At 36.2% G+C, this 41,939-nt stretch carries 40 protein-coding genes and 1 pseudogene; 38 read left to right on the forward strand and 3 right to left on the reverse strand.

Features of this window, described 5'->3' with window-relative positions; genetic code table 11:
• Positions 1-123: pseudogene (locus H4J66_RS20090) on the reverse strand (transposase); the annotation flags it as partial.
• 280 nt (positions 124-403) lie between these two features.
• On the opposite strand from H4J66_RS20090, the gene H4J66_RS01605 reads away from it, so the two are divergent.
• From H4J66_RS01605 to H4J66_RS01645, 9 genes are all read left to right on the forward strand, one after another.
• The gene (locus tag H4J66_RS01605) at positions 404-934 is read left to right on the forward strand and encodes a hypothetical protein (protein ID WP_182169687.1); all 531 of its coding nucleotides are present in this window, start codon (positions 404-406) and stop codon (positions 932-934) included.
• 219 nt (positions 935-1,153) lie between these two features.
• Positions 1,154-2,113 carry a DUF1186 domain-containing protein gene (locus H4J66_RS01610; RefSeq protein WP_182169690.1) on the forward strand — a complete coding sequence of 320 codons (960 nt, stop codon included), beginning with the start codon at positions 1,154-1,156 and terminating at the stop codon, positions 2,111-2,113.
• 323 nt (positions 2,114-2,436) lie between these two features.
• Positions 2,437-3,771: a pitrilysin family protein gene (locus H4J66_RS01615; protein WP_182169693.1), complete on the forward strand. Its 1,335-nt coding sequence runs from the start codon at positions 2,437-2,439 to the stop codon at positions 3,769-3,771.
• On the forward strand, positions 3,772-5,148 hold the full coding sequence (locus tag H4J66_RS01620; protein ID WP_182169696.1) for a pitrilysin family protein: 1,377 nt from the start codon (positions 3,772-3,774) through the stop codon (positions 5,146-5,148). It abuts the gene before it with no gap.
• A 183-nt stretch (positions 5,149-5,331) separates the two neighbouring features.
• Positions 5,332-6,123, forward strand: a complete 792-nt coding sequence (locus H4J66_RS01625) for a PhzF family phenazine biosynthesis protein (RefSeq protein ID WP_182169699.1) — start codon at positions 5,332-5,334, stop codon at positions 6,121-6,123.
• A 282-nt stretch (positions 6,124-6,405) separates the two neighbouring features.
• Positions 6,406-6,771 carry a cupin domain-containing protein gene (locus tag H4J66_RS01630; RefSeq protein WP_182169702.1) on the forward strand — a complete coding sequence of 122 codons (366 nt, stop codon included), beginning with the start codon at positions 6,406-6,408 and terminating at the stop codon, positions 6,769-6,771.
• Positions 6,772-7,092: 321 nt separating this feature from the next.
• A complete protein-coding gene (locus H4J66_RS01635; RefSeq protein ID WP_182169705.1) occupies positions 7,093-7,587 on the forward strand; it encodes a DUF2878 domain-containing protein in 495 nt (164 codons plus the stop codon).
• Entirely contained in the window at positions 7,580-8,140 is a 561-nt protein-coding gene (locus H4J66_RS01640; protein WP_182169708.1) for a chalcone isomerase family protein, read from the forward strand. The genes H4J66_RS01635 and H4J66_RS01640 overlap by 8 nt, the downstream gene beginning before the upstream one ends.
• Positions 8,133-8,690 carry a DUF3833 domain-containing protein gene (locus tag H4J66_RS01645; RefSeq protein WP_182169711.1) on the forward strand — a complete coding sequence of 186 codons (558 nt, stop codon included), beginning with the start codon at positions 8,133-8,135 and terminating at the stop codon, positions 8,688-8,690. Before H4J66_RS01640 ends, H4J66_RS01645 begins: the two co-directional genes overlap by 8 nt.
• A gap of 1 nt (position 8,691) precedes the next feature.
• Here H4J66_RS01645 and H4J66_RS01650 read toward each other — a convergent pair whose 3' ends face one another.
• Positions 8,692-9,588 (reverse strand): TIGR01777 family oxidoreductase, encoded by an 897-nt coding sequence (locus tag H4J66_RS01650; RefSeq protein ID WP_182169714.1) that lies wholly within the window; start codon positions 9,586-9,588, stop codon positions 8,692-8,694.
• A gap of 162 nt (positions 9,589-9,750) precedes the next feature.
• Between H4J66_RS01650 and H4J66_RS01655 the strand changes: the two genes are divergently transcribed.
• The 22 genes from H4J66_RS01655 to H4J66_RS01760 all read left to right on the forward strand — a co-directional run bounded on the left by H4J66_RS01655 (position 9,751) and on the right by H4J66_RS01760 (position 34,874).
• Positions 9,751-11,568, forward strand: a complete 1,818-nt coding sequence (locus H4J66_RS01655; RefSeq protein WP_182169717.1) for a fasciclin domain-containing protein — start codon at positions 9,751-9,753, stop codon at positions 11,566-11,568.
• Positions 11,569-12,574: 1,006 nt separating this feature from the next.
• A complete protein-coding gene (locus H4J66_RS01660; RefSeq protein WP_182169720.1) occupies positions 12,575-13,144 on the forward strand; it encodes an LON peptidase substrate-binding domain-containing protein in 570 nt (189 codons plus the stop codon).
• A gap of 126 nt (positions 13,145-13,270) precedes the next feature.
• Positions 13,271-13,840 carry a sigma-70 family RNA polymerase sigma factor gene (locus tag H4J66_RS01665; protein ID WP_404842807.1) on the forward strand — a complete coding sequence of 190 codons (570 nt, stop codon included), beginning with the start codon at positions 13,271-13,273 and terminating at the stop codon, positions 13,838-13,840.
• Positions 13,833-14,519, forward strand: a complete 687-nt coding sequence (locus tag H4J66_RS01670) for a ChrR family anti-sigma-E factor (protein WP_182169723.1) — start codon at positions 13,833-13,835, stop codon at positions 14,517-14,519. The genes H4J66_RS01665 and H4J66_RS01670 overlap by 8 nt, the downstream gene beginning before the upstream one ends.
• A gap of 33 nt (positions 14,520-14,552) precedes the next feature.
• The gene (locus tag H4J66_RS01675) at positions 14,553-15,512 is read left to right on the forward strand and encodes a DUF523 and DUF1722 domain-containing protein (RefSeq protein ID WP_182169726.1); all 960 of its coding nucleotides are present in this window, start codon (positions 14,553-14,555) and stop codon (positions 15,510-15,512) included.
• Positions 15,513-15,705: 193 nt separating this feature from the next.
• Positions 15,706-17,085, forward strand: coding sequence for a deoxyribodipyrimidine photo-lyase (phrB, locus tag H4J66_RS01680; protein ID WP_182169729.1), 1,380 nt, complete (start codon positions 15,706-15,708; stop codon positions 17,083-17,085).
• Between the two features lie 67 nt (positions 17,086-17,152).
• Positions 17,153-17,614 carry a nuclear transport factor 2 family protein gene (locus tag H4J66_RS01685; protein WP_182169732.1) on the forward strand — a complete coding sequence of 154 codons (462 nt, stop codon included), beginning with the start codon at positions 17,153-17,155 and terminating at the stop codon, positions 17,612-17,614.
• Positions 17,614-18,330: an SDR family NAD(P)-dependent oxidoreductase gene (locus H4J66_RS01690; protein WP_182169735.1), complete on the forward strand. Its 717-nt coding sequence runs from the start codon at positions 17,614-17,616 to the stop codon at positions 18,328-18,330. The genes H4J66_RS01685 and H4J66_RS01690 overlap by 1 nt, the downstream gene beginning before the upstream one ends.
• 5 nt (positions 18,331-18,335) lie before the next feature.
• The gene (locus H4J66_RS01695; protein WP_182169738.1) at positions 18,336-19,607 is read left to right on the forward strand and encodes an NAD(P)/FAD-dependent oxidoreductase; all 1,272 of its coding nucleotides are present in this window, start codon (positions 18,336-18,338) and stop codon (positions 19,605-19,607) included.
• Between the two features lie 2 nt (positions 19,608-19,609).
• Positions 19,610-20,386: a DUF1365 domain-containing protein gene (locus tag H4J66_RS01700; RefSeq protein ID WP_182169741.1), complete on the forward strand. Its 777-nt coding sequence runs from the start codon at positions 19,610-19,612 to the stop codon at positions 20,384-20,386.
• A 35-nt stretch (positions 20,387-20,421) separates the two neighbouring features.
• Entirely contained in the window at positions 20,422-21,648 is a 1,227-nt protein-coding gene (locus H4J66_RS01705; RefSeq protein WP_182169744.1) for a cyclopropane-fatty-acyl-phospholipid synthase family protein, read from the forward strand.
• Positions 21,649-21,904: 256 nt separating this feature from the next.
• Positions 21,905-22,936, forward strand: coding sequence for a selenide, water dikinase SelD (selD, locus tag H4J66_RS01710; RefSeq protein WP_182169747.1), 1,032 nt, complete (start codon positions 21,905-21,907; stop codon positions 22,934-22,936).
• Positions 22,936-24,042 (forward strand): tRNA 2-selenouridine(34) synthase MnmH, encoded by a 1,107-nt coding sequence (gene mnmH, locus H4J66_RS01715; protein WP_182169750.1) that lies wholly within the window; start codon positions 22,936-22,938, stop codon positions 24,040-24,042. Before selD ends, mnmH begins: the two co-directional genes overlap by 1 nt.
• Before the next feature lie 512 nt (positions 24,043-24,554).
• Complete coding sequence (gene betI / locus H4J66_RS01720) at positions 24,555-25,160, forward strand: transcriptional regulator BetI (protein WP_182169753.1); 606 nt, start codon at positions 24,555-24,557, stop codon at positions 25,158-25,160.
• Positions 25,151-26,614 (forward strand): betaine-aldehyde dehydrogenase, encoded by a 1,464-nt coding sequence (gene betB, locus H4J66_RS01725; RefSeq protein WP_182169756.1) that lies wholly within the window; start codon positions 25,151-25,153, stop codon positions 26,612-26,614. Before betI ends, betB begins: the two co-directional genes overlap by 10 nt.
• An 88-nt stretch (positions 26,615-26,702) precedes the next feature.
• Entirely contained in the window at positions 26,703-28,343 is a 1,641-nt protein-coding gene (gene betA / locus H4J66_RS01730; protein ID WP_182169759.1) for a choline dehydrogenase, read from the forward strand.
• Between the two features lie 203 nt (positions 28,344-28,546).
• Positions 28,547-29,764 carry a BCCT family transporter gene (locus H4J66_RS01735; RefSeq protein ID WP_182169762.1) on the forward strand — a complete coding sequence of 406 codons (1,218 nt, stop codon included), beginning with the start codon at positions 28,547-28,549 and terminating at the stop codon, positions 29,762-29,764.
• Between the two features lie 44 nt (positions 29,765-29,808).
• Entirely contained in the window at positions 29,809-30,513 is a 705-nt protein-coding gene (locus H4J66_RS01740; RefSeq protein WP_182169765.1) for a TorF family putative porin, read from the forward strand.
• Between the two features lie 299 nt (positions 30,514-30,812).
• Entirely contained in the window at positions 30,813-32,138 is a 1,326-nt protein-coding gene (locus H4J66_RS01745) for an aspartate aminotransferase family protein (RefSeq protein WP_182169768.1), read from the forward strand.
• Between the two features lie 380 nt (positions 32,139-32,518).
• Positions 32,519-33,073, forward strand: coding sequence for a GNAT family N-acetyltransferase (locus H4J66_RS01750; protein ID WP_182169771.1), 555 nt, complete (start codon positions 32,519-32,521; stop codon positions 33,071-33,073).
• A 312-nt stretch (positions 33,074-33,385) separates the two neighbouring features.
• Entirely contained in the window at positions 33,386-33,985 is a 600-nt protein-coding gene (locus H4J66_RS01755; RefSeq protein WP_182169774.1) for a hypothetical protein, read from the forward strand.
• 370 nt (positions 33,986-34,355) lie between these two features.
• The gene (locus H4J66_RS01760) at positions 34,356-34,874 is read left to right on the forward strand and encodes a gamma-glutamylcyclotransferase family protein (protein WP_182169777.1); all 519 of its coding nucleotides are present in this window, start codon (positions 34,356-34,358) and stop codon (positions 34,872-34,874) included.
• A gap of 195 nt (positions 34,875-35,069) precedes the next feature.
• Here H4J66_RS01760 and H4J66_RS01765 read toward each other — a convergent pair whose 3' ends face one another.
• Positions 35,070-36,818, reverse strand: coding sequence for a tetratricopeptide repeat-containing diguanylate cyclase (locus H4J66_RS01765; protein WP_182169780.1), 1,749 nt, complete (start codon positions 36,816-36,818; stop codon positions 35,070-35,072).
• Positions 36,819-37,900: 1,082 nt separating this feature from the next.
• Here H4J66_RS01765 and H4J66_RS01770 point away from each other — a divergent pair.
• The 7 genes from H4J66_RS01770 to H4J66_RS01800 all read left to right on the forward strand — a co-directional run bounded on the left by H4J66_RS01770 (position 37,901) and on the right by H4J66_RS01800 (position 41,307).
• Complete coding sequence (locus tag H4J66_RS01770) at positions 37,901-38,251, forward strand: hypothetical protein (RefSeq protein WP_182169783.1); 351 nt, start codon at positions 37,901-37,903, stop codon at positions 38,249-38,251.
• A 119-nt stretch (positions 38,252-38,370) separates the two neighbouring features.
• The gene (locus H4J66_RS01775; RefSeq protein WP_182169787.1) at positions 38,371-38,910 is read left to right on the forward strand and encodes a DUF7010 family protein; all 540 of its coding nucleotides are present in this window, start codon (positions 38,371-38,373) and stop codon (positions 38,908-38,910) included.
• A 74-nt stretch (positions 38,911-38,984) separates the two neighbouring features.
• Positions 38,985-39,317: a hypothetical protein gene (locus tag H4J66_RS01780; RefSeq protein ID WP_182169790.1), complete on the forward strand. Its 333-nt coding sequence runs from the start codon at positions 38,985-38,987 to the stop codon at positions 39,315-39,317.
• A 124-nt stretch (positions 39,318-39,441) separates the two neighbouring features.
• Positions 39,442-39,723: a hypothetical protein gene (locus H4J66_RS01785; protein WP_182169793.1), complete on the forward strand. Its 282-nt coding sequence runs from the start codon at positions 39,442-39,444 to the stop codon at positions 39,721-39,723.
• A gap of 121 nt (positions 39,724-39,844) precedes the next feature.
• Complete coding sequence (locus H4J66_RS01790; RefSeq protein ID WP_182169796.1) at positions 39,845-40,267, forward strand: hypothetical protein; 423 nt, start codon at positions 39,845-39,847, stop codon at positions 40,265-40,267.
• A 113-nt stretch (positions 40,268-40,380) separates the two neighbouring features.
• Positions 40,381-40,785 carry a hypothetical protein gene (locus tag H4J66_RS01795; RefSeq protein ID WP_182169799.1) on the forward strand — a complete coding sequence of 135 codons (405 nt, stop codon included), beginning with the start codon at positions 40,381-40,383 and terminating at the stop codon, positions 40,783-40,785.
• A 204-nt stretch (positions 40,786-40,989) separates the two neighbouring features.
• The gene (locus tag H4J66_RS01800; RefSeq protein WP_182169802.1) at positions 40,990-41,307 is read left to right on the forward strand and encodes a hypothetical protein; all 318 of its coding nucleotides are present in this window, start codon (positions 40,990-40,992) and stop codon (positions 41,305-41,307) included.
• The last annotated feature ends 632 nt before the right edge of the window (positions 41,308-41,939 follow it).

A 41,939-nucleotide genomic window follows, 5' to 3' on the forward strand; every position in this document is an offset into this window, starting at 1 on the left:
CGCATAGCTGACACCGGTTTCTTTATTAATACCACATAAAAAGGCTTTTCGAACGGTTTGACTGCAAACATGATAATAGGGTGTATCAGATAAACTGATTTGTTGTGAACGAGGCTTGGGCATAACAATCACCACACTTATAAGAAGGTAAATTAAGTGTAGTTTATTGTTGAAAAAACAAACAAGTTATTATGGGTGGCTTAATTAGTGATCCTAGCGTAAGTCCTTCGTTGAGTTTGATAAATGATTAAACGCTTTTTTTTATCAACATTGTTTTTGTGGTTTAAATAATAAACAAAAACAAAAGTAAGGGTGAACCAACATACGTTAATGTTGGCTCACCTTTTTTGTCACTACTTTTGGGTAACATGCACCAGTAAGTAATATTACTAGTATTATTAATTTGAGTAGTCAGCGCTGGATACTTTCTGCTAAAGGTCCTCTACTAGAGTCAGCCGTACTTTATTGGGGCGAGTTGTTAGCTTTTATTTTATTAGCTTTACTCGTCTCAAGAGTGAATTTTTCACCCTTAAATACCGTGAGTTGGATAATATTAGGCTTTGGCTTAAGTTTAAGTAATTGGGGAGTGTTGATGCTAATGTCACTGTGGTTTGCTGCTATCACTGCTAGTACTTATCGACCAAAAAACATTAATCGACTTTCATATAATGCATCGCAGGTTTTATTGTATCTGTTATCGATTGTCGCCATCGTGTCGCTTTTACTTGTGGTTCCGGCCAGCCTGTTGAGTTCGCCTAGTATGGGTATTGAAGGTAATTATTCATATGGTAACCACCTGCAATGGTTTTCAGATAAATCGAGTGGTTTGTTACCCCAAGTATCTGTGGTGAGTATCTCAACCATTTTTTATAAGGGTATTATGTTGGTTTGGGTTATTTGGCTGAGTTTTGCTTTTTTAAGTTGGATAAAATAGGCTTGGAAAGCGCTTGGTCAACAAGGTTATTGGCGAAGTGAACTCAGTAAGCAACTAGACGAAAAATAATAGCTTGTTGCAGTAAACTAGATCTATTTGAAATATTAAATGAAAATTTGATTAGATCTAGTGCTTTCATTGGTAACGGCAATAGGAAGTGTTTATTATGTAACACTTGGCATTTGCCACCCATTATTGATTATTTAACGCGGAACTTACATGAATTTAGAACAAGCTTTATTGGTAATCGCTACGGCACATGGCAACGAACTACCTGTAGAAGCGCTAGAAGCAGTTAAAATGAATTGGTCAGTGTTTTATCCTGATTTAGAGCGACTCATCGATCAATTTATTACCGATGATATTTCGCTTACCGATGAACAACAGGCGATTTTATTTTTCGGCACCTTATTACTAGCAGAATTAAAATATGTTCCCGCGTTGTCAAAATGTCTGCAGCTATTCTCACGCAGTGATTCCTTTTTAACCCCCCTTGAAGGGGTTTTTGGAGATGCTCTTACTGAATTAACGCCAACCTTATTTTATAATGTGGCAGACGGTAATACACAAGTATTGTCTGATTACATTGTTGATGGTCATCAAGCGATGTACTGCAAAGCTTCGGCTATTGAAGCGGTGTTTGCTCAATACGAAGTGGGTGTCATTGATAAGACGGAATTAGGTGAACATGTAACTCGCTGGCTAGCAGCCTTTTTGGCTTTACCTAATTCAATCAGTAGTTTTTTAATGAGTGCATTAGCCGATTCTTGTATTGAATATCAACTTGATAATTTCAAACATCAGTTTGTAGAATTATGTGATAAAGACTTATTTGATGAAGACCGCTTTAAAAAATCTGAGGTAAAAGCCTGGCACAGGGGAGATGCACCTAAGCTGATAGAGTCTGGTATTATTCAGGCAGAGTTTAGTGTCGTTGATACGTTAAAGGCATGGATTGATGATGACTCTGAAGAAGAGCTGCTAGATACACTTCCAAGTGAAGACCATGATATATTTGAGTCGTTAATGGCTGAAGGTGGTCTATTAGCTAATATCCTTTATGACGAAAAAACAATTTTAGAGAACAGCGTACCGGTGAGTTCATTAGCTATAGCTGGACGTAACGATCGATGTCCTTGTGGTAGTGGCAAAAAATATAAAAAATGTTGCTTACAGTAAAACACAGCGCTGGCATTTATTGTAAATAAAAATAATATAGCGCAAGTAACTCCGTGCCTGTATTCATCTCGTCAAACTAGAAAAACCGCTCATTGAAAGATTAGCAGTTTTTTATTTTCTCAAGGGAATATTTCATTAAAATTAATCGCTATATCAGTCATTTTTTGGATGATTAATTTTACCAGTAAATGACATCAATCGGTCATCATCAATGTAAAAGTCAACATTTTATTAACAAGTTTCGTTTGACGCGTCTTTGTTGCTTGCACATTTATTTTTTCTCAATACAATCAATGACAATTAAAGTTAATAGTGAAAACAACATGAAAAAAATAATCCTAGCACTTTGTTGTGCCTTGGTAAGCTTGTCTGCAAATGCCTTAACTACGCTTGAAGATGTTAAGTCTTTTACCTTAGACAACGGTATGACCATCATCGTATTAGAAGATCATTCTATCCCTAATGCCAACATGTATTTATTCTGGAAAGTAGGATCTAGAAACGAATATCCGGGCATAACAGGGCTTTCACATTTTTTTGAACACATGATGTTTAATGGTGCAAAAAAATATGGCCCTAAACAGTTTGACCGTGTAATGGAAGCTGCTGGTGGAGCTAATAACGCTTACACTTCCGAAAACATTACCGCTTATACTAATTGGTTCCCGGTTAGTGCAATAGAAACAATTTTCAGTTTAGAAGCCGATCGTATTGAAAACCTCGCTATTGATGAAGCTATGGTAGAGAGTGAACGTGGCGTAGTGACCTCTGAAAGGTCAACTCGGTTAGAAAATTCAAGTTTCAGTAAACTGCATGAAGAAGTAAAAGGCGTCGCTTTTCGAGCACATCCCTACAGTTGGGGAGTTATCGGTCATCAGTCAGATATAGATAATTGGTCGATTGAAGATCTCAAAGCCTACCACAAAACATATTATGCACCGAACAATGCTGTTGTGGTTATCAGTGGTGATGTCACCTTAGCGCAAGTAAAAAAACTCGCAAATAAACATTTTGCACCGATCAGTGCACAATCAAGCCCAAGAAAAGTACATACTGTTGAGCCTAAGCAACTCGGTGAACGCCGAACTTATGTGCAAAAGGAGTCTTCAACCTCTGCCAATGTATTATTTGCTTTTCACGTACCAGAAACCCGCCATGCAGATTATTATCCATTGAAAATGCTTGCCTCTATTTTGGGCGATGGCCAAAGTTCTCGTTTGTCTAGAAGTCTGGTCGACGATAAACAAATAGCAACAAGCGTTTTTACTTATATGCCGGATTCATTTGATCCCAATCTATTCTATGTTTTCGCTACCGCGACCAGTTCGGTAAAAGCGAGTGTGCTTGAGCAAGCGATGGTAGCAGAAATTAATAATATTATTGTTAATAGTGTTACTGAGCATGAGCTCACCAAAACCAAAAATATTGCTCAGGTAGATTTTTATCGCACGCTTTCCACAATCAATGGTAAAGCAAATACGTTAGGGACATATGCGTTGTTTTTTGATGATTATTCGAAAATGTTTACGGCAATTTCAGACATGAACAAAGTGTCAGTTGAAGACATTAAGCGGGTCGCGAGTACCTATTTAATAAAGTCTAACCGCACGGTTGGCATTTTAGCTGCTGAACAAGACAGCAGCGAAGGAGATTTATAGATGAAACATTCCCTTTTATTTATTTGCAGCTTTATCATGATATTAAGTCATCCAGTATTCGCTGAATTTACTTTACCCGATTATCAAAAGCTGACATTGAAAAACGGCTTAACCGTTTATTTGATGGAACAACATGAAGTCCCTTTAGTCGATATTAAAGTGGTTACTAAAGCTGGCGCAGTTAATGACGGTGACAATTATGGCTTAGCGAACTTTACGGGTACAGCGCTTGGTTTTGGCAGCGACAAATTATCAAAAAAAGAAATTGAAGATTTATTTGATTTTCACGGGGCTAACTTTAGTAACGGCGTTGGTATGGAGTCCTCTACGTTAAGCTTATCTATTGCCAGTAAAGATATTGATGGATTGTTGCCAGTATTTAGAGATATTTTATTAGCGCCAAGCTTTGACAATGAAGAATTTGTTAAAGAGAAAAAACGTCACCTCGAAAATCTAAAACAAAGTAGGGAACAACCTGGGCAAATTATCGGCGGAGCATTTAACCAGCTATATTTTCAACAACACTCATTAGGAAACCCGGCTGATGGCAATATTTCAACCATCGAAAAGCTTTCTATTAAACAAATAGAAACTTTTTACCAGGCGTTCTACTCAGCAAATAATAGTGCACTTATTGTTGTTGGCGACTTTAATAGCAAAAGTATGGAAAAAAAGATTAATGACTTATTTTCAGACTGGGCATCTAAAAATATAAGTGCTCCTAATTTAAAGAGCTTTAAAGAACCTGCAGAATCAAACGTATTGGTTGTTAATAAAAGTGATGCTAACGAAAGTACTTTTATCATAGGTGGTAAAGGCATAGCGTCTAATCATCCTGATATGGTTGCCATAAAAGTGATCAATACTATATTGGGTGGTAGATTTACCTCGTGGTTAAATGACGCATTACGTGTTAATTCGGGTTTAACGTATGGCGCGAGAAGTCAATTTAATAGCTACTCAACCGCGGGTACGTTTGTTATATCTACTTTCACTAAAAATGAAACAACCTTTGAAGCCATCGATTTAGCGCTAAAAACCTATGACAGGTTGTGGGAGCAGGGTATTGATCAAGACACCTTAGAATCTGCTAAAGCTTATGTTAAAGGGCAATTCCCTCCAAAATATGAAACAAGTCGTCAACTGGCTGGTTTACTGGCTACTATGTGGGTTCAACAGCTTGATAATACTTTTATTAACGATTTTCAAAAAAATGTTGATGCGCTAAATGTCATCAAAGCAAATGAGATTGTTAAAACTGTTTTTCCAAGAGAAAACTTACAGTTAGTCATTATAGGTAAGGCTGACATCATTGGTGAAAAAGCAAAAAAATACGGTAAGGTAAAAGAAGTTGATATCAATACGGTTAGTTTTTAGATGTGTGATAAAAACGCATATCGTTATAATTGTTGACATGTAAAATCAAGTGCGCAGTACTATACTGCGCACGTTGTAAACTGAGATAAGCCAACGAGCACAGCAACAATCGCTTTAGTCAATAAGCCTCAATTATTGATAAAAAAACACTGAAAAATTGATCATACTGGAGTATTATTTTTAATGGAACTACAGATAAATGTTATAGATGCATTCACTGATGAGACGTTTAAAGGCAACCCCGCGGCTGTCATTATAACCACTGACTGGTTGACTACAGAGCTTATGCAGTCTATTGCTATAGAAAATAACCTTTCAGAAACGGCCTTTGTTAAACAAATTAATAATCAAGCGTATGAAATACGATGGTTTTCACCGATAACAGAAATTGATTTTTGTGGGCATGCCACGCTAGCGGCTTCATTCGTTATTTTTGCGAAAGATAACACGGTTAAAGAAATTAACTTCTTCGCAAAGGCCGTGGGCGATCTGTCAGTTACAAAAACACCCGATGGCCTTATACAAATGTGTTTTCCTAATAAAGAGCCTACAGTCGTAAATGAAATTCCTGCGGCGTTATTAAATGGTTTGTCGATTAATCCCATCGACGTCTTATTAAATGACCAAGCGTATTTTGTTATTTACGAAAATGAAAGTGATGTGCTCGCTGTTATCGCCAATAGTGACGAATTAAAGCAGCTTGCTCCTTATGATGTAGTGGTGACATCAACATCAACAGAGTTTGATTTTGTCTCTCGTTACTTCTGGCCTGCAAATGGTGGTGATGAAGACCCAGTAACGGGCTCAATTCATACTGGATTAACGCCTTACTGGTCTAAAAAGTTAAATAATCCCGACCTCATTGCTTATCAAGCCTCTAAGCGAGGAGGAAAACTAATGTGCCGTATAGAAGAAGATAAAGTTTATATTTCAGGCCAAGCGTTACAATACTTAACGGGTACAATTACAGTGTAGCGCTATTGTTCAGTGGGAAACCTAAACTTAGACCAACACTCTGATACCAGGGTCTAAAAAATTAAACAAACCCAAACTCCTCGCTTACCAAACCTCTAAGCGAGGAGGAAAAATAATGTGCCGTATAAAGGGAGATAAAGTTTATATCTCGGGTAAAGCGGTGCAGTACTTAACGGGTACAATTACAGTGTAGTTTTTAGAATCTAGTGTTTTAAAAGAGCAAGGGCGCTTTACGCTATTGTTCAGTGGAAATTAAAAATTACTCTCCCTTTAAGGAATTACATGTTAAAAACACCGATAAATTTATTGAATAAGTTTACTCATTTTTCAGATCAATGGTCACCAAGAGTGGTTGCCCAAATGAATGACTACCAATTTAAATTAGCTAAAATTCAAAATGAATTTACTTGGCACTCGCATCCAGACACAGACGAAGTTTTCCTTGTTGTAGAAGGTGCTATGAGTATTGATTTTAGGGATGGTAGAGTCGACCTTCTTGCGGGGGAGATGTATGTTGTGCCAAAAGGCGTTGAACATAAACCTCATGCAAAAGATGAATGTAAAATAATGCTTATAGAACCTTTTGGTGTCGTTAACACCGGAGATTCACCGGGAGAGCTTACCGCTCAGAATGATCTTTGGGTATAAGGTATAAAGTGAGTCTTTTAGTTTGCTATCGGGCATTTTTACCCTATTGAATTTAGTTGGTACCGTTCTCTAAACTGTTGGCACAGAACATTGCAACTGTAATAACCGCTAGTGTAATCATCATAAGTTTCAGAATGTTACTTATGCGAAATAAAACTTATACGATCAAAGCAAAAATGTATTTCCGTTTAATTTTAGCAATGGTGGTAATGCTGGCTTTTATAAGACAAGATATCCCATATAAGCGCCGCTAAACCTAGGTGGATAGATCTTATTCTCTTATTGATACGTATATAAAAAAAAGGTTGATTTGATAAATATATGTTGATTAATATAATTGGTTTTAATGTTTCATGGTTTGGCTTGGTTTATTGGGGTAATAATTTCATTCCATTTGCCTTTACACTTCTGCTTGCCCACTTGTTTTTTCAATCTAAGAATTATAAAGAATTGTTGTTAATCTTGTTGGTCAGCGCTATTGGTATTGGTGTTGACTCATTATTACAGCAGCTCAATATTTTCATTTTTATTGAAGGAGCTCATATTCCTTTTTGGCTGATGATGTTATGGGCTAGTTTTGCCGCCACCATTTGTCATAGCTTACAATTTTTATCTTCTTCTAAGCTCCTGCAATTAGTTGTAGGAGGACTAATATCACCATTAAGTTACATTGCTGGTAACAAATTATCAGCGGTCGATTTTGGTTATTCTATGCTTATAACTTATACTATTTTAGCGTTGGTATGGGGGACATTGTTTATTTTGTTTTTTTATTTGAAATCAAAAATTATTACCCAAGAGGTAAATTATGCTTAAATTTTATGCTCGATTGATCGTTATCACCATGTTACAACAATTTATTACCGTTCAAGTGTTAGCGACTGATGATATCAAGCCTGACACATTAAATAATATTCTTACAGAGCGGGTTTATATACCTGTCGGTCAAACAACTTTTTCTGTGCTTTTTTGGGACCTGTACAAAAGTAAATTACTGACAACTTCTGGAAAATATCCTATTGAGTTAACAGATGAAAAATTGTTATACCAGATTAACTATTTGACTGACATTTCAAGTAAAGATTTAATTGAACGAACAGTCGAGCAATGGCAGCATTTAGGTGTACCAAGAAAAAACTTTGAACGCTATTTACCTACCCTTAAAAAAATATGGCCTGATATTAAAGAGGGCGATAGTTTGTCTTTATATGTCAGTAATAATAAAAGTACTTTTTATTTTAATAATGATCTTATCGGTGAAATTGAACAGCAAGAATTTAGTCAACTTTTTCTCGATATATGGTTATCAAAAAATACCAGTGAACCAAAGCTTAGGCTTGAATTATTAGGAATTAACAAAGATGAATAAATATATAAGAAGTTTAGCTTTTATTACCACAAGCTTATTTATTTCTAGCTGTTCGGTAGATCTAGAGGAATACAAACCAGTAGCTAAACCATTTGATATAAAATCTTACTTTGATGGAAAAGTTATTGCCTGGGGAATAGTTCAAGATTATACCAACGAAGTTAAGAGACGCTTTTGTGTTGAAATTGAAGGAAGTTGGCAAGAAGAACAGGGAGTACTTGCAGAAAAATTTTACTTTGATGACGGCGAAGTAAGCTATCGTAATTGGCAATTGACTAAACTATCTGATGGAAGTTATGTTGGCGGTGCAGAAGATGTTGTCGGTGAGGCTATTGGCAAGCATCAAGGTTTTGCTTTTCAGTTTCAATATACATTATCGTTAAACCTTGATGGTGAGATAATGGAGGTTACTATGGATGATTGGATGTATCAGTTAGATGAAAACAAGGTCTTTAATAAAACTGCAATGTCTAAGTTTGGCCTTCAAGTTGCTGAAATAACGTTGTTTTTTGATAAGGAAACAACAAACCAAAGCTGTCAATCTAATTAAGTTATTGTAGTAGGTCAGTTAAAGCGGCTTCAATTTTATCATGTTTAAAAACGAAACCGCTATTTAATAGTTTTTGTGGTACTACATTTTGTCCATACAGCAACAACTCTGCCATTTCACCAAAAATAAGTTTAAGTAGTGGGGCTGGCGTAGTGAAAAGGCTAGGACGATGAAGTGATTTTGATAAAGCTTTTGAAAATACTTCATTGGTTACCGCATTAGGAGATGTCATGTTTATTGGACCTGATAAGTTATCATTATCAATTACATGTAATATTGCAGAGACCATATCGTCAATGTGTACCCAAGACATAACTTGATCGCCTTGACTTATTTTCCCGCCAACACCTAATTTGAACGGTAATAACATTTTAGCTAAGGCACCAGAACTTTTATCTAATACTATCCCAGTACGTAATAGAGCAACTCTAGTATTTTCTGAACAAGCAATTAACGCTTTTTCCTCCCACTTTGCACAGACTTCATGAGTAAATTCCTGATGAAAATCTTTAAAGGTTTCATCAATGGCTTGACTATTTTGTCGACCATATACACCAATTGCACTGCCAGAAATAAGTAAACTTGGTGGTTTTTCTGCAATGGAAATTAACTGTGCTATTTCGTCAGTAATATCCCATCTGCTTTGACAAATTCTATTTTTTTGCTCTGGTGACCAACGCTTATCAGCAATAGGCTCGCCGGCTAGATTAATTACAATATCAGTACTTTCTATACTGGTAAGTAAGAGTTTATCAATAAACTGGACTTTTTTGTTTATGGCTAAACTCGCAGATTTTATATTTCGAGTTAACACCGTAACAGTGTTTTTGTCCGTATTTATAGATTTAATCAATGCTTGGCCAATGAGGCCAGTTCCACCGGTAATAAGATAATTCATAGGTATATCCAATGATTAGAATAACTTAGTTAATACGAAGTATTAATCTTATAAGATCATTCAAAAAATTATTTAATATTTTATCAAATATAGTGATCTTTGTCTTTTTTTTGTGCGTAATTTAACATGACATTAACTCAATGAACGTATAAGGGAAGCCAAGTGAAATATTTAAAACTATTAACAGTAACCATCATAAGTGTGTTTTTTTTGCAAGCTTGTAATGATGATAAAGCAACAGAGCCAGAAAAAGAAAAAATAACCATTGTTGATGCTGCCATTAGTAACGGCAGTTTTACTACGTTAGTTGCAGCACTCCAAGCGACAGGTTTAGATGCGACACTCTCTGACACCAACAGTTCTTTTACAGTCTTTGCTCCCACAGATGATGCATTTGCTTTATTGGGAGACGACACTATAAATGCCTTACTCGCCGATACCGATACATTATCTAACATACTTACCTACCACGTAATTAGTGGAGAAGTCGATGCCACTACGGCAATTAGTTTAGCCGGTACTACGGTCAGTATGGTCAATGGTGACTCGGTTGGTTTATCTCTATCGCCAGATAACGAATTGCTAGTGAACGCTGCAACCGTTATTATCGCTGATATTCAAACAGACAATGGTATTATTCATGTTATTGATGCTGTTTTATTACCACCCTCAGACATCGTAACACCTACAAGTAACATTGTCGAAACAGCGGTAGCAAACGGTAACTTCACGACTTTAGTCGCCGCTTTACAAGCAACTGAATTGGATGTAGTACTCGCAGATGATTCGGCTAATTTCACTGTTTTTGCACCGACAGACGCGGCGTTTGCCCTTATCGGTGATGCAACCATAAATACACTGCTTGATAATACTGAAGTATTAAGCCGTATATTGCTGCAACATGTTATACCTGAAATGGCGGTCGACTCAGTTACGGCATTCTCACTTAATGGTGTTATGGTTGAAACAGCTTCAACAGCATTGATTCCATTGAACATAAATACTAGTACGGACATGCTGACTTTTGGTGGTGCGAATATCATCATTAAAGATATATATACTACTAACGGAATTATACATGTCATTGATGCGGTTATCATTGGTGATGTCGAAGTACCTGCACCAGCGATGAGCATAGTCGATGTAGCAATTGCAAACGGTAGTTTCACTACTTTAGTTGGTGCTTTACAAGCTACAGGTTTAGATACTGTATTGGCGGATCTAGAAAGCGACTTTACTGTATTTGCTCCTTCTGATGCCGCATTTGCAAAATTACCCGCTGATACACTGATAAACCTTTCAACTGAACAGTTGTCTAACATATTGTTGTACCATGTGATCCCAGGAAAAGTATTAGCTGATGGCGCAATAACGTTAGCCCAATCTTCGTCTAACACCGCTGAAGCGGCTAATGGCGATAATGTTGCTTTGTCATTTTCTAATTCAACACTTTTTGTTAACGGCGCTAAGGTTAGTACTGCAGATGTGATGGCTGATAATGGCGTTATTCATGTTATTGATAACATAATTATGCCACTAGCAGAAAGTGATACACCAACAAATTCAATTGTTGAAGTAGCTCTTGCTGACCCTGATAATTTTTCTACGTTAGTTATTGCGCTCACCGCAGCTGATTTAGTAGATACTCTTGCAGATGAAACTAAAATATTTACAGTTTTTGCTCCTACAAATTCAGCATTTGAAAAAATTGATAGTGATGTATTAAATGCGCTCTTAGCTGATAAAACAGCATTAACTGAAGTTTTACTCACTCATGTGGTTGGTGAAGTATCTTTGAGTTCTGTTGATGCCTATGCTGCTAATGGTAAAACACTATCAACATTATCTAACACCAAAATATCTGTTGGTATCGATGCTGTAAGCGGCTCGCTGGTCATTGGTGGTGCGAATGTAGTCATAACAGATATTAATACGACTAATGGCGTTATCCATGTTATTGATACAGTAATTCTTGATTAATCGTTCGTATTACATTTTCTAATTAGTTGATTTTACGCCCCAGTCTATGGGGCTTTTTTTTGCTTATTATTTACTTTGAAGTGATCGATTATCTGGTCATAAACGTACAATTAAAGGTAACGATAACGGTGAACCTTTATCGACACGACATAGTGACTCTGACTAAGACATAGTTTTACCCTTTGATGCATAACCTATTTATATGCATAGTTTACGCCCCAGCCTATGGGGTTTTTTTTTGCTTATTATTTACTTTCAAGTGATCGGTTATCTGGCAATTAACGTTTAACCAACCATGACGATAAAAGCTAACCTCTATCGGCACTCTGACTCTGACATAGCTTTACCCTTTGATGCATAACCTATTTATATGCATAGTTTTACGGCCCGGCCTATGGGGCTTTTTTTTGCTTATTATTTACCTTTAAGTGATCGGCTATCTGGCCATTAACGTATAACTGACCATGACGATAAAAGTTAACCTCTATCGGCACAGTGACTCTGAGTAATACATAGTTTAACCCTTTAATGCATAACCTATTTATATGCATAGTTTTACGCCCCAGCCTATGGGGCTTTTTTTTGCTTATTATTTACCTTTAAGTGATCGGTTATCTGGCTATTAACGTATAACTGACCGTTACGATAATAGTTAACCTCTATCGGCACAGTGACTCTGGCTAAGACATAGTTTTACCTTTTGATGCATAACCTATTTATATGCATCTTTTTGTGCCCCAGCCTATGGGGCTTTTTTTTGCCTGTTACTTACCTTTATGTGATCGATTGCTTGTTTTTTAACGTATAACAAACCATGACGGTAGTAATGAACAAGTAATCTCTATCGGCTCAGATTAATAGTGGCTTAACTGGGTGTAGTTTACCTTAGATACATAGACTACATAGATATATGTTTTACGCCTCTGCTTATGTGATCTTTATGTAATCGTGATCATTTTGTGTGCATAAACGTATATATTAATAAGATAATAGAAGTAATAAATATATGAAAATAACTACAATGAATCTACCTGTTTTTCCTTTGCCTATATTCCTTTTACCTGAGGGAGTCACCAAGTTAAGAATATTTGAACCGCGTTATTTAAAAATGGTGGGTATTGCTTCTAAAAATGGTGGCTTCGTTATATGGTCAAAAAATAACAATAATGATCTTTCAAATTCACTGTGGGGAAGTTGGGTAGAGATTATTAATTTTGATAAAGGCGATGACGGAATATTAGAAATTGATGTTAAGTGTAAATCGCTAGTAGAAATTGATACGCTAACCTTAGATAGCGATAAATTATATTTTGGTGATGTAAAGCAAATTCAACATTGGTCACAATCTTCAGTCGATATTTCACTCTCTGAATTGTCAGAGTCTTTAGCAAACGTTTTCACGAACAATCCGGACTTAGATGATTTATATCAGCAAAAAGAAATCACTCGTCCAAGCTGGGTTATTGCAAGATGGCTAGAGTTGCTACCAATAGATTTAGACATTAAAGCTACATTTGTTATTGACCATGATTTTGTAGCGGCAAAAGAATTGGTTCAATCTGTTATAGACAAATAAATATATTTAGTACTTAGTGATCTTTATTCATCTTTACCCGTATAGGCATCTAAATATAATAAAACGGTGATAGAAGTGATGCAAACTAACTTGCTAAGCACAGTGACAAGTGTTAAATCTAGTAACATGACAGAAAAAATTAATCATCCTCAGCTTTGTCAGTGGCTTAACGACGTAGCAAGCACAAGAGATAAAAAAGCATTCACCGATTTGTTTCAATTTTTTGCACCTAAAATTCAACGAATTGCCCGGGGTAAATTCCCTAATGAAGCTCAAGCAAGCGAAGTGGTTCAAGAGACCATGAGTAATGTTTGGCGCAAAGCCCATCTATTTGATAAAGACAAAGGGGCTGCTACGACTTGGGTTTATACAGTCATGCGAAATGTAACTTTTGATATGTTACGTAAGATTAAGGGCAATAAAGAAGACAATCTCAGTGATGACATTTGGCCATTAGCCGAAAGCCAAGTAAGTGAAGAAGAATCATTTGATGATCATCTTGAAAATAAAGAGCTTTTATCAGTAATTGAAAAATTACCAGAAGCGCAACAGCAAGTTGTTAAAGGTTTCTATTTTATGGAAATGTCTCAAGAACAACTAGCAAACCATCTAAATCTACCTCTAGGTACTATAAAATCTCGTTTGCGTTTAGCTTTAGCAAAACTCAAAGTGCAGTTAGGAGAAAATCATGATTAAACATCACCCAAAATTTGAGTTAATACAGTCGTTTGTTAATGGTGATTTACCGGCTTCTTTGTCTGCTGGTATATCCATTCACGCTAGTATGTGTCCAACTTGTCAACAGAAAATATCATTGTTGACAGACCAAGTAGCAGAATTGAATTTTGACGAGTCGGCTACAAATATTACTCATAGTGGTAGCGATTCAGTTGCTGAAAGTATCTTAACGATAAATTTTGATGACATGATTAATGGCATCACAGATTCTGATGCAATTGATGTTATGCAACCAGTTGAAACAAAAAAAATTAATTTTAAAGATAAGTCTTATCAATTACCTAGCGTATTGAATAATATGATGTTGGGAAAAATAGCACATATAGGTAAACTAGCAAGAAAACGTGTACAGTTTGATGAAAATGAAATTCATACTAGTTTGTTGCACATGGAACCAAGCGGCTCTGTTCCTCAACATACCCACAAAGGTTTTGAGTTAACATTATTATTAGAAGGTTCTTTTCATGATGAAAAGGGTGAATATGTAAAGGGTGATTTTATTATGCTTGATGGCGAACATCTTCATAATCCAATTTCAAGCAATGGTTGTCTTTGTTATACTGTAGCTAATGACGCTATGCACTTTACGCAGGGTATTAATAAATTGCTGAATCCAATAGGTTCCTTTATCTATTAAGTAAGCAGATGTTATAGTATTTTAGGGAAAAATATGATTCACTCGGTTGACAAAGAAGATTTACTTATTGGCATTAGCGCTTGTTTGCTTGGAGAGAAAGTTCGCTTTGATGCCAGTAACAAACCTTCGACCTTTTGTATAAAAGAATTTAGTAATCATGTAACGTACAAATCATTTTGTCCTGAAATCGCAATAGGTTTACCTATTCCAAGGCCGACAATTCGTTTAATAAAAAAGGACGATGTTATTCATGTATCTCGTCCTGATGGCAGTGGTGATGTTACACAAGCACTTCAGCTTTACGGTGAAAAAGTGGCCAAAGCGACCAAAGATTTAAGTGGTTATATCTTTTGTGCTAAAAGTCCCAGTTGTGGCATGGAAAGGGTAAAAGTTTACAATCCAGGTGGTCACGCGTTACCATCTGACGGCATAGGTGCGTTTGCTAAAGTTATTATGGAAGTTAATCCACTGTTGCCTTGTGAAGAAAATGGCCGCTTAAACGATATGGTGCTCCGTGAAAACTTTGTCGCTCGTGTATTTGCCTTCAAACATTGGCAAAATCTGCTTGCTACAGGGCTAACTAAACACAAATTAACAACGTTTCATAGCCAGTATAAGTACACAGTTATGAGCCATGATTTAATTGCTTACAAAGATCTAGGTCGATTGTTAGCGAGAGCAGATATGCCACTTGCTGATATGGCTGACGAATATATTTTAGGGCTAATGACAGCACTAAAAATAAAAGCGACACGCAAAAAACACGCAAATACTCTTGCCCACATTCAAGGATATTTTTCACAGCATCTCAAAGCTAATGAACGACAAGAGTTTTGTGATCAGATTGATGCTTATCGTGAAGGACTTGTGCCATTAGTTGTTCCTTTAACGTTAATCAAGCATTACCTATTACAGCACCCTAAAGATTATTTAACAAATCAATCTTATTTAGCACCTTACCCCGACGCACTAAGGTTAAGATATTCATATTAATGTTCATCAAATTAATTAAGTCATCGGCTTTACACAATAGAGAATAAGTCAAACGGCAGATGTTTATTTTATAAAATCTTGTATTCATTATATAATAAAGCATCAGTCATTGGCTGTTTAACCATTAGCAATGATTATATAATTTGTTAAACGGGCAAAAAATTACTTTCAGTTAATGATAAAGGAATAAAATTTGTTACTTTGGTTTCGCAATGATCTTAGAAGTCATGATAATCCCGCATTACAGTATTTTTTAAAAAACAATCAAGATAATGCTCCCCTTAAAGCGATTTTTTTCATCTCTGAACAACAATGGCAGCAGCATGATTGGTCTGCTATTAAAATTGATTTTATAAAACGCCATGCCATAGCACTTCGCGAAGAGCTCTTGTTAGTTGGTATTGAGTTAGAATTAGTTGATGCCGCTACCTTTGAAGATCAGGTTTCATATTTACAAGCTCGTTGTGAAAAAGAAAAAATCAATGAGGTTGTAGCCAACAGTGAAGTTGAATTTAATGAACAAAAACGTGATGAAGCCATTGTTGCACTGGGTATAAAGCTCAGTCTATTTGAAGCAGATGTTATTGTGCCTAAGGGAAAAGTTCTTAATTTATCTAACCAGATGTATAAGGTTTTTACTCCTTTTAAACGTGCCTGGTTGACTTATGTTAAACAACATAGCTTTGATTATTTAGGTAAAGTAGCAACTAGTACCGTTAAAGAATCGTCAGCAGATACTATTTCTGATGCAAGTATATCTTCTGGTTGGCCACTCGTTGATGACATTGAAAAACATGTTCTTCCAACTTTCTTTAATGAAAAAATATCTGATTATCACGATCAAAGGGACATCCCTTCCATTAAGGGCACCTCGGGTTTGTCACCTTATTTAGCCGCAGGTGTCATTAGTCCCAGGTATGTATTAAGAACTTTAATTAACGCCTACCCAGACATATTAATCGCTTCAGATAGCCAAGAGTTTTCATGGTTAAATGAAATCATTTGGCGTGAATTTTATAGAAATTTAATGTTTCATGAACAGAGGCTATCTAAACACCAATGCTTTAATGAGAAGTACCAAGGCGTACATTGGCATTATGATAAAGGTTTGTTTGATGCCTGGTGTCAGGGTAAAACAGGATATCCGCTAGTAGACGCCGCCATGAGACAACTCAATCAAACAGGTTGGATGCACAATCGGCTTCGTATGGTTGTCGCAAGCTTCTTGACTAAACATCTATTAATCGACTGGCGTCTCGGTGAAAAGTATTTTATGAGTCAGCTAATCGATGGTGATTTAGCCTCTAATAATGGTGGTTGGCAATGGGCAGCAAGTACCGGTTGTGATGCACAGCCATACTTTAGAATTTTCAACCCGATAAGACAAAGTGAACGTTTTGATCCAAAAGGCATTTTCATCCGTAAGTATCTGCCAGAGTTGCGAAGTGTTCCAGATAAAAGTATTCACTTTCCGCATTTGTTTATAGAAAAAAACAAAAAAAATATTTACTGGCCACCAGTTGTTGACCATAAAGAAGCTAGGTTAAAAGCTCTCGCTTTCTATAAGGTATAACTGGCTTAATTATAATTTTAGCTAATCAAACTGTCTATGATTAGCTAATGCCATTACGGTAACAGCAATGCAAAATAATGCCCCACACGATACAGCAACCACTTCGCCGTTTTGGTTAAATAATTTTGTTAATGTTTATCAAACTCTTTCTACCGATAACTTAGATCTTCTGTCGACAATTTATCATCGTGATGTCATTTTTATTGATCCTATCCATGAACTTAAAGGCTTTGATAATTTATTTGAATATTTTCAAAATTTATATCAAAATCTAACGACTTGTGATTTTGTTATTACTAATATTATTGCTGAAAAAGATCAAGCTGCTATTTATTGGACGATGTCATATCAACACCCCAAGTTGAATAAAGGTAATCTTATCAATGTAATAGGGCATTCCCATATTAAAGGTTATGAAGATAAAGTTATTTACCACCGAGATTACTTAGACCTTGGCGCAATGCTTTATGAACAATTACCTGTTTTAGGCAAACTAGTAAAATTAATTAAGCAAAAGGCGGCAAAGTAATGGCAATTCGTACTGTTTTAATCACAGGCGCCACTTCAGGTATTGGTCACGCTTTATATGAAAAATATTTAGCGCAGGGTGACAATGTTATTGCTTGTGGACGTGATAAAAGTAAATTAGATAAGCTGTGCAGTAAGGCTTTTAAAACATTGGTATTTGATATGACCAAACCAGCCCAAATAGAGTCTGCTGCTGTTGATATTAAAGAAATTGATATCATGATTTTAAATGCAGGCGACTGCCGTTACATTGATGATGCTAAGCATTTCGATGGCAAACTATTTAGTGATATTATTTCAACAAATTTATCCTCACTAGGAGCTCTTTTAGAATTTTTCTTACCGATCACGAACAAAGGTGGGCAGGTGGTATTTGTTAGTTCAAGTGCAACAATCGTCCCTTTCCCAAGAAGTGAAGCATATGGTGCCTCAAAAGCAGGTATGGATTATTTAGCGAATAGTTTACGACTTGATCTGGTGGCTGCAAATATTGGTGTAACATTGGTACATCCTGGATTTATCAAGACGCCTTTAACAGAAAAAAATACCTTTGATATGCCGTTTCTATTATCGAGTGAAGAAGCCGCTACACGAATTATTAAAGGTGTTAACCGCCGAGCTAATTATTTACACTTTCCAAAAAGGCTTACGTTGACCTTAAAGTTATTCTCTTTTTTACCTGCATCTCTTTGGCAATCAATTATTTTAAGGAAATAAAAAGCATGAAGCACATTGCTATTATTGGCTCTGGTATCTCTGGTTTAACCGCGGCTTATTTACTCTCAAAAAAGCACAAGGTAACTGTCTTTGAAAAAAATGACAAAATTGGTGGCCATACCGCTACAGTAGACGTTGAAATTGCGAATGAAACTTTTGCTATAGATACCGGTTTTATTGTTTTTAATAATAAAACTTATCCTAATTACTTGGCTTTATTGTCAGAGATTGGTATCGGTAAGCAAGCAACTGAGATGAGTTTTTCTGTTCATAACTGTCAAACAGGTCTGGAATACAACGGTCACAACTTAGATACTTTATTTGCACAAAGAAGAAATATATTTAATCCAAAATTTTGGTTTCTGGTTAAAGAAATATTACGCTTCAATAAACTTTGTAAAAGTATTTATCAGTACAATAATTATCAGGTAGGGTTAACATTAGGTAAATTTTTAACAGATAATAATTTCAGTGCCTTTTTTGCTGAGCATTATATTTTACCTATGGCTGCTGCGATTTGGTCAAGTTCATTAGCGCAAATGGAAGATGTTGAGTTTAAGTTTTTTGTACAATTCTTCCATAATCATGGTTTACTTAATATCGCTGACAGGCCACAGTGGTACGTTATTCCTAAAGGGTCTAGAAGTTACTTAACGCCATTATGTATGCCATTTAAAGATAATATAATACTTAATGCTGATATTTCAGGGATTACACGTAGCAACGACAAAGTTCACTTGCACTTTAATGATCGCGCTAGTGAGACCTTCGATGAAGTTGTTATTGCCTGCCATTCAGATGAAGCTCTTGCCTTGTTAAACGATGCAACTGATAATGAAAGTAGCATCCTATCTGCTATGCCTTACAGTGCCAATTCCGTGATTTTACATACCGACAAAACACTTTTACCTGATCGCGAGAAAGCGTGGGCAAGTTGGAATTACCAGCTTAGTCAAGATCGTTCTAAGGCAGCAAGCGTTACTTACAATATGAATATTTTGCAAGGCATAGAAAGTCAGCATACCTTTTGTGTGACATTAAACCAGAAAGAAGATATTGACCCGAAAAAAATATTAAGAGAATTTACCTACCACCATCCTATTTTTTCTGCTGATTCAATCAGCGCTCAAAAAAGTAGATCACTCATTTGTGGTGTCAATCATACGCACTTTGCCGGAGCTTACTGGCATAATGGCTTTCATGAAGATGGTGTTAGAAGTGCTGTAGAAGTGGCTAATAAATTTGAATGTTATATAGCAGCTACTGTTAAAGGCTAAAAATGTCTGAACTATTCAACAAAAGCAATATTTATCAAGGTAATATAATTCACCGTCGCTTTAGTCCTAAGGCGCATAGTTTTGATTACTCCTTGTATATGCTTGCAATAGACGTTGATGATGTAAAAAATAATAATAACAGTATGGGGATTTTTGGTTTTTCGTGGTTTCATCCTTTACGCTTTGTTGAAAAAGATTATGTCAAGGGTGAACTATCCTCTCTTAAAGAGCGTATAAAACAAAAAGTCGTTGTATCAGATGGTCATAATGAGATAGCTAGAATTGTCATGTTGGTACAAGTTCGATGTTTTGGCATATATTTTAGCCCGGCTAATTTTTACTTTTGTTACAACAAAAAAAATGAATGTACTCAAATGTTAGCAGAGGTTAGCAATACTCCTTGGAATGAAAGACATTTTTATTTAGTGAATTTACTCAATACAAAAACAGCTAACACCAGTAAAAAAGTATTTCAGGTTTCACCCTTTATGGATATGGCAATGACATATTTTTGGCATGTAAAGCCGCCGTCATATGAACACGATAAGTTACTGGTTAAAATTGAAAACAAAACAATTAATGAAGAGACGGGTGAAGTAAGTAAATTATTCGACGCCAGTCTTGTTATGAAAAAAAAGCCATTCACTAAGAAAAGTTTATTGGCAATCTGGTGCCAGCTTCCTGTGATGACAGTAAAAGTTGTTTGGGGCATCTACTGGCAAGCCGTAAGATTGTTCGTTAAGCGGATACCCTTTATTGGCTATCAAAAATCAAATTAATATATAAATTGTAAAATAAGATTAAGGAGTACCAAATGGAACAAATTGAAGGTGTTAGAACTTTGCAGACCGCCAATTGGATAGATAAGCGTTGTCGTGACATGGTTCATTCTGTCTTTTCGAAGTTATCATATGGCGAATTAGAAGTCGTAGAAGGAACAGAGCATAACATTTTCCCTGAAACACCAGGAAGTTCACCGCTCAAAGGAAAGATTAATATACATGATATAAGTGTTTACCGTGATTTTGTTAAAGGAGGCAGTATCGGTGTATCAGAAGCCTATATCGATGGAAAATGGAGCAGTCCTAACCTTACTAATGTCATAAGAATTTTTGCTAAAGCACAACAAGAAACTGATAGCCTTGAGTCGAAAAAGTCATGGTTAAATAAGTTTAAGAACAGTATAACGCATTGGCAAAATAGAAATACTCAATCGGGTTCAAAGAAAAATATTCTTGCTCACTATGACCTAGGTAATGAATTATATACGCGTTTTCTTGACCCAGAAATGATGTATTCCTCTGCAATTTATCCAACAAAAAATGCCACATTAGACGAAGCACAACTTCATAAACTTGAAACGATTTGTCAGCGTTTATCTTTGTGCGAGAGTGATCATTTACTAGAAATAGGAACAGGTTGGGGCGGTTTAGCTATCTATGCAGCACAAAATTATGGCTGTAAAGTAACGACAACAACTATTTCTGACGCACAGTTTAATTATGCCCAGTCGCGTATTGAGAAGTTAGGGTTGCAAGATAAGATCACTTTACTCAAACAAGATTATCGCGATTTAACAGGGTCATTTGATAAAGTCGTTTCAATCGAGATGATTGAAGCCGTTGGTTATGAATTTTTACCTAGCTTCTTTAAACAATGTAATGATTTATTGAAAAATGGTGGTAAATTACTTATACAGTCAATCACTATCGTCGACCAACGTTTTGATTACTATAGAAGTAACGTAGACTTTATTCAGCGTTACATTTTCCCAGGAGGTTTTTTACCTTCGGTAAATGTACTCTCAGATAATATTACCAAACATAGTAGCCTTGTTGTTGAACAGCTTGATGATATTGGTCTAGATTATGCGCAAACTCTAGCGCATTGGCGTGAGAAGTTTTTAGTTTCTTGGTCTGATCTTACTCAGTTTGGTTATGATGAAACATTTAAACGTCTATGGTTATATTACTTTGCTTACTGTGAAGGCGCATTTTTAGAGCGTTCAACGAGTGCTGTACATATCGTTGCGCGTAAATAATATAGTGTTATAAGCTTGCCTTGTTTCTTAAACTTAATTGAATTAAGTAAAGTGAAGGCAACTTAGCTAATAAGTAATCTATTAAACAAAATAGGTAATAATGCCTATTTTGTTGTTATAACATGGCCAAACTGGTCAAATTTTAAACGTAATTTCTATATTTATCTTCACATCAACAGCTATATCGTAATACACAGGTGTAACAATGCCATTATTACTGTAAATTAGCTTATTGCTTTTACTTTATTGAATCCTTATGACACCAATTCGCTTGACCCAATACTCACACGGCGCCGGTTGTGGCTGCAAAATCTCTCCATCAGTACTCGATGTAATGCTTAAATCTTCACTGGTATTGCCTGAACATAAAGAACTATTGGTGGGTAATAGCACTAAAGATGATGCAGCTGTTTTTGATATAGGCAATGGCCAAGGCGTCATTTCAACCACAGATTTCTTTATGCCGATTGTTGATGATCCCACTGATTTTGGTAAAATCGCAGCGTGTAATGCCATCAGTGATATTTATGCTATGGGTGGTAAGCCGATAATGGCAATTGCTATTTTAGGTTGGCCAGTCAATATTTTAGCCCCTGAAATTGCTCAACAAGTACTCGATGGCGCTAGAGCTATTTGTGCTGAAGCAGGGATCCCCTTAGCAGGTGGACATTCTATTGATGCACCTGAGCCCATCTTTGGTTTAGCTGTAACCGGTTTAATCAATAATGAGCAGATAAAACGTAATAACACCGCAGGTGTTGGCGATCTATTGTATCTCACTAAACCGTTAGGTATTGGCATTATGACTACCGCTGAAAAGCAAGGTAAATTATTAGCTGAACATGCACACCTAGCGCCACAAGAAATGAAAGCTTTAAACATTATCGGTCAAAAATTTGCAGCTCAAGAAACTGTCACGGCAATGACAGATGTCACCGGTTTCGCACTTCTAGGACATCTTTTAGAAATGTGTCAGGGTAGCAATGTTGCTGCTATTATCGATTTTAAGCAAATACCCTGCATTGACTTTGTTAATGACTATATTGACCAAGGCTGTATACCGGGTGGCTGTGAACGTAATTTTACCAGTTATGGGGAACATGTTGGCCCGTTAACTCCTAAACAAAAAACACTTTTGTGTGATCCACAAACTAGCGGTGGTTTATTGGTTGCTGTTCAGCCATCAGGTAAGTTAGCCTTTGAAGCTTTATGCCAAGAAAATGGTTTGAATCTTCAACCTATTGGTGAACTAGTGACGGCAACTTCGCCTACAGTGAGTTTGTTGTAATGACTATAAACACCGCTGCCACAGAGCGACTAGACAGTAGCGACTTTCGCACTATTATTCGCAATAAAATTCCTTTGATGGATGTTCGCGCACCGATTGAATTTGAAAAAGGCGCTTTTAACCAGTCTGTTAACTTTCCGCTAATGAATAATGATGAACGGGCGGAAGTCGGGCTCTGCTACAAAAAAAAGGGGCAAGCGGCCGCCATTAACCTGGGTAATGAACTCGTTAGTGGACAAAGTAAAGATAATCGCTTGGCACAATGGCAAAATTTTGTTCAGCAAAACCCGCAAGGCTATTTATATTGTTTTCGTGGCGGTTTACGCTCTCAAACGGTGCAGCGTTGGTTAAAAGAATCAGGTATTAATTATCCTTTGCTTATCGGAGGTTACAAATCACTTCGTCAATTTTTACTCAACGAGCTAGAGCAACTTGCTCTACATCCATTAACTATCTTAGCTGGTAATACCGGCAGTGGTAAAACGCCTTTTCTTGCTCATTGTAGAAATAGTCTTGATTTAGAGGGGGTTGCAGGTCATCGCGGTTCAAGTTTTGGTGGTTTTGTTACCGCACAACCCAGCCAGATAGACTTTGAAAATAAATTGGCTGAATTATACATTACCGGTAATTATAGTTTAGATAAACCGCTGATCTTAGAGGATGAAGGGCGATTAATTGGTAGCGTACATTTACCTGAAAGCTTGCGACAAGCAATGACATTAGCGCCAATTGTAGTCATTGAAGAAAGTTTGGATTACCGTATTGAACATATATTCCAAGAATACATTATAAAGATGACGGCGCAATATCAAACAGCTTATGGCGTAGAGCAAGGTTTTATTGCCTTTAGTGAATATTTAGCACACGGCTTATTTAAAGTACGTAAACGCTTAGGTACAGAACGATATGCACAACTACAGATACTTCAAACTAAGGCATTCACTGAACAGCAAAAAGGTCTAACGCACTATCATTTAGATTGGTTAAAGCCATTACTTGAAGAATACTATGATCCTATGTATCAATACCAGTTAGGTCTCAAGGCCGAAAGGGTGATCTTTCGTGGTAACAATGCCCAATGTTTAGCCTATCTAGAGGGTAAGTAACACACTCAATCTAGATTAATAATTTCTACAGCCGTAATGTATGACGCTAATAACAAATGCTTTGAATTAAGCGTTCTATATTAGCGTCATATTGCGGCATTCTCCTTAGCTTAAACGAGTAAGTCACCTAAAGTACGATCACTGATGATATTTGTTAACAGTCGATTGGCCTAAGGCCCAGCGAAAATTCAAGTACTCTCGCGTTAAATTTTTAAAATTTCATTAAAAACAGCCAATTAATCTATCCCTATTTATTAGCGCTGATTAAAAAACAGCGGTTTATTTACACTCGCTCATCAATTTATAACCTGAAATATAGTTCGTATACTAACCATTATTATAAGTTTTAAAGTATATTTATACTCATATATGTAACTTACTATATTGATTTAAAATGATTTTATAGAATCACCTTCATTTTAGAACAATAACAGTAACTTGATAATTTCATTCAGAACCGCTAGAATTATAATTAATTGAACGTTCAATTAAAAATAATATTCGAGATATCTGTGCCTAAAATTGGAATGAAGCCTTTACGTAAACAACAGCTAATTGATGCTACCTTAGATTCCGTCGCACAATTTGGTTTACAAAACACCACAATAATAACGATCAGTCGGATCGCTGGCTTATCGTCAGGTATTATTAGTCATTATTTTGGTGGCAAGCAACAATTAGTAGAAGCAACCGTTAAACACTTGCTTGAACAATTGAAGTTAGCGCTACTCGAACGTGTTAGAGGTCAACATCTTGAGGCAGCCGATCGACTTATGATGATTATTGAGGCTAATTTCACTCAATTACAACGTTCTAAACCCGCAACAAAAACTTGGCTTAGTTTCTGGGCGCAATCAATGCATGAACCAGGATTGGCAAGGCTACAAAATATCAACAGCAAGCGCTTGCACAGCAATCTACTTTTTTCTTTTCGTCAGTTATTAAATGACGACTTAGCACTCATCGCCACTAAGCAGGCAGCAGCTATGATAGACGGTTTTTGGTTACGTAGTGCATTAAGCCCAAGCCCTGAAGAAGAGTTCAGGCAAGCCGAGCAATTTTGTAAAAAATTTATAGTCGATCTGCTTAAGCAGTATGGAGAAGTATCTTGTCATTAGTATGTTATAAAAACTTTATCGATGGTGCCTACATGGCAAATGATAGCGGCGAAACATTTGAAGTTATTAACCCAGCAACAGGGAAAGTTATCTATAAAGTGGAAGTTGCTGACGAAAAAATTAAACAGCAGGCAATTGCAAGCTCGCAACGTGGATTTGCCACTTGGTCTGCAATGAGCGCAATTGAGCGAAGTCGTATTTTACTTAAAGCGGTTGCCTTATTACGAGAACGTAACGATGAGTTGGCTAAAGTAGAAGTACTTGATACAGGTAAACCATGGCAAGAAGCCTCAGTCGTTGATGTAGCATCAGGTGCAGATTCGATTGAATTCTTTGCTGGGTTAGCACCAGGTGTTGAAGGTAATCAACAGTCGGTAGATGGCGATTTTTATTACACACGTCGCGAGCCATTAGGTATTTGCGCAGGTATCGGTGCTTGGAATTACCCACTACAGATAGCTTGTTGGAAAGCAGCACCAGCGCTTGCCTGTGGTAATTCAATGATTTTTAAACCTTCAGAAGAAACACCTTTAGGCGCTTTAAAACTTGCAGAGATATTTACAGAAGCAGGTATTCCTAATGGCGTATTTAATGTCGTTCAAGGGGCAGGTGAGGTAGGTGCATGGTTGTCTCATCATACAGAAATTGCCAAAGTGTCTTTTACCGGAGAAGTCGGTACCGGTAAAAAAGTGATGGCAGCAGCCGCTACTACGCTTAAAGATGTCACCATGGAGCTTGGTGGTAAGTCGCCATTAATTATTTTTGATGATGCTGATGTCGATAATGCGGTTTCTGCAGCGATGTTAGGTAATTTTTATACTCAAGGCGAAGTTTGTACCAATGGCACACGCGTATTCGTTCAAAAATCTATTTATCCCGTTTTTATTGAAAAGTTACTTCAGCGCACTAGCCAAAATATAATTGCCGGTGACCCTATGGTAGAAGAGACTAATTTTGGTGCACTGATTTCTTTAAAGCATTTAAATTTAGTGATGGAATACATCAAGCTTGGCGTTAGTGAAGGGGCAACCTTATTACATGGCGGGAAAACCCTTCAGCCAGACAATGCACCGGGTGGTTATTTTGTCGCTCCTACTATTTTTACCGACTGTACTGATCAAATGACTATTTGCCGCGAAGAGATTTTTGGGCCAGTGATGTCTGTATTAACATTCGATGACGAAGACGAGGTAATAAAACGCGCAAATGCGACTGACTTTGGTTTAGCCGCAGGTGTGTTTACACAAGATATTACTCGTGCTCACCGAGTGACCCATCAGATGGAGGCAGGAATTTGTTGGATAAATAGTTTTGGTGCTTCTCCAGCCCAAATGCCTGTTGGCGGTTATAAGCAATCTGGTGTTGGTCGTGAAAATGGTCTGCTAACACTCGATTATTACACGCAAATAAAAGCGGTGTATGTTGGGTTACAGCCATTAGACAGCCCGTTTTAATAAAGTTAAAGCTTAGTTAGCGTCCTTAAGCCTTGAATAGTTGCCAAAATTAAATGTTGGCAACCAAAGTAATAAAGTTGAGTGTTAAATGAACAGTGATAATTATGATTACATTATAGTCGGTGCCGGCTCTGCTGGTTGTGTATTAGCGAACCGTTTAAGTGAAGACAGCAAGAGTAAAGTCTTGTTACTTGAGACTGGTGGCAGTGACAAAAGCATTTTTATTCAAATGCCTACTGCTTTATCTATTCCGATGAATACCAAGAAATATGCATGGCAGTTTGAAACAGAGCCAGAGCCTAATCTTGATGGCCGACGTATGCATTGCCCTCGTGGTAAAGTATTAGGGGGCTCGTCTTCAATCAATGGCATGGTATATGTTCGTGGACACGCACGTGATTTTGATGAATGGCAAGACAACGGCGCCCAAAACTGGGATTACGCTCATTGTTTACCGTATTTCAAAAAAGCAGAAACATGGGCATTTGCCGGTGATGAATATCGTGGAAAAACTGGACCACTCGGCGTTAATAATGGCAACCAAATGAAAAACCCATTATATAAGGCCTTTGTTGATGCAGGTGTTGAGGCCGGATATAGTGCAACCAGTGACTATAATGGTACTCAGCAAGAAGGCTTTGGGCCAATGCACATGACGGTAAAAAAGGGAGTGCGCAGTTCAACTGCTAATGCCTATTTACGACCAGCAATGGCACGTGCAAATTTAACCGTGATAACTCATGCTTTAGTACATAAAGTATTACTTAATGGCAAAAAAGCAGTTGGCGTACGTTATGAACGCAACGGAAAAATAGTTGACGTTGTAGCTAATAAAGATGTTGTTTTATCAGCAGGTCCTGTTGGCTCGCCACATATACTGCAACTATCAGGTATTGGTCCTAAAGCTGTCCTTGAAGATGCCGGTATTGAATTGATACATGACTTACCTGGCGTTGGTGAAAACTTGCAAGATCATCTTGAGTTTTACTTCCAATTTAAATGTAAGCAGCCGATCACCTTAAATGGCAAATTAGATTGGTGGAGTAAATTGCAGATTGGTGTTCGTTGGATCTTAACAAAGAAAGGATTAGGTTCAACTAATCACTTTGAATCTTGTGGATTTATTCGCTCTAAACCAAGCGTAGAATGGCCAGATATACAATATCACTTTTTACCAGCTGCGATGCGTTATGACGGCAAAGAGGCCTTTGCAGGTCATGGTTTTCAAGTGCATGTTGGCCATAATAAACCGAAAAGTAGAGGTTTTATTAAAGCTTTGTCGAGTGATCCTAAAGCACACCCGCAAATACGCTTTAATTACCTTGAACACGAAGAAGACCGCGAAGGTTTTCGTGCCTGTGTTCGCCTAACCCGAGACATTATTAATCAGAGCGCATTAGATAAATATCGAGGTGAAGAAATACAGCCAGGCATTGGTATTCAAAGTGATGACGAAATTGACACTTTTGTTCGTCAATTTGTTGAAAGTGCTTATCATCCATCATGTTCATGCAAAATGGGTACAGATGCATTGTCAGTTGTAGATCCCCAAACCAGAGTACATGGTATTGAAGGGTTAAGGGTTGTTGATTCGTCAATATTTCCAACTATTCCTAACGGTAATTTAAATGCACCAACCATAATGGTCGCCGAACGTGCCGCCGATATTATTCGTGGCCGAGAAGTTTTATCGCCATCAAACGCCCCTGTTAGCTTAGTGCAAAATTAATAGCAACTGCGCACTAAAGAAAAATCTAAAAATTAACTAACGTTAATCGTCAGTACGCGGTTAGATCTTAATTTTCGCCATCAAGATATTTTCATGATGGCGACAATTGAAATCTTCAGTTTAAAGTTGCCGTGTACTTTTATAAACCTCAAAGAGGAGTACTACTTGTTTATATTAATTAATACCTTACTCAGGAGTGAACTATGACTACATGGTTAACAGCTGGGCTGTTATTTACCTTTACCGCCATCGCCTTTGTATTATATCGGTGGGGCAATATTCGCTGTGTCGGTGTAACACCGGTTAAAACATTTACCTTTATTGCTATTTTGTTTACCTCTGGTCTAGATGTTGGCTTGATCATGTTTCCGTTAACCGAATTTGCCGGATATGCTGATTTAGCAACCAACCCCGAATATGGATTTACGAACCCGTTGGCCATAGAGTTTGGCTATTGGGCATTTCTTATCTGGGGATTTTACTTTCTAACTTGTTTCTATTTTTGTGTGATTGAACCTCGTGTTCGTTTTTTTGAAATCCCACTGGTTAAACTGGTAAATAACGTAGTTATTATTGGTACCTGTGCTTTTACTGCCTATTTATTATTAACCAATTTACCTTGGTATATACCTGAACTTGGCGATGGTGAATCTATTGTTAGTAGCTTCTATTTAATTGTATTTTTAGTCATTGCTGCAGCGGTTTATTCAAGTACTAATATTCGCTACGTAAAAATATTAAGTTTGGCCACTACTTGGTTATTTTTAGCATTGATTGGTCTAATGTGGGGGGGAGCTTTTCTTTCAGAAACTTCAAGTATTGGAGAGTTTGCCAACACTATCGCAATGATTGGTGGCTACTTTGGTAATATCCACAAATTTGCTTTGCCCCTTAATGATTACCATGAATTTTACCTTTATTGGTGGTTTGCTTGGAGCATTATGATTGGTCAATTTACTTCGCGGTTTGTTGGAGGTCTTCGTACTTATCAAGTATTGGCAGCGATGTTGATTTTTCCTTCTATTCCAATCGCCATATGGTTCTCAGTACTGTATTACTACAGTGCAAACGGGCTAGAGACCGCTGGTTTCTATAATATCGCGATGGCATTTGTTGGCATAACCTTCGTTATTAACTCACTTGATTCATTGATCCGTCTCTATACTGATAATTTGAAATTGAGTGTTGCAAGGTTGGGCAGAGTTAAATATTTCTTTGGCAATTTAATTGCTCTTAGTTTACTTACCCTGCTATTTAAATTAGATTTCTTGCAAATCCAATGGGTTGGCGCAGTCGTTATTGGACTCTTTTTTACTTGCTTTGGTTATATCCTATTTAACAAGTTTAAAGTTGTTAGCGAAATTGAGCGTTCACCGAAAGAAAATAAAATTGATTATACTAAAATCGAATTAGTCGAATAGCACCGACCATTTTGCATTTAAATACTAAATAAAAGAGAAAATAAATGAATAAAAGTATTATAGCTATAGCCACAAGTTGTCTATTAACATTATCTTCTAGCGCACTAGCTGATGTGTCTGCAACGGTTAACATAGCCTCTGATTATACCTTTAACGGTGTTAGCCAAACAGGCAACGATCCAGCATTACAAGCGAGTTTGGATTATGCAGATAATAGCGGCTTTTATGCTGGAACTTGGGCGTCAAACGTTGACTTTGGTCGCTTTGAAGACACTAACATTGAGTGGGATGCCTATGTTGGTCAATATTTTCAACTTAACGAAAAAATAGAGCTAGATGCAGGTATTGCTTACTATACTTACCACGGCGATAACGTGTCAGATACATACAACTACCCTGAAGCTTATGCAAAATTTGGCTACAGTTCATCAATGGGTAACAGTGAAGTAAACTTTTGGTATAGCTGGGATTATTTTGGTCTTGATGTTAATCATTATATTGCTATGGTTGCTCATACGTTTGAAGTTAAACCGGGTCATAATATCAAGGTAAGTTTTGATCGTTCAATGTCAGCGAATAAAGATAAATGGTCGTGGAACGCCAAAGATGCTTACAACCATTACCGCGTTGAATATATGACCCATTGGAACGGCTTTGATGTTGATCTTGCTCTTGAAGATACAAATATGAACATTGATTTGGCTGATACCCGTGTCGTGTTATCTGTATCTCATACCTTCAGCTTATAATTGTATTGGATTAAGTAACGTTTATTCTAGGTAGTTCAACGAGCTATCGACTTATTATCTAAGCCTCAGTGTTTATCACTGAGGCTTTTTTTAGTGTTATGGATAAACAGCAACGGTAGTTTTTAGGCTTGGTTATACCCGGTCACCATGACTTTATTAGCTAATTTACCCCTTTAAAAGACGAATACCTGACTAATTAAAAGATTTACTCTTCCTGAAATTGCGCTATCCCTGTATTATCACCCGATAAAATTTACGTTAATTAATGTTTAAAACATTCAGTGATATAAAGAGCGATCATGACTAAACCACATAAGCCCCAAAGCAATGCTATGCTTAAAAGAGCCCACGAAAATATGCCGTTAGGGGTTGCAGACAGCTACCGGTATTGGGGTGAAGAAAACACCGTATTTTTAAGCAGCATGAAAGGCTGTACCATCACCGATTGTGATCAACAAACGTTTGTTGACTTTCGTTTAGCCTATGGCCCAATTATTCTTGGTTATCGTGACGAACGCGTAGACAATGAAGTGATTAACGCGATCACTAGCGTTGGCACCATTTCGGGTTTCTCTACCGGTCTTGATTCTGATGTGGTTGAATTGGTGAAATCACTTTGCCCTAATATCGATAAAATGCGCTTTGCTAATTCAGGTACCGAAGCGGTTATTGGCGCAGTGCGCACCGCTCGTGGATTTACAAAACGTAATAAAATAGTCGTGGTTGAAGGTGGCTTTCATGGCCTGCATGATGAAGTGATGTGGAAATCTGATGTTGATAACTGGGAAATCACTGATGAAAACGCGCCTGAAATTATACCTTTTGGCGCAGGTATCCCACAAAGTACGCGTGAACATCAAGTAAGTGTACCGCTTAACGATTTTAAAGCTATCAATACTGTTTTCGCTGAATATGGTCATGATATTGCGGCTATATTGATTGAACCTATTATGGGTAACTGTGGCTCGATTGCCTCAACGCAAGCCTATATGCAAAAGTTGCGTGACGTTTGTGATACGAATGGCTCTTTGCTCATTATGGACGAAGTCAAAACGGGTTTTCGTGTTGCCAAGGGCGGAGCACAAGCCTTATATGGTATCTATGCTGATTTAACTACGTATGCAAAAGCTATGGGCAACGGTTACCCAATTGCTGCTTTTGGTGGTAAAGCTAATGTTATGGATGCTATATCATTTGCAAAAGACGGGGTAACTCACGGCGGCACTTATACTGCTAATATGGTGGCACTGAGCGCAGCAAAAGCGACATTAACCGTGCTTAAAGAAACCGATGCACTTGAAACGATTGCGATAGTAGGTCAAAAAATTCAAGCGTTACTCTCAAGAGTGTTTACAAAATTTGATATTGAACATTGTTTTGCAGGACCCGATGCAATGTTTGGCGTACATTTTGGTAGTGAAGTGCCACAAAATTATCGTGATTGGAAAAAAACTAACAGTGATCTTTATACGCAATTCGCGCTTAACTTAATCGACAATGGCGTTATGTTAGAGCCTGACTCACGTGAACCTTGGTTTATTTGTGAAGCCCACCAAACTGTCGATCTTAAGTGGTTAGAGCAAGTTGCTGAGCAATCAATGAGCGCTGCGATTAACGCGCAGTAACTAGAAGTTTTTTTCAATTTGTAGACCTAACTTATTATTTAGGTAGGCTAGAAGTGAAATTTATCGCTATTGATTCGACGTCAATTAGCGATAAATGGACTAAATTTTCATTGCTTTATGCCATATTAAGCAGTAAAACCTAAAATAAATGTTAACCTTAAATGTTATGCTTTTTATAAAGTGATTTTATAATTAACAACTATATCAATACTTTAAGGATAACGCGTTACTTTTTTTATGCGTACTTATATTGATTTAGCCATGGAGTGGTTAAATATCTAACGATGTGAATAAAAGTACAAGCACTTTAAAAGCATATAGGGCATAGGTTCAAAAGTCCTGACTGTTAATCAATAGATTCAAAGGATATGAGTAATACTATGAGCATAAAATTCAGCCCACTTTCTAAATATGACGTTAACTATAGAAATGTTATTGAGCTTTATAAAGAGGCTTTTACGACAGTAAGGCATGTTCCTTCTTGGCTACTTGGCTTTATATTGAGAAAAGGGAAGGACGGCTTTAGCGTTCTTTATGAAAATAATAACTGGATTGGATTAATCTATCTTACCGAGTATAAAGATATTCTCTTTGTTCATTTCTTTGCAATAGCAGAGGATCAGCGTTCGTCTGGTTATGGGAGTAAGGTATTAGACGCATTGAAAGAGAAGCATGAAAACAGAGTCGTATTAAATATTGAAGAACTTCAAGTACAACAACAAAATTATTCACAACGAGTAAAACGAAAAGCATTCTATTTAAATAATGGATTTAGTTCTTCTGGTTACCTTGTTAAAGAGCCAGGTGAGGTACTTGAAATGCTAATACATGGTGGTAATATCTCCAAAGAAGAGATAGAAGCGATCTATAAAAATCTCTTTGGGGGCATTTTGGGCTCACTTTACCGACCTAAAATAATAACCATTAATGAATAATACCAACCGCGTATTAAAATAGTCAGTCTCAATGAGGCTGAACTTGCTAGATTAAAAAAGTAACATCGAGAAATACAGCAAGATAACGCCACTTTTGGTCAGTACCTTTTCTTTGCAGCTGCAATTAAAGGTTTACTGTTACTGTTGAGTTTTTTATAGCCACTTATTAAACCTATACATAACAAACCTACTAATAAGTAGCATTCATTAATTGTAGCGCTTGACTCCATCTCATTACATTTTACTAATGAGCGGGTTATTGCTGTTATTATGTAATTAATATTTCAGTCTCCAACAATAAGAAAAATAAAAATGACAAGTAGAAAAACACATAGACTTATAGGTTTAATCCTCATATTACCAATGTTTGGTTGGACAATTACCGGGGTCATATTTTTTATAAAACCTGGCTACAAAGGGGCTTATGAACAATTATCATTAAAAACTTATCCCCTAGAAACACAGTTATTAGTTGATCCAAAAAAAAATTGGAGTGAAGTTAAACTCATCAAAACTATTTTAGGTCATCATTTATTGGTTAAATCGCAAGGAAAAACAAAACATTTAGACCCTGTTACGCTTCAAGTTAAAGGGTTGCCAACTAAGGTAGAATATAAACGCCTTATTGATGATGCGCTTTCAGATAATAAAGAGCGTTATGGCGACATTATTTCTATTGATGGAACAAATGCAAAAACTAGCACAGGTGTTGAAATAAATCTTGATTGGGTAAGCTTAAGATTAAGCCAGAAGGGCGATGATACTAAGTTAATCAACAGACTTTATAAAATTCATTACCTTCAATGGACGCCATTTAAAAATGTAAATTTAGTTTTTGGCGTTTTAGGTTTATTACTATTAGCAACCCTAACCACTTTTGGGATAAGGCTTTATATTAAAAATAGAGAGTAATTGATTAATGGAGGTATTGGTATTAACCGATACCCTATTCGGTGTTCGCACCAAACTTAAATAGGGATATCAAACACACTTTAAATAAAAGGGCGTTAGGCATGGCTTTTCGAATGGCAGTTTATCCTGCTGTTTATTTTTACATGAAAAATCAAAATCACTTATTTGAGTTAAGCTTTATACTAACGGCTAAGCCATCCCAAGTTTAAGCACTTAATCAATATGACCATGTAATAGCTAATGTTTTTTTGTTACCCTATAAGCCTATGTCATAAAATTTCAAACAATAAATAGTTAAATGTTTGTGTTCTATATTTTTAACCAACAATTATTTGCCTGTTGAACAGGTATTAATTACACAGGAGTTTTGATGAAGTATTTTGCATATGGTTCAAACATGTCCCTTTTAAGGCTTCAGCAAAGGGTGCCAAGTGCCCAAAAAATTGACACAGTAAGTCTTAAAAATCATCAATTGCGTTTTAATATGAGTGGTAAAGATGGGTCAGGTAAATGCGACTCTTTTTATACGAATAATAGTGATGACGTGGTCATAGGCGCTCTTTTTGAGATAGATGAAAATGAGAAACCCATTTTAGATAGAGCTGAAAGTTTAGGATCTGGGTATAATGAAAAAATAGTATCCGTAAAAAACAAACAGGGAGTAACGTTCGAAGCACTAATTTATTGTGCAATTAGAATAGATCCTTCATTAAAACCATATACTTGGTATCTAAATCACGTAATTGTTGGTGCAAAAGAAACAAAGCTACCGTTGGATTACCTCGCTATCATCGAATCTGTTGTCTGTATAGAAGATCCAAATAAAGAGAGAGAAACAAAGGAACGGGCAATGTATCGTCCACACACTATTCAAAAAGACTGTACTTGAGGAGTTTAGCCATTTATAAAGACATAAAATGGAATTTAAGCAAACAATAAGGCGATCAGATTTAGATTGGTTAAGGGCCTTTAGTCAGCATTAAAATGAGGTTAAAGTGTGACGCCATTTCAGGACATGGACGTGGTTAATATATAAAATCAAACAATATGTAAACCTTGAGTAATTAGGTGAATATTAAAGTGTTTATATTTGATAATCCGTATTGTGTATATACATACCGCCATTTTTAGCGTTTTTACCTTGTTTTTTTGACTGATATAAATAATTATCAGCACACTTTAAAAGATTATAGAAATTAAAGTTGCTGTTAATATCATGCAATGCAAACCCTGAAGAAACAGTTACTGAGATATTGTTTTTCTCAAAAATAATATCAAGTTTATCTATCGACCCATTTACACGTTCACTTAAATTAGCTAACTCTGTTAAAGAAATATTTTCGCACAATAAAACGAACTCATCGCCTCCCCATCTAACGAGAACGTCACTGCTTCGCAATTGACTTGAAAGTTTCGTCGCTATAGCCTTTAAAACTTCATCACCCGCGGCGTGTCCATAGTTATCGTTAATCGGTTTTAAGTGATCACAATCTACCATAACTACGCCAACAGACTCTTTGGCAGTGCTATCACGTCGCTCAAATCTAGACTTAAGCCCTAGTAAGTAATCATCTAAGTAATTTCTAACGTAACAACCTGTTAAGTTATCGCGCATTGAATAGCTGAGTTTTTCTAGCATCATTTTATTTCTATTTGTCCAAAGTAATAGCATAACAAATGATAAAACACTTATTAGTATTATGATGAAGATAAAGAGTTGGTTATATTTTTCACTTTTTTGTATAGCTATTTGATTTAAAAGTTTTTCGTTTTCAAGAGATGCAAATTTTTTATCTATGGCTATATTTTTATCCATTTCGTAGAGCATATTGACAAAAGCTTTAGCTTGATTAGAGTTTTTAAATTCAACATAAGCCAAGAGATGTATCAAACTGTTTTTATCATCATTTAAACTCTTATAAATTTTCGCTAGTAAATAGTTGAGTTCAGAAACCTCTGTTTTATGACCTAACTCTATTGCTATTTTAAGTGACTCCTTTACGTGAGTTAAAGCTAGAGTAAAATTTTTCTGGGTAAAATAAAATAAGGCAATACTTTGATTTGTTATTTGCCTAAGCCGAACATCTTGATTACTAACCGCTAATGAAAGTGATTGTAATAACAGTTCTTCAGCTTTATTAACTCTTGCCATTCTTGCGTAAGTTAATCCTTCTAATCGCTCTAAATAACCAATACTTTCATAAATAGATTTGGCTCTATTAATTAATTTGAGGATATCTTGATTATTGCTATCGGGTTGGTTAATTTTAACACCCGATAAATAGAGTATGGTTAAATGTTCGAGCTTATTATCCCCCAGAGAGGACGCTTTTTCTAAAGACTTATTAAGCCGTATCTCTGCTAAATCATATAATTGTAATTCAGCATAAATCAACCCTAAGTTAAGCAGCGATCTAACTTCCATTTTTTTGCCATTATGCTCAACAGCATAGGTATTTAGCTGATTAGTATACTCAATGGCTTTAGCATATTGACCGATTAGTAAGTATGCTCGACTTATTTTGTAAAGAGCACTGTTGGAATAGTTATTATAAGAGGTGTTATTAAATGCTTGAACAGCATCAGCTAAATACTCTTGTCCCTTAACCTTGTTCCCAGCGTTAATATTAAGGACCGCTAAATTTGCAAAGACAGCGGGTTTGAGAAATGTATAGTCTGAGTTGTTAATTTGTGTGAGCAAGGTGGGAATAAAAGCGTTATGCTGATCGCCTTGAAGGTGTATTAGGTTTTGTAATTTTAAATAGTTATTTATTACCTCATTATCATCGTGTTCACTTTCTGCAGAAGCCAAAAAGGGGAACAAAACAACCATAAGTAATATTTTAAATACCCATCGATAAGCCAATATGATAGCTGTAAAAATTTTTTTTAAGTTTAACATGGTTCTAAAAAAAATGGCATATAAAAAAGAAAGAGGACCAAGTAGGCCTTAGATAAGACTCGACAATGACAAACGTTTCAATACTCTTGCAACAAAAAAACTCTAGTTGTTAATATTTATAAGTTACCCGGCTTGTAATTATAAGAATAGCCACATGCCAATGTTGAAGTATATTCGCATTACATCAACAAACATCAGTAGAGGGAAGCAAACCACTTATTATCTTGTTTCTGATAAGAGTTAATATCATCTAATAATGGTATTTAATGAAAATATTTTTTACCGCAAGCGTTATACAAAGTTAAATATGCACATACTTTAAGATATTCTATATATTGTAGACATAAATAAAGGAGCTAAAAATAAGGCTTTTCATTATTTAATGTAGTTAAAGTTCAGGACTTAAATCACACTAGGCTAAGGTTCCTAGTTTTGAACCGGCAATTGCTTATGTAAACCAAAGTGACGAGTATGAACGCACCCTTTCATCAATCGAAACATGATAAGAAGCGGTGTCTCAAAAGAAACCATGGTTGGAGATTAGCGAAGCACTTTGGCATCATGTATTAACGCCTGAAACAAGCCAGAGGGGTAAAGCAGCATTTGATGACATTATTCGCGACGTCATATAACAAAGAGAATCTTAATAGACGATGGCAAAAAGATATCTGTTAGATGCCGCCATTGAAAGTTGATAATTATTATCAGTTAAAAAATTGAACTTACCCACCTAATCCCACATAAAATTTATAGTTTATTCACTATATTTTAAATAATAATTATTTGTACTGATCTTTTATACAGCCCATGGTGTTTTCCTATCTTTTGCCGAAATACCGAAAGATTCGGTGTTGCCCCTTTTGAAATATTTAATAACAATAAAATGTTAGTGTTGTTATCATGTTGTGAAGTATGATAATTGTAAATGTAAATAAACAAGAAATGCTAAGTGTTGTCTATTGCTTAGTTTTTCGGTCTAATAAGCTGTTATGTTGCAAAAGGAGATGCAGTTCATGAATCAGATTAAGAGTAACTTTCAAATATTAGCCGCTACAGCTTCAACACTTTATTTTGGCTTGTTTGCGTATGGAGCTTTTATCTTCATTAAAGAATTTGAAAATGTATTTGATTCGTTTGAATCGGAGCTACCATTTCAAACATCTTTATTAATTGGCACTTATCGTTACTGGGGTATTTTAGGTTTAATCTCTGTTTTTATTTTGTTTAAAGTGAGTAAATGTAAAAGTAGTAAATCTATGTCGGTGCTTATTTGGCTTGGTGTTTTGTCAATATTATTAGTAGTGTTTGCTATTTGGGGTATTTATAGCCCTGTACTCGAAGGTAGCGGGCAAGCTGCAACATAACAAGCCACTCAAGCAGGACAAATAACAGTTGGTTTTGTTCGCTTCGCTCTCTATTATAACCAACTATTATTTGCCTCTTAGTGGGGCGTTAGAGCTATAGATCAATTTCTGGAGATGTAATGGATAATAGAGATGAGTTAATACGTTTTACTAAAAAGGGGATCGGTTTTCCATTTGCTGGATTAATCGTAATGTGCCTTTGCGCTTTAGTCATTAATTTTCTCCCACAAAGGCAGGCTTTGATAATGGTTATCTTTGCTACTGGTAGTACATTTCCAATAGCTTTCTTTATATCAAAAATATTCAAAGTTAATCCATTTGCTAAATTCCCGCCATTATCAAACTTGGCCACAGTCTTAGCCTGTGCTCAATTTTTATATTGGCCAGTGCTTATCTTAGTACTTCAATTAATTCCCAATTGGTTTCCATTCGTTTTAGCTATTCTTTTTGGCTCTCATTTCATTCCTTTTGGATGGCTTTATAAAAGTAAAGCTTATTACTTTTTAGGATTTGCTATGCCTGCTGTAGGATGTGTAATGGCTTTTGGAGGGAGCGAGCTTTCTTATACATATACTTTTTTAGCTCTTATTCCTCTGTATTTACTTACGTGTTTACTTCTTCTTAAAGAGAATTCAACAGTCAAATATGCAGCAATATAGCCCTAACAAGGCGTTCAAACGGACAAAAAACAGTTGGCTGTTTCACTCCGTTCACAATTTTAGCCAACAATATTTTGCCGCTTAACGTGGCGTTAGCAGTACAGGAAATTATGGCATTAGATTTACACATTATGGAAAATGGCCAAGCTAAGGAATGGATCTATGCGATTGATTCTGAAAAATGGGTATTGTTCAACGAAGCATTCGAAAAGTTCGCAGCTAAAAGTGGCCTCGTCATTGATGAATATTCTGACACTAAATTCTCATCAGGGCTTCAAAATCTAATTGATGTGATTAAATCTGTTGCTCCAGAGTATGGTAAAAACTCTGTAGTATTCACAGAATTCATTTCCGTATTAGAGTCTGCTGAAAGTAATAGTAAAAGTGTAATCTTTGTTGGTGATTAGTGTACTGCTAACAAGGCGTTCAAACGGACAAAAAACAGTTGGCTGTTTCACTCCGTTCACAATTTTAGCCAACAATTTTTTGCCGCTTAACGTGGCGTTATAAGTATCCAAAAGGGAAGTGTTTATGTCACAGGATGAGATCAAATCAATCGTTAAAAAATATAAATTCAAATCGGTTAAAATCTTAATGGGTTTTTTATTAATAGCTGTTTTTGCAAATTGGTACTTAATTAATTCAAGTATTGAACGTCATGCTGAGTTAGGTTTACCTTATACAAGTAGCGATTCAGGTTTTATTTGGGGTGCAATAATTACAGGGTTATTTACAGTTTTATCTTTATGCTTTTATTCTATCGAAAAGATATTGCTAGAACTGTTAATCAAACCTAAAACAGAGTTAGAGTAAAATACTTATAACAAGTCATTAAAGCAGGACAAAAAACAGTTGGTTTTTGCTCCTGCGTCGCTTATTTTAACCAACTGTTTTTTGCCTCTTAATGAGGCGTTAGATTTTTATCGGAGTTTGGATGGATCCATTAAGTGTGAGTATAGGTTTTCTTATTGGTACAGCGACAGGTGCCGCAGGAACTTATTATGGTAATAAATATACAGATGAGCGTCGCAAAAAAGAGATTGCGTCATCAGACAACGCAACTTTAGATAAACTATGGGCTAATCACTCTGAATTATTAGCCGAAATGAAATCTGATATGGATAATCCTGCTTATTTTCATCACCGTGATTTTTGGATGCTTGATAGTCAATGGATGTTTAACCACGATGGTCCTTATTTGGTTTACCATATAGATGTGCATTCATCACTAGAGCAACAACTAAATATTCTTGAGTCTCATGGTGTTATCCTTGATGTTAGCGACTCATCTAAAAATGTTAAGAAGTTTCAATTTACAGAGCTATTTGTCGAGTTTCTGCGTAGTAAAAAAATCTAACAAGGCATTCAAACGGACAAAAAACAGTTGGCTGTTTTCACTCCGTTCAACATTTTAGCCAACAATTTTTTGCCGCTTAATGTGGCGTTAGGTGTTCAGGGAATCTCTCAACTATGGATGTTGATCAAAAGATAAATGTTTTTCATTCCTTAGATTCTAAATCGACTTGTATCGCTATGATCAAGTCTTGTACTTTTGGAATCGCAATTTTAACTTTAATAAGCTTGATCGTTGGACTATTTTTTCAAGAGTTGATTATTGAAACATCTATTGGTTTTATAATTGATTTCAGCTTGTACGCGTTCCTGCTCTTTGCAGTTTTTAGGTGGCATTCTCGTATTGCTGCATCATGTTTACTTTTATTATCAACTTATAGTGTATATCTAACATTTATGGTGCTTGCAGGAGTCGAAATTGGTGGATCTAATCTATTAATATCTCTTGCAAGTTTTTGGTTGTCTTTGCGTTGTACGGAAGCAACTGTTAAATTAAATAAACCTAATAAAAAGAACACCTAACAAGGCGTTCAAACGGACAAAAAACAGTTGGCTGTTTCACTCCGTTCACATTTTAGCCAACAATTTTTTGCCGCTTAACGTGGCGTTATAAAGCACACGGAGAGTGGAGTGTATATTCGAGTTTTATTATTACTAAATGTAATTTTCCTTTTAACAAGTTGTGCATTTGTTAATACAAAAATCTTAGACGAAACAAAGATTTGTTTGGCAGATAACTCCAATTATCAGATTGAAATCATTAATAGAGAAACCGTAACAGGCAGCCATCACACACCTTTTGATTATGGTAATAAATCGATTTCTGACCATATTTATACTTTTCAAGTTTCTTCACTTAGTGGTGAGCTAAAGTACAGTCAAGTTAAGTCATGGTTAAACTCAAAAGCTATTGTTCCTAAATCGGGTACCTTAATGATTTCGAATAATAAAATTTATGTTAATCTCGATTTCGACGGCGTAAAGTTAAAGGGGAAAGTACTGTTTTACCAAGATAAAATCAATAAGTGTACAAGTGCTTTATAACAAGCAATTCAACAGGACTAAAAACAGTGGGCTGTTCGCTTCGCTCCATTTTAGCCCACAATTTTTAGCCCGTTAATTGGGCGTTATATGCCTAAAAGGAGTTGGAGTTTAGCATGTTCATATATTCAAGAAATCAACTTGATGATTCTGTAGTTACGATAGTGTTCAGCCCAAATTTTAAGTGGCTGTCTCTTCTATTTGCTTTATCGGCTATATTCCTTTCATACTTTAGCTACCCAAACCTCGCATTATTGTTTTTTTGTTGTTTCGGTATCTGGTTACTTTTATTTTTGATGCAAACAAAAAGTGTACGACGAGAAATTAAAGAGTTTATGGTTTTAGGTAAAGTTCAGACTTCAGGTTCAAATTGGAATTATAATAACCCAATTACTTATACTATAAAATATTAGCATTCGGCATATAACAAGGCATTCAAACGGACAAAAAACAGTTGGCTGTTTTCACTCCGTTCAACATTTTAGCCAACAATTTTTTGCCGCTTAATGCGGCGTTAGCTGTACAAGGAAAGTTTTGTGATCGTTATTATATTTATATCCTTAATTGCAATATCAATTTATTTTAAAGTGCGTTACAACCAAGCAATCACAAAGGCTCAAGAGTTTTGTAATTTA

The organism is Colwellia sp. MB3u-55, from assembly GCF_014076785.1.
Classification (GTDB): domain Bacteria; phylum Pseudomonadota; class Gammaproteobacteria; order Enterobacterales; family Alteromonadaceae; genus Colwellia_A.

Excerpts from the sequence above, each read along its gene's own strand:
- H4J66_RS01610 (WP_182169690.1), top strand. The coding sequence starts at position 1,154 with ATGAATTTAGAACAAGCTTTATTGGTAATCGCTACGGCACATGGCAAC.
- H4J66_RS01615 (WP_182169693.1), top strand. The coding sequence starts at position 2,437 with ATGAAAAAAATAATCCTAGCACTTTGTTGTGCCTTGGTAAGCTTGTCT.
- H4J66_RS01620 (WP_182169696.1), top strand. The coding sequence starts at position 3,772 with ATGAAACATTCCCTTTTATTTATTTGCAGCTTTATCATGATATTAAGT.
- H4J66_RS01625 (WP_182169699.1), top strand. The coding sequence starts at position 5,332 with ATGGAACTACAGATAAATGTTATAGATGCATTCACTGATGAGACGTTT.
- H4J66_RS01630 (WP_182169702.1), top strand. The coding sequence starts at position 6,406 with ATGTTAAAAACACCGATAAATTTATTGAATAAGTTTACTCATTTTTCA.
- H4J66_RS01635 (WP_182169705.1), top strand. The coding sequence starts at position 7,093 with ATGTTGATTAATATAATTGGTTTTAATGTTTCATGGTTTGGCTTGGTT.
- H4J66_RS01640 (WP_182169708.1), top strand. The coding sequence starts at position 7,580 with ATGCTTAAATTTTATGCTCGATTGATCGTTATCACCATGTTACAACAA.
- H4J66_RS01645 (WP_182169711.1), top strand. The coding sequence starts at position 8,133 with ATGAATAAATATATAAGAAGTTTAGCTTTTATTACCACAAGCTTATTT.
- H4J66_RS01650 (WP_182169714.1), bottom strand. The coding sequence starts at position 9,588 with ATGAATTATCTTATTACCGGTGGAACTGGCCTCATTGGCCAAGCATTG.
- H4J66_RS01660 (WP_182169720.1), top strand. The coding sequence starts at position 12,575 with ATGAAAATAACTACAATGAATCTACCTGTTTTTCCTTTGCCTATATTC.
- H4J66_RS01665 (WP_404842807.1), top strand. The coding sequence starts at position 13,271 with ATGACAGAAAAAATTAATCATCCTCAGCTTTGTCAGTGGCTTAACGAC.
- H4J66_RS01670 (WP_182169723.1), top strand. The coding sequence starts at position 13,833 with ATGATTAAACATCACCCAAAATTTGAGTTAATACAGTCGTTTGTTAAT.
- H4J66_RS01675 (WP_182169726.1), top strand. The coding sequence starts at position 14,553 with ATGATTCACTCGGTTGACAAAGAAGATTTACTTATTGGCATTAGCGCT.
- H4J66_RS01685 (WP_182169732.1), top strand. The coding sequence starts at position 17,153 with ATGCAAAATAATGCCCCACACGATACAGCAACCACTTCGCCGTTTTGG.
- H4J66_RS01690 (WP_182169735.1), top strand. The coding sequence starts at position 17,614 with ATGGCAATTCGTACTGTTTTAATCACAGGCGCCACTTCAGGTATTGGT.
- H4J66_RS01695 (WP_182169738.1), top strand. The coding sequence starts at position 18,336 with ATGAAGCACATTGCTATTATTGGCTCTGGTATCTCTGGTTTAACCGCG.
- H4J66_RS01700 (WP_182169741.1), top strand. The coding sequence starts at position 19,610 with ATGTCTGAACTATTCAACAAAAGCAATATTTATCAAGGTAATATAATT.
- H4J66_RS01705 (WP_182169744.1), top strand. The coding sequence starts at position 20,422 with ATGGAACAAATTGAAGGTGTTAGAACTTTGCAGACCGCCAATTGGATA.
- selD (WP_182169747.1), top strand. The coding sequence starts at position 21,905 with ATGACACCAATTCGCTTGACCCAATACTCACACGGCGCCGGTTGTGGC.
- mnmH (WP_182169750.1), top strand. The coding sequence starts at position 22,936 with ATGACTATAAACACCGCTGCCACAGAGCGACTAGACAGTAGCGACTTT.
- betA (WP_182169759.1), top strand. The coding sequence starts at position 26,703 with ATGAACAGTGATAATTATGATTACATTATAGTCGGTGCCGGCTCTGCT.
- H4J66_RS01735 (WP_182169762.1), top strand. The coding sequence starts at position 28,547 with ATGACTACATGGTTAACAGCTGGGCTGTTATTTACCTTTACCGCCATC.
- H4J66_RS01740 (WP_182169765.1), top strand. The coding sequence starts at position 29,809 with ATGAATAAAAGTATTATAGCTATAGCCACAAGTTGTCTATTAACATTA.
- H4J66_RS01745 (WP_182169768.1), top strand. The coding sequence starts at position 30,813 with ATGACTAAACCACATAAGCCCCAAAGCAATGCTATGCTTAAAAGAGCC.
- H4J66_RS01750 (WP_182169771.1), top strand. The coding sequence starts at position 32,519 with ATGAGCATAAAATTCAGCCCACTTTCTAAATATGACGTTAACTATAGA.
- H4J66_RS01755 (WP_182169774.1), top strand. The coding sequence starts at position 33,386 with ATGACAAGTAGAAAAACACATAGACTTATAGGTTTAATCCTCATATTA.
- H4J66_RS01760 (WP_182169777.1), top strand. The coding sequence starts at position 34,356 with ATGAAGTATTTTGCATATGGTTCAAACATGTCCCTTTTAAGGCTTCAG.
- H4J66_RS01765 (WP_182169780.1), bottom strand. The coding sequence starts at position 36,818 with ATGGTTGTTTTGTTCCCCTTTTTGGCTTCTGCAGAAAGTGAACACGAT.
- H4J66_RS01770 (WP_182169783.1), top strand. The coding sequence starts at position 37,901 with ATGAATCAGATTAAGAGTAACTTTCAAATATTAGCCGCTACAGCTTCA.
- H4J66_RS01775 (WP_182169787.1), top strand. The coding sequence starts at position 38,371 with ATGGATAATAGAGATGAGTTAATACGTTTTACTAAAAAGGGGATCGGT.
- H4J66_RS01785 (WP_182169793.1), top strand. The coding sequence starts at position 39,442 with ATGTCACAGGATGAGATCAAATCAATCGTTAAAAAATATAAATTCAAA.
- H4J66_RS01790 (WP_182169796.1), top strand. The coding sequence starts at position 39,845 with ATGGATCCATTAAGTGTGAGTATAGGTTTTCTTATTGGTACAGCGACA.
- H4J66_RS01795 (WP_182169799.1), top strand. The coding sequence starts at position 40,381 with ATGGATGTTGATCAAAAGATAAATGTTTTTCATTCCTTAGATTCTAAA.